This is a genomic window from Enterococcus sp. 5H, assembly GCF_028128615.1.
GTDB lineage: Bacteria > Bacillota > Bacilli > Lactobacillales > Enterococcaceae > Enterococcus_L.
Genome location: NZ_AMDP01000045.1, coordinates 1 through 57,671, shown reverse-complemented (window position 1 = coordinate 57,671; position 57,671 = coordinate 1). Strand labels below are relative to the sequence as shown.

Below are 57,671 nucleotides of genomic sequence, written 5' to 3'. Positions count from 1 at the left end.
GAATAATTAAAGCGATTAGGTAAAATAAAAAGTTGGATGAGCAAATCTCGTTGTGATTCTTAACAATTGCTGAAGAGTCTAGCTTTTTTGCACCGTTATTTGGAATTAAAAGCTGGTACTGAACTTACATAGTTTTGTTCCAGCTTCTTTTTTTCATTGAATAGTAAACGAAAGAATTTTTTAAAAGGATGTCATTTATGCAATCAAAGATTTGTGAGTTAATTGGGATTGAATATCCAATTTTTCAAGGAGGCATGGCTTGGGTTGCTGATGCTTCTTTGGCAGGTGCAGTGTCTGAAGCAGGCGGTTTAGGTATTATAGCAGGTGGTAATGCACCAAAAGAGGTTGTTCAAGCTGAAATTAGAAAGATTAAAAAAATGACTGATAAACCATTTGGAGTCAATATCATGTTATTGTCGCCCTTTGCAGAAGATATTGTTGATTTAGTCTGTGAAGAAAATGTTCCTGTGATTACGACAGGTGCTGGAAATCCAAGTAAGTATATGTCTCGGTTTAAAGAGCATAATATTAAAGTAATTCCAGTAGTACCTTCTGTGGCTCTAGCTGCTCGTATGGAAAAAATCGGAGCAGATGCCGTTATTGTTGAAGGGATGGAAGCAGGCGGACATATCGGAAAGTTAACCACGATGAGTATGGTTCCTCAAGTTGTCGATGCATTGAAGATCCCAGTAATCGCCGCAGGTGGAATTGGTGATGGCAGAGGCATGGCTGCTGTTTTAATGTTAGGTGCTGATGCTGTACAAGTAGGAACTCGTTTTTTAGTAGCAAAAGAATGTACGATTCATGAAAATTATAAAGCGAGAGTACTTAAAGCCAGAGATATTGATACAGTTGTTACTTGCCAGCATTTTGGTCATCCTGTTCGGACAATCAAAAACAAGTTAACGATGGAATATGATCGATTAGAAAAAGTTGAATTGCGGAAAACAGATCCTGATCTTGCAAAGTTTGATGAACTGGGACAGGGAGCTTTACGCAAAGCAGTTGTTGAAGGTGATATTGACCATGGTTCGATTATGGCTGGTCAAATTGCCGGATTAATAAATAAAGAAGAAACAGCAAAAGAAATTATAGATTCATTTATTATTGAAACCAAAGAAATTATTAAAATGAGATATAGTCAATGGGTATAGAAAACTATTTATGTTGACTTTTAAATATAGTTAGTTCTATTTTTCAGTCGAGAGTAAATAACCCGTTCAGCTTTAAAGTTAGGAGCAAAAAAGATGAAAACAGCGTTTGTATTTAGCGGACAAGGTGCCCAATATGAGGGTATGGGTAAAGAATTGTTCGATCAAGAAAAAATTGTTCAAGAAACATTTCAAGAAGCAAGTGAGATTCTAGGCTATGATATGGCAGAACTTTGCTTTACGGAAAATGACCGATTAAATGAAACAATGTATACACAACCTGCGATCTTAACAGTTAGTATAGCTTTTTATCGTTTATTGCAATCAAAAGGCTATCAGCCTGATATTGTAGCTGGACTAAGTTTGGGAGAATACACTGCCCTTGTTGCTAGTGGAGCAATTTCATTTAAAGATGCTGTTAAGCTAGTAGCTAAGCGGGGAAAATACATGACAGAAGCAGCACCAGCTGGCACAGGGAAGATGGTTGCTGTAATGAATGCAGATCGTACGCTAATTGAAACTTGCTGTGAAGAAGCCAGTAAGTTGGGAATTGTTTCACCAGCTAATTATAATACGCCACAGCAAATTGTCATTGGTGGAGAATCAGAAGCAGTTGATAAGGCTGTTGAGTTACTGAAAGAAGCTGGTGTAAAACGAATGATACCATTAAATGTTAGTGGACCTTTTCATACTGCATTATTGAAGCCTGCGTCAGAAAAGTTAGCTAGTGAATTGGAAAGTACAACTTTCACAGAAATGACGATTCCTGTGATTAGCAATACAACAGCTCAAGTAATGGATCAAAGCGCTATTAAAGATTTATTAGAACAACAAGTAATGTCAGCTGTACGTTTTGCAGATAGTGTTGAAACAATGAAAAAAATGAATGTTGATACAATTATAGAAGTTGGACCAGGAAAAACCTTAACTGGTTTTATTAAAAAAATTGATAAAGAAATTAAAACAGCTCGTGTTGAAGATATAGATACATTATCAGAAACTGAAGCTCTTTTAGCCGGGAGGTAACAAATGGACTTAAAAGGTAAAAATGTACTTGTTACAGGCAGTACACGAGGAATTGGTAAAGCAGTTGCTTTAGCATTTGCAAAAGAAGGCGCAAATATCGCATTAAATGGGCGTGGTGAAATTAGTCCGGAGCAGATTGCCGAAATTGAAGCTTTCGGAGTGACTTGTATTGGCGTATCAGGAGATATTAGCAATTTTGAATCAGCTGGAGAAATGATTGAAGCTGTGGTGACTGGTTTAGGTTCGATTGATATCTTAATTAATAATGCCGGTATTACCAATGATAAATTACTATTACGAATGACAGAAGAAGATTTTACCAGCTGTATTCAAATTAATTTAACTGGAACATTTAATATGACTCAACAAGCAATTAAACGTATGATGAAACAACGTAGTGGCAAAATTATTAATATGGCTAGTGTTTCTGGTTTAACAGGAAATATTGGTCAAGCCAACTATGCAGCAAGCAAAGCTGGTGTTGTTGGTTTTACAAAATCTGTAGCAAGAGAAGTTGCAGCTAGAGGAATTACGTGTAATGCGATTGCTCCTGGTTTTATTGAAACTGAAATGACCGATGTTTTATCTGATAAAGTAAAAGAACAAATGAACCAGCAAATTCCGCTACGCGCTTTTGGTCAAGTTGAAGATGTGGCAAATACAGCTATTTTCTTGGCAAAAAGTCCGTATATCACAGGGCAAGTAGTCAATGTGGATGGCGGTTTAGTGATGCATGGGTAATCACAAAGTTTGAAAGGAGCGATAAGAATGAATCGCGTAGTTATTACAGGTTATGGTGTAGCATCTCCGATTGGAAATGATGCAGATACCTTTTTAGAGAGTTTACAAACAGGGAAAAATGGCATTGGACCAATTACGAAATTTGATGCTAACGAAACAGGAATTACTGTAGCAGCAGAAGTAAAAGATTTCCCATTTGATAAATACTTTGTTAAAAAAGATGCCAAACGCATGGATTTATTTTCTCTTTTCGGTATTTATGCCGCATTAGAAGCGATGGAAATGAGTGGGCTAGATACAGAGCAAATCGATGTTGATCGTTTCGGTGTTATGGTAGGTTCGGGTATTGGCGGACTACAGACAATTGAAGATCAAGTTATTCGGATGCATGATAAAGGACCGCAAAGAGTAGCGCCTTTGTTTATTCCGATGGCTATCGGTAATATGGCTGCTGGAAATATCGCTTTACGTGTTGGAGCAAAAGGCATTTGTACAGCTACTGTAACAGCTTGTGCCAGCGCAACGCATTCTATCGGAGAAGCTTTTAGAAATATCAAACATGGGTATTCTGATGTCATTATAGCGGGTGGAGCGGAAGCACCTATTTCTGAAATTGGAATTTCTGGTTTTGCTTCTTTAACTGCTTTGTCCGCAACTGAAGATCCTGAAAGAGCATCAATTCCTTTTGACAAAGACCGTAACGGTTTTGTGATGGGAGAAGGTGCTGGTGTATTTGTTGTTGAATCCTTAGAGCATGCACAAAAACGTGGGGCAACTATTTTGGGCGAAATTGTTGGTTATGGTGCCAACTGTGATGCGTATCATATGACTTCACCAACGCCGGATGGCAGTGGAGCTGCAAAAGCAATGCAATTAGCGATGAAAGAAGCGGAAATTCAACCAGAACAAGTTGGCTATATTAATGCTCATGGTACAAGTACCCAAGCCAATGATAAGGCAGAGTCAAAAGCAATCCAGCTAGCGTTTGGAGATGCTTTCAAAGATGTTCGTGTTAGTAGTACGAAAAGTATGACAGGACATTTACTTGGTGCTGCAGGCGGAATTGAAGGAATTGCGGCTCTTAATGCGTTGCAGCATCAATTTATTCCACCTACAATTAACGTTCGTAACAAAGATGAAGAGGTTCAAGCTAATGTTGTAATAAATGAAAGTGAAAATCATGAATTTACTTACGCATTAAGCAATTCTTTAGGATTTGGAGGGCACAACGCTGTAATTTGTTTGAAGCGTTGGGAAAACTAATATGAATATTGAAGAAATTAAAGAGTTATTAACGCAATTTGACCAATCTACTTTAACCGAATTTGACCTTCGAGAAGGTGCATTTGGTCTTTATATGAATAAAAATAAGGTTTCACAAAAAACAGTAGCTTTAAGTCATGAACAACAAGCGACAACTATTGAGCCAAGTCAAGCAGAGACAAAAGCAGTGTCAAACCAAACTGAAGCAACTCAGACAACAGTTGAAAAAACAGCAAAAACTGAAGTGATGTCAGAAGATACTGAAGATATCATTTCACCAATTGTTGGGATTGTATATTTAAAACCAGCGCCTGATAAAGAAAACTTTAAACAAGTTGGCGATTCAGTGAAAAAAGGTGAGGTAGTTTGTATAGTTGAAGCAATGAAATTAATGAATGAAATTACTGCAACCGTTGATGGTGTAATCACTGAAGTTTTGGTCAATAACGAAGATGTTGTTGAATTTAACCAGCCATTATTCCGCGTATCAAAAGGAGTTTAATCATGAATATTCAGGAAATTAAAGAGATTATTCCTCATCGTTATCCATTTTTGTTATTGGATACGGTTGAAGAAATTGTAGTAGGCGAAAAAGTTATCGCTAAGAAAAATGTTACAGTGAATGAGCAATTTTTCCAAGGACATTTTCCGGGTGAGCCGGTAATGCCAGGAGTGCTTATTCTTGAAGCACTAGCGCAAGCTGGAGCTGTAGCGTTATTGTCAATGCCGGATTTCAAAGGTAAAACTGCTTATTTCGGCGGAATTGATAAAGCAAAATTTAGACAAAAAGTTGTTCCTGGTGATACATTGATGTTAGAAGTTGAGATTATCAAAGTAAAATCAGTAGCCGGTATAGGCAAAGGAACTGCAACTGTGAATGGTAAAAAAGTAGCGGAAGCAGAATTGACCTTTATGATTGGATAGGTGAGCTATGTTTTCAAAAGTATTAATTGCAAATCGAGGAGAAATCGCTGTTCGAATTATTCGAGCGTGTCGTGAGCTAGGTATTCAAACTGTTGCTGTATACTCCGAAGCAGATAAAGAAGCATTACACACGCAATTAGCAGATGAGGCTATTTGTATTGGTCCAGCTAAAGCGATTGATTCTTATTTAAATGTACAACATGTATTAAGTGCGGCAATCGTGACAAACGCGGAAGCCATTCATCCAGGATTTGGTTTTCTATCAGAGAACAGCCAATTTGCAGCAATGTGTGAAGAGTGTAATATCACGTTTATTGGACCTAAAGCAGAAACAATCGATGCGATGGGGAATAAAATTAACGCCCGCGAATTAATGCAAAAAGCCAATGTTCCGGTAATTCCGGGAAGTACTGGTGTGATTGGGACAGTTGAAGAAGCGTTAAAAATTGCTGATGATATTGGTTATCCAGTGATGCTAAAAGCAGCTGCTGGCGGTGGTGGAAAAGGTATTCGGAAAGTCTTAAGTAAGGAAGAATTACCACAGCATTTTACCTCAGCGCAACAAGAAGCTAAAGCAGCATTTGGTAATGATGATATGTATTTAGAAAAAATTATTTATCCTGCCAGACATATTGAGGTTCAAATTTTAGGAGATCAGTATGGACATGTGATTCATTTAGGTGAACGCGATTGTTCTTTACAAAGAAATAATCAAAAAGTTTTAGAGGAATCTCCATCAGTTGCTATTTCTCCTGAAAAAAGACAGTTATTAGGTGAGACAGCCGTTCGAGCAGCAAAAGCGGTCAATTATCAAAATGCTGGAACTATTGAATTTTTAATGGACAAATCTGGTGATTTCTATTTTATGGAAATGAATACGCGGATTCAAGTAGAACATCCAATTACTGAGATGGTTACAGGAATTGATCTTGTAAAAGCACAATTAAAAATTGCTTCAGGTGAAGAGTTACCTTATAAACAAGAAGATATCACGATGTCTGGTCATGCGATTGAATGTCGGATTAATGCAGAGAATCCAGCGTTTAATTTTGCGCCATCACCAGGTAAAATTAACAATTTATTATTACCAAGCGGTGGCATGGGATTACGGGTGGATAGTGCGATGTATTCAGGCTACTCGATTCCTCCATATTATGATTCAATGATTGCCAAAGTCATCGTTCATGGTGAAGATCGTTTTGATGCATTAATGAAGATGCAGCGAGCGTTAAATGAAATTGTTACAGAAGGTATTGTGACAAATTCTGAGTTTCAACTGGACTTGATTACACATGAAAATGTATTAAGCGGTGATTATGACACTAGCTTTTTACAAGAAACATTTTTACCAAATTGGGAACCAGATAGCGATAATTAAAAAGGAGCAGGTGTATGGCTTTATTTAAAAAGAAAAACTACATTCGAATCAATCCAAATCGCCCGGTCGATGACCAAGCTTCCGTAAAAAAACCTGCCGTTCCAGATAACATGTGGGCGAAGTGTCCTTGTTGTAAACGTACGTTATATACGAAAGACATGGGGGCAGAAAAAGTCTGTCCTTATTGCGGTTATAGCTTTAGAATTGGTGCTTGGGAACGTATGGCGTTAATCGTTGATGAAAAAAGTTTTGAGGAATGGGATACGGAATTAGTTACGAAAGATCCGTTGAACTTCCCGGATTATTTAGATAAAATTGCTGCGATGCAAGAAAAAACTGAACTTCATGAGGCAGTTTTAACTGGTAAAGCCAAAATAGATGGTCAAACGTTGGCGATCGGTGTGATGGATGCAAACTTTATCATGGGTAGTATGGGAACTGTTGTTGGTGAAAAAATTACTCGTTTGTTTGAGCGAGCTTTGGAACAAAAATTACCAGTGATTATTTTTACAGCATCTGGCGGTGCTAGAATGCAGGAAGGTATTTTTTCTTTGATGCAGATGGCAAAGGTTTCCGGTGCTTTGAAACGACATAGTAAAGCTGGGTTACTGTATGTAACAGTATTAACTGATCCAACAACTGGCGGTGTAACAGCAAGCTTTGCAATGGATGGTGATGTGATTTTAGCGGAACCTCAAAGCTTAATTGGTTTTGCAGGCCGTCGAGTGATTGAGCAAACAATTCGTCAAGAATTACCGGATGATTTTCAAAAAGCTGAGTTTTTACTGGATCATGGTTTTGTAGATAAAATTGTTCCTCGCAATCAGTTAAGAGAAACACTTAGCAAATTAGTCGAAATTCATACAATGAAAGGGTGGAAATAACGATGGATAAAACAGCCAATGATATCGTCACCCTTGCCAGAGCACAAGATCGTTATACGACTTTGGAATATATTGATGCTGTGTTTGAAAATTTTATAGAGTTTCATGGTGATCGCTACTTCGGTGATGACTTAGCTGTTGTTGGAGGCGTTGCAACGCTGCAAGATAAACCAGTTACAGTTGTAGGTATTCAAAAAGGTCGTAATTTACCTGAAAATATTGAACGTAATTTTGGTGCACCTCATCCAGAAGGATATCGTAAAGCTTTACGTTTAATGAAACAAGCAGAAAAATTTGGTCGTCCGGTAATTACGTTCATTAACACAGCTGGAGCTTATTGCGGGATCGAAGCAGAAGAGCGTGGTGAAGGAGAAGCAATCGCTAGAAATTTAGTGGAAATGTCTGATTTAACGGTGCCGATAATTGCTATTATTATTGGTGAAGGTGGTAGTGGCGGTGCGTTAGCGCTAGCAGTGGGTGATGAAGTTTGGATGCTGGAACACACAATATATGCTGTTTTATCACCAGAAGGTTTTGCTTCAATTTTATGGAAAGATGGTAGCCGGGCGAAAGAAGCTGCAGAATTAATGAAAATTACTGCAACAGAATTAAAAGAGCTGACCATTATTGACCGTGTAATTCCAGAAGAAATGAATGGTGAAGCGTTGGAACAAGCAAAAATTAACCGAATCGTTCAAAAAGCACTGATTACAAAGCTAAATGAACTTTCTAAATTAGAGACAGATGTGTTATTGGAAAACCGCTATCAGCGTTTCCGTAAATATTAATAGGTTAAAAAGAGGTTGTGACAGAAGTGTTTAACTCCGAGAAATAAGAAGAAATTCACGAAAATTGCTCTTCAAATTTTTGTGAATTTCAGCTTATTTCCGAAGGAGTTGCTTCTGCTCCCACCGTTTATTTGGAAACTAAGAGCTTGAAACATAACTTTTTGTTATGTCCCAAGCTCTTTTGATGTTTAAATTTCAGTATACATTTCAGAAATAGACCAGATAAAACCAAATGGATCTTTTACATTGGCAACCTTGAATTGATTTGGAACAATCGTAATTGGCATTTCAAGGGTGCAGCCTGCTTTTAGTGCTTTGTCTAAAAGTTCTTCAACGCTACTACAAATTATTTGAATACAGAAAGGAGTCCCATGTAAAGTTAATGGTGATTTTCCACCTTGTTCGGGTTGCTCATCGGCTAAAGCAAAGAGACTTTGACCAATGCTAAAACGCCCTGACTTTACAGGTTCAGTGAGATTCAATTCAATTTTTTTAGCATCAAAGACTTTTTCATAAAAGGTGAATGCCTCCTCTGTATCAGGAACAAAAAGATTGATTGAGACTTTTTCAATACTGATAGTCATTATAATCCCCCTTGTCATTTTTTAAAGTTTATCATATAAAAAAATTAGCGCAAAAAATAGTGTTTAAAGAATAAATTAAGAGCTTAGTTAATTTCATGAAACTTATGATCGGCATTTATAGAAATTTTTAGGAAAATGCAGTATAATACAACATGGAGAGGCTGGGGCAGAAGTGATTTTCTCTAAGAAATAATACAAAAATTCAAGAAAAATAGCTATTTATTTTTTGTGAATTTAGGCTTATTTCCGAAGGGATTACTTCTGTCTCGCTGTTTATCGAATATAAATCAATCTGATTCATTATAAAAATAGTATAGTGAAGATGAGAGGGGTAACTATGTTTTCAAAATTTAAACCAACTTGGATGGTTGACGCAATTTACAAGATTACACCAACTCAGCTAAAGAAATTAGGTATTAAAGCTGTACTGACAGATTTAGATAATACCTTGATTGCTTGGGATAATCCGGATGGAACGGAAGAGTTATGGACGTGGATTCTGGAAATGAAAAATGCTGGGATTCCAGTTGTCGTTGTTTCCAATAACAAATCCAGCCGTATCAAAAGAGCAGTAGAAAAATTTGAGCTTGAGTATGTTTCTAGAGCGTTGAAACCATCCACACGCGGTTTTAGAGAAGCTGAAAAAAAATTAAATTTAAAACCAGAAGAATTAGTGATGGTTGGAGATCAGATCATGACAGATATTCGCGGAGCAAATGCTGCCGGGATTAAAAATATTTTAGTTCGTCCCATTGTGGATACCGATGGCTGGAATACAAGAATCAATCGCTTTTTTGAACGGAAAATCATGAAATCTTTAGCGAAGAAACATCCAGATATGGTATGGAAAGGCGGACTAGAATGAGTGAAGTAATTCATTGTATTGGTTGTGGTGCGGTCATTCAGACGGAGCATCCAAATGAATTAGGTTATACACCGAAAGCAGCATTTGAAAAGGGAATTGAGACTGGAGAAGTTTATTGCCAACGTTGTTTTCGTTTAAGACATTATAATGATATTCAAGATGTTCAATTGACAGACGATGATTTTTTACGTTTACTGAATGAACTTGGTAAAGAAGATGCCTTGATTGTTAATGTAGTGGACATTTTTGATTTTAATGGATCTTTGATTCCAGGACTGCATCGTTTTATTGGTGATAATCCAGTATTGATGGTGGGAAACAAAGTCGATATTTTACCTAAATCATTGAAAAAACCTAAAATGATTCAGTGGATGAGAGAGCGAGCGCATGAAGAAGGTCTGCGTCCAGTGGATGTTTTACTAACAAGCGGGAAAAAATCAGGTGAAATGGAAACCCTACTTGAAGCGATTGAAAAATACCGTGAGGACAGAGATGTCTATGTGGTAGGTGTAACTAATGTTGGGAAATCAACACTGATTAACCAAATTATCAAACAAACAGCTGGTGTAAAAGATCTTATAACTACATCTCAATTTCCAGGTACAACCTTAGATAAAATTGAAATTCCGTTAGATGACGGTCATTTTTTAATTGATACACCGGGAATTATCCACCGCCATCAGATGGCACATTATTTAGGCAAAAAAGATTTAAAAATCATTGCGCCTCAAAAAGAAATTAAACCCAAAGTTTATCAGTTAAATCCTGAACAAACACTGTTTTTAGGCGGCTTAGCGCGCTTTGATTTTATCCAAGGCGAGCGTAGTTCATTTATTGCGTATGTTTCGAATGATTTATCGATTCATCGCACAAAATTAGTCAAAGCCGATGAATTCTATCTAAAACATGTAGGGGGCTTACTACAGCCGCCACGTCCAGATGAAGTAGCAGAATTTCCTGAGCTTGTCCGGTTTGAATTTTCTATTAAGGAAAAAACAGATATTGTATTTGCTGGTTTAGGCTGGATTACCGTAACAGAGCCTTGTGTGGTTGCTGGTTGGGCACCAAAAGGAGTCGACGTTTTACGAAGAAGAGCATTGATTTAATACAAGTGAAAATAGAGAGAAGGAAATTTAGTGGATTTAAGGGGAAAACAAAAGCGTTACTTGCGTAGTCAAGCGCATCATTTACAACCGATTTTTCAAATAGGCAAAGGTGGTTTGAATTCTGCAATGACTGTTCAAATCAACGAAGCGCTTGAAAAACGTGAGTTAATTAAAGTAACGTTATTACAAAATACAGATGAAATTGCAGAAGATGTAGCGGATGTATTGAAAGCTGAGATTCATTGTGATATTGTCCAAATTATAGGTCGTGTTTTAGTACTATTTAAACCATCAACAAAAGAAAAATATCAAAAGATCTCTAAAGAAGTTAAAGCAATTTAAACCTTGGAGGTAATAAAATGGGGACAAATACGAATGCTGCATTAAAGGCACAAGTAATTGTTGAAGAAGCTAAGCTTTTTCAAAAGCGTAAACAAGTAGGAATTTTAGGTGGAAATTTTAATCCCGTTCATTTGGCTCATTTAGTGATGGCCGATCAAGTACAGCAACAGCTTGGCTTGGATAAAGTCTACCTGATGCCCACTTATTTGCCGCCTCATGTAGATGAAAAAAAGACCATAGCAGGAGCTCATCGCCTTGCTATGCTTGAACTGGCAATCGCGGATAATAAAAATTTAGCTGTTGAGCCGATTGAACTGTTGCGTAAAGGCAAAAGTTATACGTATGATACGATGAAAGCTTTGACGCAAAATAATCCAGATACAGATTACTATTTTATCATTGGCGGAGACATGGTAGAATATTTACCAAAGTGGTACAAAATTGATGAATTAATGACATTAACAAACTTTGTTGGCATTCGTCGGCCCAATTATGCAACAATTACGCCATATCCAATTATTTGGGTTGATGTTCCGCAGATGGATATTAGTTCAACTTTGATAAGGGAAAAGGTTAAAAATGGTTGCTCGGTGCGCTACTTATTACCAGATAGTGTGATACACTATATAAAGGAAAAGGAGCTGTATCTGGATGAACTTTAGCGGGAAATACACAGCATTTAAAAGAGAAGAATTAATGCAGGAAGTTCAGATGCATATGAGCGAACGAAGATTTCAGCATGTGCTGGGTGTTGAAGAGATGGCTGTTGCTTTAGCTGCTAAATACGGTGCTTCTGAAGAAAAAGCAAGTATAGCTGCACTCACTCATGACTATGCAAAAGAACGTCCGGATGAAGAATTTGAACTAATCATTCAACGTGATGGTTATGATTTAGATTTGTTGAATTATGGAAACGCAATTTGGCATGGATTAATCGGAGCTAGCATGGTGCAGCGCGAATTAGGCATTGATGATGAAGAAATTTTAGAAGCTATTCGATTGCATACGACAGGCGCTAAGAAAATGAGTTTGTTGGATAAAATTATTTATGTCGCTGACTACATTGAACCAGGCAGAAATTTTCCAGGAGTAAAAGAAGCGCGTGAACTTGCTTTAATTGATTTGGACGAAGCAGTAGCCTATGAAACCAAACATACGTTACAACATTTAATTGAGCAGGAACAACAAATTTATCCTAAAACTATAGAAACCTATAATTATTGGGTGGCAGGAAAGAAATAATGAATTGAATCAAAATAAAAAAAATTTAAGAAAACAGGGGGAAACCATCATAGATAGTCAACAGATTTTAGAAATCGCTGTAAAAGCAGCTGATTCAAAAAGAGCAGAGGAAATTGTCGCTTTAGACGTACATGAAATTTCACTTTTAGCAGATTACTTTATGATTTGTCAAGCAGCAAGTGAACGTCAAATTAACGCTATTGTAGAAGAAATTATTGAAAAAGTAGAAGAAGCAGATGTAGAAGTGAAACGAATCGAAGGAAAAGACGGGGGAAAATGGGTATTGATCGATTTAGGCGATATCATTGTCCACGTTTTCCAATCAGCAGAACGCGGGTTTTATAACTTAGAAAAACTTTGGTCTGATGCTCCAATGGTTGATCTACACGCTTGGGTTGAGTAAAATGGCTTACGAAACTTTTGCATTTGTATACGATGAAGTAATGGATGATAGTTTGTACGATCAGTGGTTGGCATTTTCGAAGCGTCATTTACCTGAAGGGAAAAAAGATGTTTTAGAGATGGCTTGCGGAACGGGTGCATTAGCGGTTGATTTTGCGAAAGCGGGTTTTACTGTAACTGCCTTAGATTTGTCTGAAGAAATGTTGACAATGGCTAGTAAACGAGCTGCTGAAGAAGAAGTACAGATTCAGTTTGTCCAAGGAAATATGATGGATCTATCTGAGATGGGCCAATATCATGCAATTACTTGTTTTTCCGATTCATTGTGTTACATGGCTAACCGTCAAGAGGTTCAACAAGTCTTTGATGATGTTTATCAAGCTTTGGAAGAGGAAGGTGTATTCATTTTTGATGTGCATTCTGTTCATCAGATTGAAAAAGTTTTCCCAGAGTACAGCTATCACTACCAAACAGAAGAATTTGCTTTTTTATGGGATAGTTATCCGGGTGAAAAAGAACACAGTATTGAACATTTCCTGACTTTTTTTGTGAAAGAAAACGGCAGTGATGAGACCTTTATTCGACAAGACGAACTTCATCAAGAAAGAACGTATTCAATGGAAAATTATTTGATGATGTTGGAAAGTTCTGGTTTTATGGATGTGGAAGTTTATGCAGACTTTACTGATGAAGTTCCAACAGAAGAAAGTAAGCGCTGGTTCTTTGTTTGTAAAAAATAATAAATTTGGATGGGACAAAGCTTTTTAGTTTTGGATCATCCTTTTTTTGTGAGGACATGGTATGATTAGTTTTGACAAATTGGATTCAGCTAAAGGGGAATGAGTATGAAAAGCTGCGGTATTATTGTAGAGTATAATCCTTTTCATAATGGGCATCAGTATCATGCCCAGAAGGCTAGAGAATTGAGTGGAGCAGATGTTGTAATTGCGGTAATGAGCGGTAATTTTTTACAGCGGGGTGAGCCAGCAATTATAGATAAATGGACACGGACGGCTGAAGCATTAAAGTACGGTGTGGATTTGGTGATTGAGCTACCTTTCGCATATGCAGTACAATCAGCTGACTATTTTGCTAAAGGTGGAATGAAATTATTGCAGGCAATGCAATGTGACTCGCTTTGCTTTGGAACGGATAATCAAGGGGAAATATCCTATGAAGCTTTTGGTGACTTTGTAAATACTCATCAAGCGGAAATTAATCAGGCATATCAAAAAATTAAAAATAATGGGATGAGTTATCCTCAGCAGATGACTGAAGTCTTTAGAATGTTACATCCAGAAACAAACTTGGATTTTTCTTCACCTAATCATATTTTAGGATTAAGCTATGCAAAAGAAAATGCAAATTATCAAAATCCGATGACCTTGTACCCGTTAAAAAGAGAACAAGCTGGATATCATGATTTGGCAGTTTATAAAGATTTTGCCAGTGCCACAGCTATTAGAAAAGCCGTTTTTTCAGGGGAATTAACGAAAATCAAACCAGTTTTGCCTAATCAAGTACTGGTAGACTTGGAATTTCAACCAAAAGTAGCATGGGAATCCTATTGGCCTTGGTTAAAATATAAATTAATCAGCAGTACGGCTGAAGAGTTGCAAGCTATTTACCAAATGAAAGAAGGCATTGAATACCGCTTAAAAGAGGCGGCTAAAAAAGCAGATTCTTTTTCAGCATTTATGGAATTAGCCAAAACAAAACGTTATACTTGGACTCGTCTACAACGATTAGCGATTTATCTGCTAGTTAATGTAAGTCAACAAGAAATAGCAGCATCTTGGAATAATAGTTACCTTCATGTATTGGGCTTTAACAAAAACGGTCAAGATTTTTTAAACGAAAAGAAGAAAACATTTGAGCTGCCAGTGATCACAAAAATTTCCAAAAGTGTCAATGACCAATTATCTTTAGATATTCGTGCGAATCAAATTTATCAACTTGGGGATAAAAAAATTACAGAACAAAGTTTCGGCAGGTTTCCGCTCCGTTCTCATTAAAAGCAAAAAACACTTAACAAAAGAGCAATTGGCAAGTATAATAAATAAGGTGCTATAATCAAAATACAAATGAATGAAAGCGAAGTGAGAATATGGGTCGTAAGTGGGCAAATATTAAAGAGAAAAAAGCTGCCAAAGACGCAACTAACAGTCGAGTTTATGCAAAATTCGGGATTGAAATTTACGTAGCAGCAAAATCGGGTGATCCTGACCCTCAGGCAAACCAAAAGTTGCGGTTTGTTATCGAGCGCGCAAAAACATATAATGTACCAAAACATATTATTGACCGGGCGATTGAAAAAGCCAAAGGTTCCGGCGATGAGCAGTATTCAGAATTACGTTATGAAGGGTTTGGACCAAACGGATCAATGGTCATTGTTGACGCCTTGACAAATAATGTTAATCGTACAGCTTCTGATGTTCGTGCAGCTTTTGGTAAAAATGGTGGTAATATGGGTGTAAGTGGAGCTGTTGCTTACATGTTTGACCATACAGGTGTTATAGGATTTGCTGGAGACGATGCAGATGAAGTTCTTGAATATCTAATGGAAAAAGACCTAGATGTTCGCGACGTCACTGATGAAGATGGTCAAATCATTGTTTATACTGAACCAGAAGATTTACATGCTGTTCAAGAAGCGTTAAAAGAAAAAGGTATTGAAGAATTCTCTGTGGCTGAATTAGAAATGATTGCGCAAAATGATGTAGAATTAACTGGAGAAGACTTAGAACAATTTGAAAAAATGATTGATGTTTTAGAAGACCTTGATGATGTTCAAAAGGTTTATCATAATGTTGATTTAGGTGAATAAGTGAACGTGGAACCCATGATAAAATCAGGGTTCTTTTTTTATCTAATCAAGTTAAGAAGATTTAAACAAAAATAAACCCTTCATACACACACTATATGAAGGGAAACACAATATGAAAAAACTAAGAACATTAGTATAATAACACTTCTGAACTGAATTCTCAAACATTTAGCTTTTTTTGTAAAAAAATGAGAAAAACAGCGAATAATAATAATATTTTTTACTTTTAGAATTTTAAAACCATAAAAATGAAAGATAAAAATTGTTTTTTGTTCAATAAGATAACCTTATCTTAGAAATGAATTATTAGTAATTGACAAAGTAAAATATATCGATCCAATTAATTGCTAATTTCTTTAATTCTTAGTATTTTAAATATACAGATAAATATATTATATAAATAATATTTTGGTTATGAGAACTTATTTATCATTAAAAATGATTATAGAAAGTTTTTAGGAATTTATAGCTACAAATATTTTACTTTGTTTTTAGGAGAGTATAAAATTAATTTATTATATTAAATAATTGAACAGTAAAATAATAACTAATTAATATAAATTAAATCGTTTAAAATATTTTTGTTAGTTTAGTAGTTGAGGAGGGAACAAAAGTGAGGAGAAAATGGATTGTTTTGTTTTTAGCTGCATTAGCTTTGGGTTTTTTCTGGACGAAAACATATCAAGTTGCTGCGCAAGAAGCAACATCTACGATTCAAACAACTACTGAAGAATCGTCTGCTAAAACAGTTATGGAATCGACGACAAATCAAATAACAGCTAGTAGTGAAACTCAAACTTCCGATACTGTTACACTTCCAAAAAATAATATAGAGAATAACGACACAGCATCGGGTGGTCCGCAAACAAGAACCGTTTCTATTGGTAATAGCGAAATTAGCAGCTCGATTGCTAGCGGAACTTATGGTCAAGATATAATCACAATTTCATATGATTATAGTATTACTTTATTAGGTCTGGCAATTAATGATAAGCCAATGATTATTATCCAATTACCGCCAGAAATTGCAAATCAAATTAATAATAATACAACGAAGCAGCAAGATTTTTTAGCTTTACTTACTGGGACTGTTACTTATCCTGGAACAGCTACTCAAGATATCCATAGTACGACAAATGCTGTTAGTTTGTCTTATAGTAGCAGTTATAGTTCAGTGTATGTCACATTTCCAACAAGTTCATTGATTTTATTACCAGGAACTAAATGGTCTGTAAAAATGAGTTTTGACGTAGGCGCAATGTATAAAAAAGGAATTACAGTACCCGCCGCAACAAATGGGACAAATTATCCTATCAGGGGAACATTTAGTGATGTAGGAACTGGGTTAGGTGCGATTAGCATCATCATTGGTAACAATACGAGGACAGGTACCATCAATAAAAACCCACTGACCTTAGGGACATATCCTGTACCCAGAGTAACACCAGCAGTGCTTACAACTCCTTTGCAGCATTTACAAACAAATCTAGCAGGCTCAATTCAACAGACTCAAGATAGTGGCTATAATTATACTGTTCAGTTGACAATCAACCATATAGATGGGACAACTACACCAACTATTATCAACAATGTCCCAGTTGATAGTTCTGGGAATTTTAACGCTACTTTAGCATCCGCCATAGAATATGGTGATACTGTATCAACAGTAGTTTTTGCTCGATCGAAAACTAATACAGATTATATCCAAAGCCAACCTTCGACTGTGCAGCCAGTAAATTGGACAATCAAACCGGTAACTTCAATTTCAGCGGTTGGTAACAGTAATCAACTTTCTGGAACAGCTGCACAAACAGCAGCTGGGACTTATCAAGTAAAATTACAGATTAATGGAGGTACGACATATAGTACTTCGTTAAATGCAAATGGAAGTTTTCAATTTTCAGGATTACCAACTTTTCAAGGCGGCGAGTCTGTAAAATTGTGGGTTCAAGGTATTAGCAATCGTACAGGATTACCACTTTTAGTGAGTAGTGATTTTACTCAATCAGTTCCATACTTAAAACCTCAGTTAACGATGACTCAAACAATTGAAAGAAAAAATGCTCAGGGAAACTGGGAAGCAGCAACATCTACTGTAACAGGTCAAAGTGTTCGTTTCACATTAACTGTGACATTAAATAATCAGTCTGCAACATGGAAAAATCAAATACTGAAAGCATCAATTCCTCAAGGGCTAAACCAACTTAGTTTGGCGACATTAACCAAAAAAACGGCTGCGGGAGTAAGTACACCAATTGTGGGTACGCAACTTTTAACTGATATTAATACAAATACTCAATACTGGTATTATCAAAATACGTTGACTGCTAATAATTTTACTGAAGCTAATACAAGTTTTATTTTACAATATACAGCTGTAATAACTGATGATATGGCGGATAAAACACTTGTTTTTCCAAGTTTGATTGACGGAAGCGATGCCGGCGGAGCGGCAATTACTACTCAAAATAGTTCTAGTTCAGTTCCGGTTAAAAGCGGTTTGCTAAGATTTGTTCAGTCACCAACACAAGTTTCATTTAAGAACATCGCAGTTCCCAGTCAAACAACAACATATGCACCAAGTAATGTTAATGCTTCCTTAATTATTGCAGATGGCAGAGTGGCTAAAAGTCAATGGCATTTACTTGTTAGAGAGAGTCAGGCAATGAAATCAACAACGACCAACAAAACGATTAATCAGGCGTTTGTTTACCGAAAAAGCGGGCAAGATTATCCAATAACAACAGTAGCTTCAGAGATTTATGCCTATACTTCACCAGATGACAATAATGTAGAACTTACATGGAATCAACAAAATGGATTGTTCTTAAAGCTTTCACCAAGTGTAAATATCAATGTTAACGAGTCATACACTGCGCAACTACAATGGATTTTGTCAGATGCACCTTTGTAAAGTTGGTTTTTACTTCTTAAAATTAGGAAGTTAAAATAAAAAAAATGGAAAGAAGGAAGTTAAAATGAAAAAGCTATTTATAGGTACGTTGTCTGTCTCTGCTTTATTGATTTCATTTAGCCTGCTTAGAAGTAGTTCAGTAGAAGCTGCACAAGCAGGGGCAATGACATCTAATGCTGATATCACATTTTTACAAGATACTACAGTTACATCACCAGTTAATCCAACCGATCCAACACAAACAGTAACAGCTAATCCAGATGATCCTCATCAAGCTGGTACAGCAGGACCATTAAGTATTGACTATATTTCTAACTTTCACTTTGGTTCGCAACAAATCAAAGCAAGTGCTGCGACTTACTACGCTCAGTTAGATAAAGTCAAAAATGGCGCTGGTGATTTAATTAATGTTCCAAACTATGCCCAAGTCACTGATAAACGTGGATTGAATTTAGGTTGGAAATTATCAGTAAAACAAAATGGTCAATTTACAACTGGTGGAGCAACACCGTCTACTTTAACTAATGCTGCTCTGACTTTAGTAGCTGCTACTACAAATTCAACTCAATCAGTTGCTTTGGCGCCAGTTACTATAGCTGCGACACTTGATCCAACAGGGACGGCAACTTCACGAGTAGCAACGTCAGCGGTCTCAACAGGAATGGGTACTTGGACATTAGCTTTTGGTACAGGCGCGACTGCAGCTCAAGGTGTTCAATTATCTGTACCGCAAGCAACAGCAAAAGTAACAAACGTTCAATACAAAACAACACTAAACTGGATTTTAGATGATACACCATTATAATTAAAATAAATCAATAGAGGATTAAATCATATGGGAAAAGAGTGCATTCAATTGTGAATCGTGCTCTTTTCCAGTTATTAAGATCTGGTTTAAAGAAAAAAATCTGTTTTTAAAGGAGTCTAAATCATGAAAAATCGGCTGGGTACTATTTGTTTAGCAATTATTTTTTTTAGTGTTTCATTTGTTGTAGGAATGAATGCTCAAGCAGGAGAATTGGATTTTTCAGTTCGAGCTATTTTACCTGAGAGCCAGCGTAGCAAAGATATAAGCTATTTTGATTTAAGAGTAAAACTAGGAGCTATTGAAAAATTAAGCGTGGAATTAACTAATGATACAGATAAAGATGTCACGGTTATTACATCAGCAAACTCAGCGATTACCAATGATAATGGCATTACAGATTATTCACATAAAGAGACTAAGAAAGATTCATCAGCAGCGGTTACGTTTAGTGAAATTTCTGAAATGTCAGAAGAAATCACTATTCCTGCAAATTCTAAAAAAATGATAGAATGTGTGGTAACAATGCCAAAGGAATCTTTTGATGGTTATATTTTAGGCGGGCTTTACTTTGAACAAAAAGACGATGGTTCCGAAGATGCTAAAAAGGGTGATTCTGTAGCAGTGGGGAATCGTTTTTCATATGTAGTTGGGGTTTTACTAAGTGAAACAGATAAAGAAGTTAAGCCTGAATTGGCTTTAAATAACGTTGAAGCAACTCAAATTAATGGAAATAATGCTGTTATTATGAATATACAAAATAAACAAGCAGCAATGATAAAAAAACTTAAAGTTGATGGAGAGCTTTATTATGAAAATGAGAAAAAACCGCGCTATGAAAATCATCAAGTAGATTTAACGATGGCGCCAAATACCAATTTCAATTATCGAATTGATTTAAAAGAGCAAGCTTTTATTCCAGGGAATTATACAGTAAAACTCAAAGCAAATGATGGGTACAAAGATTGGACTTGGGAGGAAAAATTTACCATCAAAGAAAAAGAAGCTAAAGAATACAACAGTTCAGCAGTTAATTTACCACCTGAGAAAAACTCATTTCCTTGGGTTACTGTAGCAGTTATCGTGGTAGTTTTATTAGTAGTAATCATTGGAATTATTTATTATTTTCAAAAAAAGATGAAAAAAGAACATGCCGCACAACAAGCTAAATATGATAAATTAAAGCAACGAATCAAAAAAAGTGATCGCTAACTATTTATAAAAAAATCCATATGAGAAAGAATGAATTGCTTTTTTTAAATAAATACAAATAAAATTACCAAAAATAAAGAAAAAACATCATAATTCCTTCACAGTTATTCAGTAATATAAAGACATACCAAAACAAACAACCCTAACAAAACACTTTTTCATTTTTAACTCCTTTCCCGCCCTTCCCCAAAGGGCGGGTATTTATTGTGAATCACTGCGACTGGCTTCGCCAGAGCAGATGATGAACAATACTTGGCGATCCTAACATGTCACCGTTATTTACATAAATCTAATGATCAAAAATCAGACCGTACCCCAAAGCAACGACTTCTCTTACATAAGTTTTAAACTTTGCTGATGATTTAGAAATCGCTGGAAGTCCACTAACCTCAGTGATACCAAGACGTTTTGCTAATAACATTGAACGATACATATGAAAATCACTTGTTACAATAACAGTATTCCCTAAAGCTTGTTTTTCCTGCGCATTTTGAATATTCTCTTTTGTACGAGTAGAAGTGTCTTCTCTTAAAATAGTGGCTTTAGGAATGCCTTTATTAATCAAATATTCCGCCATTACATTTGCTTCACTATCTGGTTCATCTGAACCTTGTCCGCCACAGACAATTACTGTTGCATCGGGGTGTTTATTTAAATAAACGAGAGCTGTATCTAACCGTTCTTTTAAGACAGTACTGGGATAAGCATTCTCTTTTGTTGTTCCTTTAACTTGAGCACCAAGAATCAAAACCGTATCTGGTTTGGAGGAGGGGGATTCTTTTGTTCCGCTTAAAATCAGTAAAAAAATTATACTAGCATAAACAACCCCGAAGCCAACTATAATAAACGGTGCTCGTTTAATCCATTTCATATACCACACAACCTTTCTTAAACAAGTGTATTAGATCAATGACATAGAGTGTACAACACAGGCTATATTTAACTTTTTTTTAACGTTTTTAAGAAAAAGTATGATTTCGTATTTAATTATTTTGTAATAATCATTTTGAATAAAGCTTGTAAATAAAGTAATTGTTGTAAAACTATCATAAATATCTAAAATTTAGTAAAAGATATTGGCAAATGGTCTTTTTTCTCATCCCCTATGTGTGGTAGAATAATATCTATGCTGTTCTAATTTTTAGAAGTAGCGAAGCCTGTAAATGAGATAAAAGTGAGAAAGCAATTATTGTACATAAAAACGTGTTTTTTTCTTATATTGTAGGCAAAATAATTGAAGAATTTGGAAAATTTAACTACACTTGCTTCTAAGGCAGAAAAATTGATCTGTCCAGAAAAAAGATAAATAAATTCGCCAACTCTTCAGAGGGTCAAATAAAATATAAATCATGATAAAGGAAGATAGCTCAATGGAAAATGAAGAAACAGTCAGTCGCTCGGAAAAAAATACACGTACACCTCATAATAAAAACCATTCTAATAAGAAAAAATCAAAATGGTTAGTCCCAGTAGTCGGTTTGCTGATTTGTTTGGCACTAGTATTTACCAGCGGTTTATTCTATTTTCAGTCTCATTTCTTTATCACTGCTAAAGCAAATGGTGTTGATATCGGTATGTTGAATGCGAAAGATGCCAAAGCAAAATTAGATGAACTAAATAACTCTGAAGATGTGATTATCAAAGTAAATGGTAAAGAAGAGAAAATAGCATTACCTGAAAAATATGAGATTACAGAGGAGTATCTAAAACAAAATATTGGTGATCGCTCAATCAGTCTACCAATTAATGAAAATTTCAAAACTGAATTAAAAAATCGTTTAAATGAATTGACGTTTGAAGAAGGTACACCAAGTCAAGATGCACGAATTGAAAAAGTTGACGGGAAATACCAAATTGTTGCTGAACAGACAGGCACAACAGTTGATAAGGAAGCATTGATGAATCAAGTTTTATCAGATGTTGAGCAAAACAAAGGCAACTATGTATACGATGTTACACAATTCTACCAAAAACCAGCAGTAACTAAAGATGACAAAGGTCTTCAAGAAAAACTAGCTGTAATGTCTAAGAAAGAAAATAAAGCAATTACGCTGGATATTAATGGTGAAAAATTGCCAATTACTAAAGAAGAATTACAATCATTTATGGATACATCTGGTAATGTTGACTCTAACAAAGTGTATGCTTGGGTAGAACAAACGAACCAAAATTACGGAACAATTTTTAAACCGATTATTTTCAAAAATGTTCATGGCGTGACTACTAAGTATAAAAATAATGGCAGTTACGGCTGGGATATTAATATGCCTCAAACGAGAGATTTGATTGTTCAAGCGATGAACAGTGATAAAGATGAAGAAACGATTACGGTACCTATTGATGGTGATGTGAATCAATCGCAAACAGTAGATAAAGATTACGTAGAAATTGATTTAAACGATCAAAAGATGTATTTCTTTAAAGGTGGCGTTAAAGTCGTTGAAACTGATGTAATCACTGGACGTTATAATAAAGGAACAGCTACAGTTCCCGGGTTCCATACAATTTTGTATAAAGATACTGATACAAAATTAGAAGGTGAAATGCTTGATGGCTCAAAATACAGCGTACCTGTAAAATATTGGATGCCGTTGAAGAGTTACGGTGGTGTAGTTACTCAAATTGGTATTCATGATGCTGACTACAAAGCTGAATACTTTGGTAACAAAGAAGCGTATAAAACTAATTTCGGTAGTAACGGTTGTATCAATACACCGGGAGAAGCAGTTGCTCAAATTTTCAATGGAGCTTACGCTGGTATGCCAGTTATTGTCTATGGCCATATCTACGATGATGCGCCAGGAGAATTTGATAAACCAGTTGATTACGGTGAACCAGTTTAAAATTATATTTAAAAAAGGAGTCCAGCCGGACTTCTTTTTTTACTAAGAAAGTAAGGAGAAGGGCCAATGAATATTTTCAATAAAATTGCAGATCATTACGACTCACCAAAACAAATCCAGTTAGCAGATATCATTATTAAAGAAGTTCAAAAAGAATTGATAGGAATAAATACTTCAGAAAAAATAGCTCTTGATTACGGTTGTGGAACGGGCTTAATTAGCTTACCACTTGCCGAAAAATTTAAAGAATTACAGTTAGTTGATCCAGCTGAAGCAATGCTTAAGATTGTTAATCAAAAAATTGAAGCAACGGGTTTGAAAAATACTCATGTAATTGCTGATTATTTTGCTGATGGATCAAATACGGTGGTCAAAGCCGATGTAATTATTGTATCCCTAGTTTTGCTTCATGTTCCAAATACTGAAAAAGTACTGCAAGATTTGTACAATCGGCTGAATCCACAAGGAACAATTTTAATTGTTGACTTTGATAAAAATGAAAAAATTAACCACGAGAAAGTTCATAATGGATTTTCTCAAACAGAGTTGAAGAAAAAAATGACAGATATTGGTTTTCACTTACCAATTAGTCGAACATTTTATCACGGAGAGAATCTTTTTATGAATCAAGCGGCTTCTATGTTTATTTTACGTGCAGGCAAGATGTGATAGGTATTGTTCATTCTAGGTATTTTGTTTAAACTGTAGATAATAATAAAGTGAAAAGAGGAGAAAACATGCCATTTATCCATGTAGAATTAATTGAAGGACGCAGCGAAGAACAGTTAGCCAATATGGTCAAAGACATTACAGAAGCTGTAGCGAAAAACGCTGGCGCCCCAAAAGAAAACATCCATGTTATTGTTAATGAACTAAAAAAAGATCGTTATGCTCAAGGTGGCGAGTGGAAAAAGTAAGTCTTTTAAATTTAGTGCTTGCTTTTTATTTCAAGAAGTGTTTAAATTAATTCATAAATGATTGATGAGAAAGACAACTGAACTTGCAAGCTGTTTTTAGAGAGGAAGATCTTGGCTGAAAATCTTCTAGACTAGCACAAGGAATGACCACTTTCGAAACCTTTGTTGAAACAAAGGCGGTCGTACCGTTAATACGCTTAAGGAATAAGGCTATTTGCTTTGTTTAAAAATAGGTGGAACCACGAACTTTTCGTCCTAGTATCTGACAAGTCAGATGCTGGGACTTTTTGCTGTGAATCACTGCGACTGGCTTTGCCAGAGTAGATGATGAACAGTACTTGGCGAGTGTAGTCGAGAGAAGTATCCATACTACTGAATCAAAGCACTTCACTACGATTGCATGAATTTCTAAGAGCTAAAGCTTTAAGAGTTGAAGGACTGCGACTGGCTTCACCAGAGCAGATGATGAACAGTACTTGGTGAGCATAGCCGAGCGAAGTGTCCATACTACTGAATCAAAGCACTTCGTTAAGATCGTATCAATTTATAAGAATTAAAACTCAAAGAATTGAAACGTTACGAGCAATTTTGGTGAGGTAATTGTCGAACAGCCGCCAGCAAGTAAAATCATTCTACAGCAAAAAAAGTTATTCTATCCAAAGTAAAAAATCTTTTCAATCATAAACATTCTTAAGGAGGAAACAAATATGTCAATAAAAATTACTTTTCCAGATGGTGCAGTTAAAGAATTTGAGTCAGGCTCTTCAACTTTAGATATTGCGAAAAGCATCAGCAACAGTTTAGCGAAAAAAGCATTAGCAGGTAAATTAAACGGAATCTTAATCGATTTATCTCGTCCAATCGAAGTCGATGGTTCACTTGAAATAGTTACACCAGATCATGAGGATGCATTGGGAATTTTGCGTCATTCAACTGCTCATTTAATGGCGAATGCGTTACGCCGTTTATTCCCAAATATCAAATTTGGTGTTGGTCCAGCTATTGATTCTGGTTTTTACTATGATACTGATAATGGTGAAAATCAAATCACAGCAGAAGATTTACCAGCTATTGAAGCAGAAATGATGAAAATCGTTAAGGAAAATAATCCAATTGTCCGCAAAGTTGTTTCAAAAGAAGAGGCATTAGAGTTATTTGCAGACGATCCTTATAAAGTTGAATTAATTACTGAGCTTCCAGCAGATGAAGAAATTACTGTTTACGATCAAGGCGATTTCGTTGATTTATGCCGTGGGGTTCATGTGCCGTCTACTGGACGTATTCAAGTATTCCAATTGTTATCAGTGGCAGGAGCTTATTGGAGAGGGAACTCTAGTAACCAAATGATGCAGCGAATTTACGGAACAGCATTCTTTGATAAAAAAGATTTGAAAGAGTTTATCAAAATGCGTGAAGAAGCAAAAGAGCGCGATCACCGCAAGTTAGGAAAAGAACTGGATCTGTTTATGTTAAACCCGGATGTTGGCTCTGGTTTACCTTTCTGGCTGCCTAAAGGTGCAACAATTCGCCGCACAATTGAACGTTATATTACAGATAAAGAAATTAGCTTAGGTTATCAACATGTTTATACACCAATTATGGCCAATGTTGAGTTTTATAAGAGATCCGGTCACTGGGATCATTATCATGAAGATATGTTCCCGCCAATGGATATGGGAGATGGTGAAATGTTAGTTTTACGCCCAATGAACTGTCCTCACCATATGATGGTTTATAAAAATGATATCCATAGTTATCGCGAATTACCAATTAGAATTGCTGAACTTGGTATGATGCACCGCTATGAAAAATCTGGTGCCCTGTCAGGGTTACAACGTGTCCGTGAAATGACTTTAAATGATGGACATACTTTTGTTCGTCCGGATCAAATTAAAGATGAATTTTTACGTACGCTAAAATTAATGGTAGAGGTTTATGCTGACTTTAATGTAACGGATTACCGCTTCCGTTTAAGCTTACGAGATCCTAACAATAAAGAGAAATATTTTGACGACGATGCAATGTGGGAAAGATCTGAGTCAATGATTCGAGAAGCAGCAGATGAAGCTGGAATTGATTACTTTGAAGCAGAAGGTGAAGCAGCCTTTTACGGACCAAAATTAGATGTACAAGTAAAAACAGCACTTGGGATGGAAGAAACTCTTTCAACAATTCAGATCGATGCGCTTTTACCTGAACGTTTTGATTTAACTTATGTGGGTGAAGATGGAGAAAATAATCACCGTCCACTTGTTATCCACAGAGGAATCGTTTCAACAATGGAACGTTTTGTTGCTTATTTAACAGAAGTCTACAAAGGAGCTTTCCCAACTTGGTTGGCACCAATTCAAGCAACAATTATTCCTGTATCCGTTGAGGCACATGCAGATTATGCTTATGAAGTGAAAAAACGTCTACAAGAACAAGGGTTACGTGTAGAAGTTGATGATCGTAACGAAAAAATGGGTTATAAGATTCGTGCGTCACAAACACAAAAAATTCCTTATCAAATTGTTGTCGGAGATAAAGAGATGGATGATGCAACTGTTAATATTCGCCGTTACGGCAGCAAAGAGACAGATGTGGTTGACTTAAATATCTTCGTGGACAGTATGGTAGCGGATGTATCAAATTACAGTAGATAATTAAATCGGTTCTAAAAAAGGAAATAGCTTTTTGGCTTTTTCCTTTTTTATTGCAATAAATAATTAAATATTTGCTTAGTAAGAGGATTACCTCTATTTTTTTTTGCAATTTTTAGTTACAATAGAGAGGCAAGACTTTTCTGATATGGAAGGACTAAGATAAATGAAGAGAATGAAATTTTTAGATAAAATAAAAAAAGAAAATGAAGAACCAATGACACAAAAAAATAAGAAATCACATATTCCGTTTCGTCTGAACCTGCTATTTTTTGTTATTTTCGGTTTGTTTGTGGCGCTGATTGTACGGTTAGGCTATTTACAAATTGCAGATGGACAAAAATATGTTGAAAAAGCAGAAGAGAATTCAACATTAAAAATCAAAAGCAATGCACCGCGTGGACAAATTTACGATGCTTCTGGCAATGTCTTAGTTGGAAATAAAGCCAATTTAGCTATTACATATACACGTGGGAAAAAAGTTCAAACAGAAGATCTGTTAGCGATTGCTCATAAGGTCAATGAATTAATTGATGTACCAGCAGATGAGTTGACTGAACGTGATAAAAAAGATTTCTGGCTAGCTGATCCAGAACATTTAAAAGCAGCTCAAGAACGTTTAACAGATCAAGATAAGCTGGATGAAAAAGGCAATAAGATTACGGATGAAGGAACTTTGTACACATTAACTGTGGAAAAAGTTACTCCGGAAGAAATTGCTTTTGACGAAAATACGATGAAAGCTGCGACTATTTTCAAACGGATGAATTCAGTTCAAGAATTGAATACAGCTTTTATTAAAAATGAAGGCGTAACGCAAGATGAAATCGCCGTAATTGGTGAACATACATCAGAGATTGCTGGTGTTTCTACAGGAATGGATTGGGATCGTGATTATCCGCAAGATAATGAGCTTAGAAGTATTTTAGGTCAAGTATCCTCTGAAAAATCTGGATTGCCAGCTGAAGAAGCCGAAGAGTATTTGGCTAAAGGGTATGAGATGAATGATCGAGTGGGTACCAGTTATTTAGAAAGACAATATGAATCAGTTCTACAAGGTCAAAAAGCAATTTCAGAAGTTACTATAGATAGTAACGGAAGTATTGTTACAAAAACACCTGTGTCAGAAGGGCAAAAAGGTGATAATTTAAAACTAACTATTGATTTAGAATTTCAAAAGAAAGTTGAACAAGTTGTTCGTGAACAATACGATCAGTTGTTAGCCACAGGTAATGCTGAGTATTCAGATGGTGCCTATGTGGTTGTAATGGACCCTAAAACAGGTGCAGTTTTGGCAATGGTTGCATTAGATCGAGATCCTGAAACAAAGGAAATTACGTCTAATCCTCTATCAACAATTAATAAAGCTTTTGAACCAGGATCAGTTGTCAAAGGAGCAACGATTTCGGCAGGGTATGAACAAGGTGTGATTACCGGCAATGATATATTAGTAGATGAACCAATTCAAATCTATGGAAGTGAGCAGAAATCTTCAGTCTTTAATAAGATACCTGGAAACCAAATACCATTAACGGCAAAACAAGCGTTAGAATACTCATCGAATGCTTACATGATGAAACTGATGTTAAGAATGATGAATACAGAATATCAATACAACATGGTTTTACCATACAAAACAGGTGATCCTACATTATTTGAAGCATTAAGAAAAACATTTGGTGAATACGGAATGGGTGTTTCTACAGGTATTGATATCCCAGGAGAATCAACAGGTATTTCTAATACAGCGTTTAATGATCCTCAATATGCTCCAATGCCAGGTCATTTACTCGATTTATCTTTTGGTCAGTATGATACGTATACAGCATTGCAGTTAGCACAATATGTTTCAACAGTAGCCAATGGAGGCACTCGTGTTGCGCCGCGTTTAGTTGAAGGGATTTATGGTAATACATCAGATGGTACGCTAGGTGATTTGAAAGAAGAGAAAAAAGCTGAAGAACTTAATAAAGTCAATATTAGCTCAGATCAAATGCAAATCATTCAAGATGGTTTCTATGATGTTGTTCATGGAACAGGTGTATTTACCACAGGTCGTTATATGCAGGGAGCTAAATTAGATATTGCTGCTAAAACAGGTACGGCGGAAACCAACGTTGGTGAACATGTGACTGTCAATAGTAACGTTGTTGCCTATGCGCCAGCGGATAATCCAGAAGTTGCTGTTAGTGTAATCCTACCGCATCTAACTAGTGAAAGTACTCGTCCAAACCAATTGATGGTAAAAGCCATCATTGATGCGTATGCTGATTACAAGGCACAATAAAATTTGTAAAGTAGTTTTCCTTTACAAATTTCATTAAAAGGGTAGAATTTCATGAGTAAACATGATATGATATTTGAGGCTAAGAAATATCTTAGAAATACGAATTCAGATATAGGAGGGGAAAAACATGCGCGTAAACATCACTTTAGAATGTACTTCTTGTAAAGAACGTAACTACCTTACAAGCAAAAATAAACGTAACAATCCTGATCGTTTGGAAAAACAAAAATATTGCCCACGTGAAAGAAAAGTTACTTTACACCGTGAAACTAAATAAGAATTTTAATAAAAGAGCTAAACCCCGATCATATGAGGGTTTAGCTCTTTTATATTCTATAATAATAGTGATTAACTAAAATGCTTTGTTAGCATTTAATCATCAAACATAGAAAAAATTGTTCTCATAGCTGTTTCAGACAAACAGAACTTAATAACATAAATACTAGTTATTTAAAGTTAGAAAAAAACTTGTAAAATTTATTAAAATACACAAAAATGAATTCTTTACACTGCCATTTTTTAATATACTATATGAAGAACTTATCAAAGGAGAGATGTATGAGACAAAAAATAATTTTAAGCGTTACAGGACTTACTTTGATTATTATTATAAGCATAGGTATTCAATTCAATAGCGCTAGTTTGTACCCTAATTCGATTGCAAAAATAAACCGAGTCACCATTGAGGAGAATAGTCAAAAAATTGAAGCGACGGTTTTAAATGGAGAGGAACAAGGAGAGAAACGTTTTTTTATTGCTCCATACCAAGAAAATGAAGCAGAGAGTATTCATTTTAATGTAGGAAATCAAGTTTTTTTTAATGAAGATGAGGTACTTGAAAAAAAGCGGGATGGGTTTGTTTTTTTTATGATTAGTTTATTACTACTTACTTTATTATTAGTAGGTGGAAAAGTCGGCTTAACAACTTTTATTAGCGTAATTTTAAATAGCGGGGCTTTATTTTTGATGGTGTTCTATTATCGGACACTTCCCAGTTTTCCAATGTTGCAGATGATGATCGTTTATATGCTGTTTGCTGTTGCAGTTACTTTGTTTTTGATTGAAGGGATTCAAAAAAATAGTTTGCAAAAGTTTTTAGCAACGATCTTAACGATCTTATTGGCATTTTCGATTTGTTACTTTACGATGGAAATGCTTCAGGATAAAAACTTGCGGTTTGAAAGTCTGGAAGGATTGACCAGACCTTATCGTCCTGTTTTTTTATCTAGCCTACTTATTGGGACAATAGGTGCTTCTTTAGATACTGTAGTTTCTGTTTTTTCTATTTTGGAAGAGATTGAAGTTAAAAACAGATTTATTACTCTTTCTGAGTTAGTAGAGTCAGGGAAAACTGTAGGTACTGATGTCAGTGGAACTATGGTAAATGTTTTAATATGTTCTTATTTTAGTGGTAGTGTTCCGATGTTTTTACTCTATTTATTTAATGGGTGGCCGTTTGCGCACGCTGTTGAAATGCTTTTTTCGCTGGAAGCTTTACGTGTTCTATGTGGTGGTTTTGGAATTTTACTATCAATTCCAATTTCTTTAGGAATTTTCTATCTTGGAAGGAGGAAAATGGAATGAGCGTTTTAGGTATTTTGACAATTATTTTCGTTCTTTTAACAATTTTTATTACAGGAAAATCCTCTTTTTATATTTTGAGTGGTTTATTTGCTAATTTACTACTTTTTATGATGTTCTTATTTTGGCTTCACTTAGGTGGATCGCTGTATCTAGTAACGTTAATCTACATTCTATTTAATAGTTTAATAACTTTAATTTATGTAAATGGATGGAATGAAAAAACAAAAATTAGCCTTTATAGCATCATTTTTTTTCTATTATTGCTGGGTCTGATTTTTATCCCGTTAATGCAGCAAATATCTGTTTATGGATTTACAGATTTTGAATTGGAGGAGCTTTCGTCGATGGATTTACGAATACCGATTTCTTTTTCCGAACTAAGTATTTCCGTTTTGTTTATAGGTGTCTCTGGTGCGTTAATTGATGGGAGTATGTCAATTGCTAGTGGAACCTTTGAGCTATATCATCGAAGAGAAAAAGAATTGGCGTTTCAGGATCTGCTATCTTCAAGTTTAACGGTTGTTAGAAGTATTCTAAACTCAACAGTTAATACGCTGCTTTTTGCATTTATTAGTAGTGCTTTTATTCTTATTTTCTGGTATCAAGATTTAAGTATTCCTTGGTACGAAGTAATCAATTCAAAAGCTTTTGTTTCAGAGTTAACGATTATTGTATTATCAGGTGTCAGTGTTTCGTTTATTCTGCCATTTACCAGTTTAATTACTTGTTGGTATATGCTAAAAAAATCTAAGAAATCTGATTGAAAATATTTATTTTTTCTGTTTTATTTATTATGTTGTGAAAAAGTTGTTATTATATAAGTGAGTTTTTGAATATAAATAATCAATTGCTTTTAAAAGACTAGGCTTAAAATCTGGACTAAAACAATTAATTCATAAATAAATATTGCAATATGACAATATTTCCTTATACTGTATAATAAGTGACTTTAGTTATTTAATAGTAAATGGGCGTGTTCTGTGAGAGAAGGTTCTTGCTAGGTGCTTATTATGCTGTTTTTGTTACAAGGTAATTGGAGGCGTTTTATGAAAAAATTGTTGTTGGTTATTGGGGTAGTGGTTGTTTTTATGTCTGAAATCAGTTATGGAGAAGAGCTGGTGCAAAAGTCATTATCAGCAAATTTTGATGCTTTGACGGATATAAGTAGTCGCTATGCTCGTAAGCAAATTTTAGATGGAAAAACAACAAATGCTACAAATAAAAAGGATGAAGTTTTTTTAGAATTTTCTTTTGATAGTAGCCCGTATATGGTTTTTGCAAGTTTTATACAAAATAGTCCTAAACATATTTATAGTGAATTTATCGAGACAATTTATTATCGCGATAACATTAAAATTAAAGATATGTATTATGAAAATAAGCCTGTTCAGACAGAAAAAATAGGTGTTTATTCGACAGACTTGTGTTTCATTTCAGTAGAAGGAGTTACCTATCATTATATAAATGTTCCTTACTTAGTAACTAGTGATAAGCCAACTGTTTTTTTCTCAGAAATAAATTTTGATGAAGAAAACCAACGCATAACTGGTGAAATAAAGATGCCGCTATCGCAAAATACATATCAGATCGAATTGTTTTACACTGATAATGAAGAGTATCATTATCAAGAGGCTGTTGCGAATGAAAATGGAAAATTTAGCTTTGATCTGGCGCGACAAGGACAAGCTGGAAAGATGTATTTGAGAGCAAGTGATGGACTAGGAAATTATGCAAATGCTAAAGATATTTTAACTGCCGGTAAAACGAGCTTTCAGGTAGCTCCAGAAGCTTTAGAGACGATTAAAGCAAGTTATCAGGAAAATACATATTATGATCCTATTTTTGGATGGCTTAAATTAGTCACTGTTCGTGCACTAATAGCCCTGATCACTTTATTATTTTTATTGCGTATGAGAGTGTTGGTCAAAAGGAGAATTAGAAGGAGAAAACGATTTAGATAAGGCTGTTGGATTATTTTATTAGGAAGCTGTGGTGCATAGTGGAGCGGAAAAATAGTCGCTATTGGTGTTGAAGTGTATAATAATTTTAAGTGCCCAATTTAAAGTAAAGGGGATAGATAGATGAAAATTAGCATTCGACACCGCTATATCAAAAAAATTCCAGTATTGGAAGTTGTTTTAGATGAATACAAGGATAAAAAATTACCATTGGTTATTTACTATCATGGCTGGCAATCAGCAAAAGAGTTATCATTAACTCAAGCTAGAAAGTTAGCTAATCAAGGGTTACGTGTGATTTTACCAGATGCTATGAATCATGGTGAACGTAAAACAGGAGCGATATCTTCAATTCCTTCAGTTACGTTTTGGTCAAGTATCCAATTTAATATTATTGAATTTTCTGTAATAGTCCGCTATTTTAAAAAACGTGGCTTAATAGAAAATGATAAAATTGGTGTCGGCGGAGTTTCAATGGGTGGAATTACAACATGTGCTTTATTGACTCAACACGAAGAGATCAAAGTTGCTGCATGTATGATGGGAACACCAGCACCTTTACGTTATATTGAGCGAGTGATGGAACGAGCAGAAGAAATGGATTTTTATGTGCCAGAAGATTTACCATTATTACTTAGTTGGGTAGCACATTATGATCTGTCTAAAAAACCTGAAACACTTGCACAACGCCCTGTTTTATTTTGGCATGGGACGAAAGATGCTAAAATTCCATATGAAGATATGGAAGAATTTTATCACGAAAATGCTGATGAACCATATATGGTAAATAGTCAATTTATCACTGGAGTGGACGAAGGCCATTTAGTCAAAGGTGAAATGATGGATAAGGTAGCAGCTTTTTTTGCAAAAACTTTAAATGGATAAGTGTATGTTCGACTGTAAAAGGTGGTCTGGAAAAGCGAGAACTGACACTAGTAATTTATATCGTGAGAAAAGGTTGTGATAAAAGTCGTTTAGACTTGAGCAATCGGACTAGAACCCGCACAATCTGTTTTTGCATTGTACGGGTTTTAGTCCAATTATCTAAGTCATCAATTCTTAGAGCATTAAAGGAAGCAACGGACATTTTGTACCTTGTATCGTTCATCATCGAATTTCGCTGACATAGATATAACCCAGATTGTTATGCCCAGTTACTCTCCCGTTTTTATAATAACTTATTTATGTTGATTAACAATTTGGTTTGATTTGGCTGTAACGGTTGCTGCATCATTTCTAGCTTTTTCTAATTTTTTTACATAATCTTGTAAACTAGAAATTTGGTTTGTAGCTTCCACTAATTTTTGTTGAGAATCGTCGTATTGTGTTTTAAGGTTGTTTTTTTCGACAGTAATATCATTAACTTTTTGATTTAGTGTAGAAATTTCTCTATTTTTTGCATCAACTTCTTGTTGTTTAGCGGCTTCTTTTTGATTGCCTTCTTCAATTTTTTGTTGAATTTGGACATCTTTCTGTTGTAATTCAGCAATTTTTTGTTGGACTTCAGCAGTTTTGCTGTTTACTTGAGATTGTAAGGAAGTAATATTTCCTTGTAACTGATTTTTTTCGTTTGTTAAATTAGTCACTTGTGTTTTCAAATTGTTTAATTCTGTTTCATTTTGAGATAGTTGGGTACTTCTTTGATTAATTTGAGCTTGTAAATCTGTGATTTTTTGCTCTTTTGTATTTAACATGCTATCCAATTGGTCTAGGTTTGTATTGAGTTTATCTACATTATCTTCCCCACCCCATAGAATGACATTATCTGCGACTGATTTTAATGTGAATAATGAAAATGAGATAATCAACAAAATACTTAACACCGCTATTACAGACTTATTTTTTAGTGTGTTTTTCATAATGGTTTCCTCTTTCTTTTGGTTGTTTTTAAATTGCTTTTAAATAATATGTTTTATTTTTATGATAGTCAAGCTTTTTTTTGTTGAATTGGTATGCCTATTATTTTTTTGATTTAATTAATAACAACTATGTTTTAAAAGAACTAAAATTAGCTTTGAGGAAAATGTTAGTTATCTATAATATTATAACTTATTTTAGGTAAGTATTTATTTGTATATGTAAGATGTTTCACTATCAAATAGTAAGATTCCGTTTTTAATAATTGGGAGTAAGAACTGACTTGACATAAAAGAGAGAGGCGTTACCATGGGAAAAATAACACGTGTGATAGAGGGAAAAATTTAATTTTTAAATACAAAAAAATATGAAAAAGATATTTTATTCACAAAAAAGTCTAAAATAAGGCTGACTTAGATAATCAGTTTTATTTTAAACTTTAGATATAAAAATATATCGATCATTAAAATGAAGAGTCTGGTTCTTTCAAATGAAACTAATACTTCGGTTATTCGAGATTATGAAATGACACCCGATTCTGTACAGGGGTTTCCTGTTCCGATAACGAGACAACTTAGGCCAGTTAAGTATGTGAGCAAGACACAACTTTAGAAGATAAGGAAAAAAAGAGTGTTTTTGTTTTTTTATATTAAGGTTACAACCATTATTTTTTGTTATAATAGAATTAGTGATTTTTGAAGGTAAGAGAAAGGATCTGAAACAATGGAAAAAGCGATAATCAGCAGTACAGTTAATTTACTTGATGGAGGTTGCAATGTTTGCGGAATTATCGAAGATGTTAACTACACATTGACCTTAAATGAACATTCAATCCCGCTGGAAGAAGTGACGGTTAACACACTTGTCATGGCGATAGCTTTAGAAAATGGTTATAAACGAGAATATAAAATGGATGTATTAGATGATTATATTTTATTTAAAAAAGCAGATTATCAAGTAACGCTTAAAGAAGATTACGATTATTTGACCTATTCAAATGAAAAAAATCAGCTTGAAACAAATAATCAACTAATTAATAAAGAGAGCTTGGCAGCTAAAGTAAATGAAATTTTAACAACGATTTTTTCAATTGATGCATTGGACTTTAGCTTTTAACCTAGTTGGAATTTCATTATTAACACTATTCTAACTTACGGGTGGTTATTGAATTTTGGGTTAATATTTAAGAAAAAGCAAAGATGTGTTTGGAATAAATGTCCTTTTATTTGCTTTAAACAGTAGTTTTTCGTTTTTTTATATTTAATTATTAATTCAAAATTAACGAATTTAATTTGACATTATCTTATTATAAGCTTATAGTTTACAATGAATTAAATACTTGTTAGGTGAGGCTCCTATATAAACATAGGCTACTGCTCAGAAATGTCGAAAGACAGGCATGGGTAGGACAAATTCCGTCGAATTAAGGCGTTATTCAAAGTAGCTAAAAGTATGACTTTTTACGTTATATAGTGCTAAAACTCAACGAAGAGAAGATCTAGGTAGCGTATAAAATGACAAAAGTCATGTTTTAGTACCCAGTAATCTATTCCCTTCGCTGAGCGATCTTGGCGAAGGGATTTTCTTGTATACAAGTAATCAATTGAGTTGTAGAAAGGAATTCACAATGAAAAAATCTGTAAAAATACTTGTCATTAGTTTGCTCTCAATTCTTTTAGTCGTGATTAGTGCCGGCTGTTATGCGGCAGTTTCATTTCAACATGCTAAAGAAGAAAGTCAAGCTCAAGTAGTCTCCACAAAAAATCAAAACTTTACTGGGGATGAACAATCAAGTGATAAAGAGCTGACAGTCATGGTGGTCGGAAATGATTCAAGAGATGATGACGAGGATCAAGGGCGTTCAGACACGTTAATGGTGGCGCATTATGATGGAAAAACGAAACAACCTAAATTGGTTTCGATCATGCGAGATAGCTATGTTAACATTCCCGATCACGGCTTGGATAAGATTAATGCAGCTTATGCCTATGGCGGTGCACAATTAACAAAAGAAGTGCTGAACACTAGTTTTGGCCTGCCGATTAATTATTATGTAATTTTAGACTTCAAAGAATTCAGTGAAATTATTGATGAATTGTATCCTAAAGGTGTCACAATTGACTCAGAAAAAGACATTAATCTAGATGGAGTAGATATCCATAAAGGTGAGCAAACATTGGATGGTAATAGCTTGTTACAGTACGCTCGTTTTAGAATGGATGAAGAAGGGGACTTCGGACGTATTAGACGTCAGCAACAAGTAATGGATGCTTTAATTGAACAGTCAAAAGATTTGATTCCACTTTGGGAATTGCCTCAAGTAGCAGGGAAAATAGTTGGTAGAATTGACACGAATGTTCCGACTAGTTTGTTAATTGATTTGGCAAAAGATTTTCTGACAGGAAAAGTCAAACCGTTGGAATCATTGTCAGTGCCAGTTGAAGGATCATGGGATTTTGATGATGATACACCTTCCGGTAGTGTAATTTTGTTGGATGAACAGCAAAATGCTGAAGCGATTCAAGAATTTTTGAAAAAATAAGTGAATTATAAATAGGGAATAATCTGGAATTGAATGTGATCTGAATACAGTACAGTGGTTGCTTCTGTATCCACTATTTGTCAGGGTTCCACGTGGCTGAGACATAACTCATAGAGTTATGTCTCAGTCATTTTTTGTTGATTTATAAGCTATTCAGGTACTCTAGCATTTCTCTGTACCTTTTTCTTTCGCCTATGTTATTCTTTAAGAAAACGGTTTATTAGAAAGAAGGTCTTCGTGTGAAAGTTGTAATTATTGGGGCTTCTTTTGCGGGCGTTTCAGCCGCTTTGGCCATTAGAAAAAAACATTCGTTGGCAGAGATTGTTTTGGTTGAGAGGCAGCAGACGGTAGGTTATTTGCCAGGTGGTATCAATCTATATTTCAATGAAAAAATCAATCCAATTGAGGAAGCACGATTTATTTCTGAAAAAGAATTGGTCACACAGGATATTCGCTTGTTAACAGAAACTGAAGTAGTCGGTATGAATACAAAACAAAAAATTGTGAAATGTAAAAAGCAAGAAACAACCTATGATTTTTCTTATGATAAATTGATTTTAGCAACAGGATCGAGTCAATGGTCACAAAAAATCCAAGGCAGTGATTCAGAGAAAGTATTGAAATATAAGTTTCTACCGGGTGTTTTAGAAGCACTTGAACAATTGGCTAGTAGTCGAAAGATTGCGTTAATCGGCGGTGGTCAAATTGGTGCAGAAGCAGCAGATACGTTAATTAATCAAGGCAAAGAAGTGCATCTTTTTGAACAAATGGATTATTTATTGTTTAAGTATTTTGATAAAGAAATGATTCAGCCTGTGCAAGCGGAAATGGAAGCAAAAGGTATAATTTTTCATTTTGAAGAAACGGTTGAAAAAGTAACGGAGATAGAAGAGGGACTTATTTTAGAAACTAGAAAATCACAAGAAACTTGTGACAACGCAGTTTTTGCGATGAATGTGCGTCCTGATTTACGTTATTTAGATGAAACGATTAAAACACATACCGATCAAACCGTCTACGTCAATGATTTTCTGCAAACTTCTCAGGTGGATGTTTTTGCCATAGGTGATTGTATTCAAGTTCCATACAGTTTATCAAGTGAATCTTTTTATATACCTTTAGTGAATAACGCAGTTCGATCAGGTCTAGTGGTTGCACAAAATTTAGTGCAACAAACAACGCCATTTGTGGGTTCGCTACGGACGATTGGCACAAAATTAGCAGATTATTATATAGCAAGTACCGGTTTAACAGAAGCAGAAGGGTTATTTTATGAACAAGAAATTTCTGTGTCTCATGTTCAGCAAAAAAGTTCATTAGCTTCTGATGGTCAAACGATTTTCGGTAAAATTATTTTTGAAAAAAAGAGTCATAAAATTTTAGGTGCTCAACTAGTTTCAAAGACGAATATCTTGGAGAAAATTAATACCTTAGCGTTAGGGATTCAAATGGGTCAGACACTTGAAGACTTATATCAAAAGGACTTTTTGTATCATCCTTATTTTTCGACAGTTTTAGATATTACGAATCATTTAGGTTTTTCAGGTTTGTGGAGTGAAGCCAATGAAAGTTGAAGAATTACTGGATAAAAAAGAGGCAAGAGAAGTTGGTATTTTAAAAAAAGTAATTTTAGCTGGTGGACGTATAGCAGATAGTGAGCTGTTGAACTATCTGGGGATTTCAAAAGCTTCTTTAGAAAGTGATTTAGAAGAGTTGGGTTATTACTTAAAGCCATATGAAGCTGAATGTTCTTTATTTTATGATGGACAATGGATTGCGTTTCACATGTCAGATACGTTTTCGATTAACCAAATTATTGATGATTATGTGCGGGCGTCGATTAAGTTCCAATTGATTGATTATTTATTTCAATATCAGGAATTTACAATTGTTCAATTAACTACTAAGTTTATGATTAGTGAATCTTCTTTATTCCGAAAAATTAAGGAATTAAATCAGTTATTGGCTGAATTTGAGCTGAAAATCCGAAATGGGCAGTTAAAAGGAGAAGAGTTACAAATTCGATATTTTTATTTTCAGATGTATTGGTTTTTAACTTCATATCAAGTTCATCAAGAAAAAACAATGACTGTGCAAAATTTTAGGATTATTGAAGCGTTAGAAAAAGCTTTAGCACTGACTTTTGATGAACATAGCAAATTAAAATTAAGCTTGTGGTTGACGATTAGTAAAAAGAGGATCGCGATACAATCAAAGATTCATAATGAGCTTTATCAAAAAAGTCAGAGCTATGAGCAAGATCCATTTTTTAAAACATTGCGCTCATTTGTTATTCGTTTTTTTAGCCGCTATCCTCTTGAAATTGATGAAGAAGAAAGTTTGCTGCATTTTATATTTCTAACGAGCATGTCGGTTATAGCAGAGGCAGATTTTAATAAATATAGTTTAATTCGAGGACGGCGGACACCGACTTCTTTAGCAGATACATTTGTGTTGGAGCACATGATTTTGTATTATCGTCCTAAAAAGTTCTTCCCCGAACTTGAAAAGAAAATTTTTTATTATGTTTCGCAGATTAATAGTCGCTTGTATTTTTTTAAAGGTGAACTTGAATTGTTTGACAGAGAAAATATTTGGGAAAAAGAGCAGCAGTTATCCAGTCGGCAATTGGCGGATTTTTCTAAAAATTTATTGAAGACTAGCTTGGATTGTTTTGAAGAAGTGTATAAACCAGGAAACAACTTGCATGAATGGTCGTTGGTAAAATACTTAAGTGTGATGGCGATTATTGATTTTGAAATTGTTGGTGAAACTCGTGTAGGAATAGATCTTAAAATGGACCGTCTTTACAATGAAGTGTTGACTCAGGTGCTTGTGTTAAGTTTAAAGAACCTAAATGGTGTAGTGATTGAATCCTATAACGCTAAACACTCTTATGACCTTGTGATTACCAATATTTTAAGGACGCAAGCCTATCCTACTAAAACAGAACTGTATGTTTTATCAGAGCTTGGATCAGAATATGATATTAAACAAATTAGGACGAAAATACGTGAACTAAATGGAAAAAAAGAGTGAGTAAATCTGTATGATGGTAAGAAGGGTTAGAATATATTTGTTATTTTAACTCTTTTTTATCTTGCTTTTAAACAGTATTAGGCGAAAACTTTCAATTATTTTAAAAATTAGAAAAAAGCTGACGTTTTTATAAAGAGATTTGCGTTTAAGATAAATACATAAAATATAAAGCGGTTTCATATAAGCTGTTCTATATAAAGTAGCTTGACTCAGTTTTAAAACCTAAGGAGGAAACAGAAATGACAGAACAAAAGTATATCATGGCAATCGATCAAGGAACAACAAGTTCCAGAGCAATTATTTTTGATAAAAAAGGTAATAACATCGGTAGTTCTCAAAAAGAATTTACTCAATATTTTCCGAAAGCTGGCTGGGTGGAACATAATGCAAATGAAATTTGGAACTCTGTTCAATCTGTAATTGCTGGTGCTTTGATTGAGTCTGGCATTAAACCTTCCGATATTGCTGGGATTGGTATTACCAATCAAAGGGAAACAACAGTTGTTTGGGATAAAGTCACAGGTTTACCGATTTATAATGCGGTAGTTTGGCAATCCCGCCAATCTTCGCCAATTGCGGACCAATTAAAAGCAGATGGTCAAGGTGATATGATTCACAAAAAAACTGGTTTAGTAGTAGATGCTTATTTTTCAGCAACAAAAATTCGCTGGATTTTAGATAATGTAGAAGGTGCCCAAGAAAGAGCCGAAAAAGGCGAATTACTTTTTGGAACAATCGATACTTGGTTAGTGTGGAAATTAACTGGCGGAGAAACTCATGTGACAGATTACTCTAATGCCAGCCGTACAATGTTGTTTAATATTCACGAATTAGAATGGGATCAAGATATTCTAGATCTATTAAATATACCGCGTGCAATGCTGCCGAAAGCGACATCAAATTCTGAAGTATATGGTTTAACCAAACATTATCATTTCTATGGTAGTGAAATTCCAATTTCTGGAATGGCAGGCGATCAGCAAGCAGCATTATTTGGTCAAATGGCATTTGAAGCAGGCATGGTTAAAAACACGTATGGTACAGGTTCATTTATCGTAATGAATACAGGGGAAAAACCACAGCTTTCAGAAAATAACTTGCTAACAACAATTGGGTACGGTATTAATGGCAAAGTCTATTATGCCTTAGAAGGTAGTATTTTTGTTGCAGGATCAGCTGTTCAATGGTTGCGTGATGGCTTAAAAATGATTCAAACTGCAGCAGAATCAGAAGCCGTTGCTAAAGAATCTCACAATAAAAATGAGGTGTATGTGGTGCCGGCGTTTACTGGTTTAGGCGCTCCATATTGGGATTCCGATGCTCGTGGTGCGGTGTTTGGAATAACCAGAGGAACAACGAGAGAAGATTTTGTCAAAGCTACGTTGCAAGCAGTTGCCTATCAAGTAAGAGATATCATCGATACGATGAAAAACGATACAGGAATTGATATTCCAATTTTAAAAGTTGATGGTGGAGCAGCGAATAATGACTTATTAATGCAATTTCAAGCAGATATTTTAAATACTTCTGTCCAACGTGCTCAAAACTTAGAAACCACCGCATTAGGTGCAGCATTCTTAGCTGGTTTAGCAGTTGGATTTTGGAAAGACTTAGATGAGCTAAAAGCATTTTACGAAGAAGGGCAAATCTTTGAATCGGAAATGCCTGACGAAGAACGCGATGATTTATATGAAGGCTGGCAGCAAGCTGTTGCAGCAACTCAAATGTTTAAACATAAATCAAAATAATGAAAGCGGTGAACAGGTATGACTTTCTCCATAAAAACCAGAGCAGCATCTATTGAAAAAATGAAACAAGAAACACTAGATTTATTAATAATTGGCGGCGGTATTACTGGTGCAGGTGTTGCGATACAGGCAAGTGCTTCTGGTATAAAAACAGGATTAATTGAAATGCAGGATTTCGCTGAAGGAACCTCTTCCCGTTCTACTAAATTAGTTCATGGCGGTATTCGTTATTTGAAAAATTTTGACGTAGAAGTTGTAGCAGATACAGTCCAAGAACGTGCAGTGGTTCAATCGATTGCACCACATATTCCGAAACCTGATCCAATGCTTTTACCGATTTATGACGAGCCTAAAGCAACCTTTAATATGTTTTCTGTAAAAGTTGCGATGGATCTTTATGACCGATTGGCAAATGTGATTGGTACGAAATATGAAAACTACACATTAACAAAAAAAGAAGTTCTTGAAAGAGAGCCTCAACTAAAAAGCGAAGGTTTACTTGGCGGGGGCGTCTATCTAGATTTTAGAAATAACGATGCCCGTCTAGTGATTGAAAATATTAAACAAGCAGCGGCTGATGGCGGTCATCTTGTCAGCAAAGTCAAAGCGATTGGGTTTCTTACAGATGATAAAGGAAAAATTATTGGTGTAAAAGCACAGGACTTATTGACGGATGAAGTATTTGAAATTAAAGCCAAAGTAGTGATTAATACTACTGGTCCATGGTCTGATAAAGTTCGTGGGCTAGATACAAAAGAAAAGATGATTCCGCAAATGCGCCCAACAAAAGGCGTTCACTTAGTCGTTGATAGCAGTAAATTATTTGTTCCTCAACCAACATATTTTGATACAGGTAAACATGATGGCCGGATGGTTTTCGTGGTACCAAGAGAAAAGAAAACATATTTCGGTACAACTGATACTGACTATACAGGTGATTACGAACATCCGACGGTTACCCAAGAAGATGTAGATTATCTATTGGAAATCGTTAATAACCGCTATCCAGAAGCAAATGTAACTATTGATGATATTGAAGCTAGCTGGGCGGGACTTAGACCATTAATTTCTGAAAATGGCGGTTCAGATTATAATGGTGGGAATAACGGTAAAGTTTCCGATGAAAGTTTCGATCAAGTGATTGATATTGTAGAAAAATATCAGCAACAAAAAGTATCGCGTTTTGACGTTGAAAATGTCTTAAATCATTTGGAAGATTCGCTAGCTGAAAGTAAGGAAAATCCTTCGGCTGTTTCTAGAGGAAGTTTGCTTGAGCGCTCAAAAGATGGACTGTTAACTTTATCAGGTGGTAAAATTACCGATTATCGGAAAATGGCTGAAGGCGCATTGAAAGAAATTCAACGTATTTTAAAAGAAGAATTCAATGACGATTTTCAATTAATTGATTCTAAAAATTACTCAGTTTCTGGTGGTAAAATCGATCCGGCAAATGCAGAAGCTGAAATAGAATCATTAGCAAAATACGGTGTAGAAAAAGGTTTAACTCAAGAAGAAGCAGAATATTTGGCACATCTTTATGGCTCAAACGTAACACAACTATTTGATAAAATCACAGCAACCAAACCAGCAAACGATTTGAGTTTAGCTGAAACATTAGGTTTGCACTATGCTTTAGAAAATGAAATGGTGCTAACACCTGCTGATTATCTTGTGCGGAGAACCAATCATTTATTGTTTATGAGAGATACACTGGATCAAGTAAAACAGGGTGTTATTGCTGAAATGGCAAGCTACTTTAACTGGACAAATGAACAAAAAGCACAATATACGCAAGAATTGAACCAATTGATAGCAGAATCTGATTTAAGTACATTAAAAGAAGGAGCGAAGTAAGATGGACACTTCCAATATGACACAGATTTTTAGTGAATTTTTAGGGACAATGATTTTGATTCTATTAGGTGATGGTGTGTGTGCTGCAGTTAATTTAAAAAAGAGTAAAGCTGAAGCTTCCGGCTGGATCGTGATTGCTTTTGGTTGGGCGATGGCAGTAACGATGGCGGTCTATATTGCAGGTTACATGGGACCAGCGCATTTAAATCCGGCGGTAACAATTGCTATGGCGATGACTGGCAGTTTTGAGTGGAGTTTGGTCGTTCCATTTATTATCGCTCAAGTTCTTGGTGCAGTAGTAGGAGCTGTTTTGGTTTGGCTGGCATATTTACCTCATTGGTCGGCGACAGAAGATCAAGGTGCCGTTTTAGGAACTTTTGCTACAGGACCAGCTATTCGTAATTATCCGGCAAATATGGTGACAGAAACAATTGGAACATTTGTATTAATTTTAGGATTGCTTTCATTTTCACAACATAATTTTACAGATGGACTAAATCCGATTGTTGTCGGTTCACTAATTTTAGCTATTGGTTTGTCTTTAGGTGGTCCAACAGGATACGCTATTAATCCAGCGCGTGATTTTGGTCCTCGTTTGGCTCATCAAATGTTACCGATTTCAACAAAAGGTACTTCAGATTGGAGTTATTCATGGGTGCCGATCGTGGGACCGGTCCTTGGTGCAGCGATTGCATCAGGTGTCTACATGATGATGGTTTAATAATATAAATAAATTGAACGACAGAGTAGTGTTTAGCTGCTCTGTTTTTTGCTGTGAACAAGATTGTGTATTTTAGTAAAAAACTCTATAAGTTGACTGGATTTTCCTTCAAATTTTCAGCTATCTTCTATATAATAAAAACTATCAATCAAAGAAGAGGTAAACCGATGAAACATGAAACTTTTTTATCCGCAGATCAAACGACCACCAGTCATTTTATTTGCTGGCAGCCTGTAGCAAAACCAATCGGCACGGTTCAAATCATTCACGGAATGGCTGAATACATTGAACGATATAAAGAGTTTGCTGAATATCTCACTGGTTTAGGTTACGTCGTGGTTGGTCACGATCATTTAGGACATGGAGAATCCAGCGCATCTGGAACGGGTTATTTTGGCAAAGGCGATTCTGTAAAACTTGTTTTGCAAGATATTGACTATGTAAACGTTTGGATTGAAAGACATTATCCTGAACTTCCGCATTTTATGTTAGGGCATAGCATGGGTTCGTTTGCATTGCGTAACTATTTGCAATTATATCAACCAAATATTTCTGGTGCGATTTTAATGGGGACTGGAAAAAGAGCAGCTATGCTTTCCTTTGGACTTTCTGTAACGAGTATTTTGAATAAGACAGCACCTAATACAACGAATGAATGGTTGGATCAATTAACATTTGGTGACTATAGTAAACGATTTCCGGAAAACGGAAGATTTAACTGGTTAAGTAAGAATCAAGAGAATGTTAGCAATTACGAAGCAGATCACAGAATGGGATTTACGTTTACGAATAATGGGTTTTATACGTTATTTAGTTTAGTTGACGGAGCGACTCGGAAAAATTGGGCTCATAATGTTGAACAAGAATTGCCGTTTTTAATTATTAGCGGAGAACAAGATCCGGTGGGAGACTTTGGCAGAGGACCAAGGAAAGTAGCAAAAGAACTAAATGAAGCGCACGTAAAAGATATTTCATTAGTATTGTTCAGAGAACTTCGTCATGAAATTTTATTTGAATCAGAAAAACTGGAAGTGTATAAAACGATTAGTCAATGGCTAAATAAACGACTAAATTCTAACGATAAGAGCTAGAAATCCGTTTGCTATTTAGAGCATTTTTCTATAAACTACATTATAGAGTTGAAATTTGAAAAATAAAGGATTTATTGAGTTTTTGATAGGAGGGATTGGATGGACAAAGCAGAATTAAGGAAGATCGGATTAGCAAATTTAACTTGGCTTTCTCAACATCCATCACTAAAAGAGCAAAAAGAGCAGATGATTTGTCGAGCACTCTATTGCGATCCTTATTGGGAAAAGGCGCAAACAATTGCAATTACCAAATCAATGGCGATTGAATTTGATACATACCAAATCCTTCAGGCTGGATGGGCAGCGGGCAAAAAAATGGTAATGCCAAAAGCTGGTAAAAATCGTCAATTAACTTTTCATGAAATTACACCTGAAACGGTTTTTGAACGAACAGCTTTCGGTGTTGAAGAACCTGTAGATGCTTCTGAAATAGCTGGTGATAAGATTGATTTACTAGTTGTGCCTGGAATTATATTTACACGACAAGGATTTCGAGTGGGATTTGGTGGCGGTTATTATGATCGATTTTTGCAAAACTATCATGGGGAAACGTGCAGTTTGGTATTCAGCGAACAGATCCAAGAAAACTGGCAAGTAGAATCATTTGATCTGCCAGTCAAACGATTATTTATTAACTAGGAGGTCTCTATGAATTATCAAACACAAATGAAGATAAAAAGATTGTTGAAACAACCATTAATCACTTATTTTTTATTGGGAATTACGACTATCGTATTTTTAGGAATGGAAGTAACTGGCGGTTCTGAAAATGGGATGGTTCTTATTAATTGGGGTGCAATGGCACGTGAGTACATTGTTGTTCTACATGAATACTGGCGCTTTTTTACACCGATGTTTTTACATATTGGGTGGCTGCATTTTGCAGTAAACATGGTAACGCTTTATTTTGTCGGGTCTCAAGTTGAGAGTATCTATGGACATTGGCGTTATCTACTGATTTATTTATTAAGTGGTGTTGCGGGAAATGTGATTAGTTTTACCTTTGGATCAGCAGGAAGTATTTCAGCTGGAGCGAGTACATCATTATTTGGATTATTCGGCGCGTTTATTATTTTAGGTCGTCATTTTAAGAATAATCCGGCAGTTTCTTTTATGGTTCAGCGATACGCGACATTTATCGGAATTAATTTAATCTTTAACTTATTTAGTAGTTCAGTGGATATTATGGGACACATCGGCGGATTAATCGGGGGACTATTAGTGGCTTCTGTTTTAGCTGTGCCGGATCGTTCGGAAGAGTTCAATATCCATGAGCGGATTATTGCGGGAATAATTTTTGTTTTTGTATTAGTTATTTGTCTAGTCTTGGGTTTTAAAAAATACGGTTTACTTGTATAATAAGGAAGTGCATTTCGATGGAAACGTTATATGATGTGCAACAGTTATTTAAACAGTTTGGTATTTACATTTATGTAGGTGCGCGGATTTATGATATCGAGTTAATGATGATCGAACTAAAAAATATTTATGAAGGTCATTTGATTGACCGTGATACGTATTTACACGCACGCAGTGTTTTACAAAGAGAGCATCGGATTGAAGAAAGTAAGGCTGAGAAAGGAACCGATTAAATGGATAAGAAACTGATTGGGATTGATTTAGGCGGTACAACAATTAAATTTGCTATTTTAACAGTAAATGGAGAGGTTCAGCAAAAATGGAGTATTGAAACGAATGTCCAAGATGAAGGTAGTCATATTGTGCCGGATATTATCGAATCAATTAACCATCGAATCGCTCTTTATGATATGAAGCATGAAGATTTCATTGGTATTGGTATGGGCACTCCAGGAAGTGTGGATATTGTGAATGGCACGGTTGTTGGTGCTTATAATTTAAATTGGACCAAAAAACAAGCAGTGAAAGCTCAGGTCGAAGCAGCGACTGGGATTGATTTTGTTCTGGATAATGATGCGAATGTTGCTGCTTTAGGTGAACGCTGGAAAGGCGCTGGAGAAAACAATCCGGATGTGGTGTTTATTACGCTGGGTACAGGAGTCGGCGGTGGAATTATTGCTGAAGGCAACTTGTTGCATGGCGTCAATGGCTGTGCGGGTGAAATTGGTCACGTAACAGTCGATCCCGGTGGTTTTGAATGTACCTGCGGCAAACGTGGTTGTTTAGAAACTGTTTCTAGTGCAACTGGTGTTGTGCGGGTTGCTCGTCATATGTCAGAAGAATATGCGGGCAATTCTCAATTAAAACAAGCGATTGATGATGGTCAAGATGTTTCAAGTAAAGAGATATTTGACTATGCTCAATCAGATGATTCATTTGCCCTAATGGTGGTTGATCGGGTTTGTTATTTCTTAGGTTTAGCTATCGGAAATGTCGGTAATACCTTGAATCCGTCAAGTGTGGTTATCGGCGGTGGCGTTTCTGCTGCGGGTGAGTTTTTACGTAGTCGTGTTCAAACTTATTTCGAAGAATTTACATTCCCGGAAGTTCGTAATAGCACACAAGTAAAACTTGCTGAACTAGGCAACGAAGCTGGCGTGATTGGTGCCGCTTCATTAGCATTACAATTTATGGAGAAAGCGTAAGAAAGGGATTTTAGAATGAACGTTTTGTGGATTATTAATCTTATTTTGATAACAATTTTACTAGCAATGGGAGGAAACGAACTATATCTTCGAATTATGGCAAAACGCTCTGCTAAAACCATTACAGAAGATGAGTTTAAAGAAAACATGCGTAAAGCTCAAATTATTGATGTGCGTGAAAAAGATTCATTTGATGCAGGTCATATTCTAGGTGCGCGCAACATGCCATATACAATGATGAAAACAACTTTAAACTCAATCCGTAAAGATCAGCCAGTTTATATTTATGATCAAAAAAAATCATTAAGTATTCGTACAGCTAATTTATTACGTAAAAAAGGGTATACTGACCTTTATATTTTGAAGGGCGGCTATGAAGGCTGGACTGGAAAAACGAAAAAGAAAAATATGCAATAATGTAAAGTATGGGGAAAAAAGCAACGGCTCAATTGCTGAGTTGTGTGTTCTTCCCTATGCTTTTTCTTTTAGCAAAAATTGTAATTGGTTTCTTTTTTTTATTTTTAGGCTAAAATAAAGATGAGGTGATCGAAAATGATTCAGTTAAAAAGAGCTTATGCACCAGTAGAGGCTAGTGACGGCTATCGTGTTTTAGTTGATCGTTTATGGCCACGAGGAATGTCAAAAGAAAAAGAGCATTTAGATCTTTGGTTAAAAGAAGTGGCACCAAGTAAAGAGTTGAGACAGTGGTTTCATCATGAGCCTGATAAATTTACGGAGTTTAGACAAAAATATTTGGATGAACTACAATTAGGCAACACACAAGAGGCATTTCAAGAGCTAGTAGCTATCATAAAGAATCATAGTAAAGTTACTTTGATCTACAGTGCTAAAGATGAAAAATATAATAATGCTGTTGTACTAAAAGAAGCGCTGGAGCAAAAAAATTAATTGGAAAACTAAAAATTTAGATGAAAGGAGGTCCCGTATGAAGATAGCGATTGTTGGTGGTGGACCAAGAGGGCTTTCTGTTTTAGAGCGGATTGTCGAGTGGTCGAGAGAAGAGCAAGTACTCCAAATTACCATGTTTGATCCAAATGGTCCGGGCGGAAAAGTCTGGCGAGAATCTCAGTCATTTGCCTTGATGATGAACTCAGTGGTGTCTCAAGTTACCTTGTTTACAGATGAAACACTGAGTACTAATGGCCCCGTTGCTAAAGGACCTAATTTATACGAATGGGCGAAAAATGAAGCAATTGCTTATATTCAAAAACATCATTTTGAACATAGAGTTCAGCTTGTAGAAGAATGCGAGAAGTTAGAAGCAAACGATCATTGTTCCAGAGTTTTGTACGGAATTTATCAAAAATGGTTTTATGAGTATATTCAAACGAGAATGACTGAACAAACATCGGTAAAATTCTTTAAAGATACTGTTCGTGCTGTAAAAATGCATGAAGATCAATTTTTAGTTTATACAAGAGCTGTAGAGACGACAGTGGATTACGTTATTTTAGCACTAGGACACCAAGAAAATGAGTTAACAGAGCAAGAGCAAATTTTAGCGACGTATGCCAGCGAACATCGCTTATTCTATGTTTCTCCTAAAAATGCAGCTGATGCCCATCTTGAGGCGATTACGGAAAATAGCCCAGTTTTACTAAGAGGTTTAGGACTAGTTTTCTTCGATTATTTAACGTTATTGACAAGTGAGCGCGGCGGTATTTTCAAAGAAAAAAATGGGGAATTAATTTATATTCCTTCTGGAAAAGAACCAAAAATCATTGCTGGTTCAGGTCGGGGAATTCCCTATCATGCTAGAGGTAAAAATCAAAAAGGCTATGGTGAAGAATATCGACCAAGATTTTTAAAAGAAAAAAGCTTAAATAAAATAAAACGAAAAGGACAATTTCCGGCAGAACGTTTTTTTGAACTTTTGAAAAAGGAAGTAGAATTTGTTTATTATACTACATTAATTAAAGAGGGGTATCCTGACGTAAATCTACAAAAATTTAGTGAAGAATTTGTTCGGACAAAAGGTGCGACATCAGCACTTACTAAGTATGGTTTGAATGAAAAAGAATATTGGGATTGGTCAGTTGTTCAGCACCCCGATCAGCAAATACATGAGTCAGAATCATTTAAGCATTTTATGATTGAGTATTTGACCACTGACTATGAGGACGCCAAAAAAGGCACTTTGTTAGGGCCAGTTACCGCCGCTTTTGATTGTTTAAAAGATTTAAGGGATGAGATTCGTTTTATGCTGGATCATCAATTGTTTTCAGATGACGATACGAAAAAATGGTTATGGGATTGGTTTACACCACTGAATACTTTTTTATCAATTGGACCTCCTTTAGAACGAACAGCTGAATTAAAAGCTTTGATTAAAGCTGGAATAGTCACAATTATTGGGCCGAAAATGAAGATAGAAACAGAGACGGATTGTTTTGTTGCGTATTCTGAAAAATTTCCTGATAAAAAATATAAAACCCAATTTTTAATAGAAGCAAGAGTGACAAAAACAGCTAATCAATTGAGTTTAAATCCACTTATGCAACAACTTTTAAAAGATAAAATTGCAACATTGCATCAATTTGTACTAGATTCTGAAGAAGTCGTTCAAACGGGTGCTTTATCAGTGAATAGAAAAACGAATCAATTGTTGTCAGCAAAAGGTCAGGAAATTTCCGGATTGTTTTGTTATGGGATTCCAACAGAAGGTCTGCATTGGTTAACTGCAGCGACTTCAAGACCTGGGATAGATCCTTGGAATTTAAGAGAAGCAGATACAATTGCTGAAACTATTTTTGAAAACAAGAAAAAAGAAAACACTGCTGAGTGAGCTGTGTTTTCTTTTTTGTTTTAGAAACTACTCAAAAGTACAACGAATAAAGGGTTTGCTCCGCTTTTCAAGATCCAGCTGTACAAACCAAACCTTTCAACAAATAGATAAAATACTGAAAAGATAAAGAGCATCTTCTCAGTATTTTTCTAATTTGTTCAAGGTTTAAACGGTTTGCTCCGCTTTTCTTGTTAACGTGAAATACGTTTGCGCATTGCTTTTTTGCGGTTTTCTTCAATCATATCTTCTTTTTCTTCGATTGGGTCAATCACCGTTTTTTTGATTGTTGCGGCTAATCCGGCAACTGCAGCACATGTTACAGCAGTTCCTACTAACATACCTGAAATAAATTTTTTCATATACATTCTCCTTTCCGTTATTTGCATAGTTATATTATGAACCAAAGTAAGAAAAAAATCCAATAGATTGAAAAAAGAAGTGTCTGGGAAACGAATGAAGTCGAATAACATGTTTTTTAACTAAAACTATTGAAAATATTTAGTAAACGTTTTATAATTAATTTACTAAAATAAATAATGAGGTGACGAATGTGGAAAATCAGTTAAAAGAATTGTTTTATTCTGTATTTGGTAATGATCCTGAAGGTTTGTATTTTGCTCCTGGAAGAATTAATTTGATTGGAGAACACACAGATTACAATGGCGGCTATGTTTTCCCCGCGGCAATTACGATTGGCACTTATGGAGCAGTCAGGAAGCGTGAAGATCAAAAGCTTCGTTTTTACTCAGAAAATTTTGCGGAATTGGGAATTATTGAACTTTCTTTAGCCGATTTAACTTATAACAAGGAGCATGATTGGACGAACTATCCTAAAGGCATGATCTACTATTTATTAGAAGAGGGCTATAAAATTAATCAAGGGATGGACATTCTTTTTTATGGCACGATTCCCAATGGTGCTGGTTTGTCATCGTCTGCTTCGATTGAATTATTGACAGGTGTCCTCTTGAATGACCAGTTTGATTTGGGAATTGACATGCTAGATTTAGTACTGACAGGGAAGCGAGTGGAGAATCAATTCATCGGTGTAAATTCAGGCATTATGGACCAATTTGCTATCGGTATGGGAAAAAAAGATCAGGCAATATTGCTAGATACGAATACGTTAGACTATGAAATGGTGCCAGCAGCTTTTGGCGAGTATGTAATTGTTATTATGAATACTAATAAACGCAGAGAATTAGCTGATTCAAAATATAATGAACGTCGCGCGGAGTGTGAGTTGGCCTTAAGTCGCCTTCAATCTAGTTTGGATATCCAATCTTTAGGTGAGTTGACAGATGAGCAGTTTGAAGAGAATAAACAAGTTATTGCTGATGACACATTGATTAAGCGGGCAAAACATGCTGTGACAGAGAATCAACGAACACTAAAAGCTAAACAAGCTCTTGTACAAAATGATTTAGCGACTTTTGGATTATTACTTAATGCTTCACACGCGTCACTAAAAGATGATTACGAAGTTACTGGAATCGAATTAGATACCTTAGTTGAAACCGCGCAAAAGCAACTTGGTGTACTCGGAGCAAGAATGACCGGTGCTGGGTTTGGCGGCTGCGCAATTGCGTTAGTTAAGGAAAGCGTTTTAGAAGAGTTTATTAAACAAGTGAGCGCTAGCTATGAAGAAAAAATCGGCTATGTAGCAGATTTTTATGTTGCGAACATTGATGATGGCGCTAGAAAGCTGTAAAATAAAAATGATGGAGAAATTAGTTTAATATAAAATAGGAGGCGAGCGACTTGTCAATTTTAGTTTTAGGCGGTGCAGGCTATATTGGTTCTCACGCTGTAGATCAATTGATAGATAAAGGGTACGATGTTGTGGTAGTGGATAATCTTTTAACTGGTCATAAAAAGGCGATTCATGAAAAGGCACGATTTTACCAAGGCGATATTCGCGATAAAGGGTTTATGCAAGAAGTATTTAAAAAGGAATCAATTGACGGTGTGATTCATTTCGCTGCCAATTCCCTTGTGGGTGAATCAGTGGAAAAACCATTGATGTATTTCAATAACAACGTATACGGGACTCAAGTTATTTTAGAAGTAATGGAAGAGTTTGGCGTGAAAACAATCGTATTTTCTTCAACAGCAGCGACTTACGGAGAACCCAAAGAGATGCCGATTGTTGAAAGTATGCCGACAAATCCTGAAAATCCGTATGGCGAAAGCAAGTTAATGATGGAAAAAATAATGAAATGGTGTGATAATGCATACGGTATTCGGTATGTTGCCTTACGTTATTTCAATGTAGCCGGAGCAAAATCAGATGCTTCGATTGGTGAAGATCATGATCCTGAAACACATTTGATTCCAATTATTTTACAGACAGCTTTAGGTCAAAGAGAATATTTAGGTATTTATGGCGATGATTATGACACACCTGATGGTACTTGTATCCGCGATTATGTATATATAGAAGATTTGATTGCGGCTCATATTGCTGCACTTGATTATCTGCAAAAAGGTAATGAAAGCAATATTTTCAATTTAGGCAGCAACAATGGCTATTCAGTCAAAGAAATGCTGGAAGCAGCTCGTGAAGTAACAGAAAAAGAAATTCCGGCAAAAATTTTGCCCCGTCGAGCTGGAGATCCAAGTCGATTAGTGGCATCAAGTGAAAAGGCTAAAAATATCTTAGGCTGGCAGCCGAAAACAACCGATATCAAACAAATTATTCAAACTGCTTGGAACTGGCATGTCAGTCATCCAAAAGGATATGAAGACTAGGAGGAATTATTGTGTCAATTAGCCAAACCATTACAGATTTCGTTACATTAGCCATTCAAGCTGGCGGCTGGATGGAGTTAGATCGTCTCTACTTGCAAAACCGTGTACTTGCGGCAATTGGGGAAGAATCATTAGAAATTATTCCGCCCAAGCAAGTAACTAGGACGTCCGTAGATTTACTGGATGAGCTAGTAACACAAGCTGAAAAGAATAATGTAATAGAAACTGGCACAAGTGCTGTAGAAATTCTAGAAGCGCAATTGATGGATTTTTTGACACCGCCACCTTCAGTAGTCAATGCTTTTTTTGCTCAACATTATGAAAAAGATCCAGCGGAAGCAACAGATTACTTTTATAAACTAAGCAAAGAAAATTATTACATTAAAACAAGGGCGATTGCTAAAAATATTGTATTTCCGGTGCAAACAGAATATGGTGAATTAGAAATAACCATTAACTTATCTAAACCAGAAAAAGATCCCAAACAGATTGCAGAAGCTGTTCAAGCTGCATCAATAAATTATCCAAAATGTTTACTTTGTATGGAAAACGAAGGTTACAAGGGTCGTGTTAATCACCCGGCAAGAACGAATCATCGGATTATTCGGATGAATTTAGGCGGAGAAAGTTGGGGATTCCAATATTCTCCGTATGCATACTACAATGAACATTCGATTATTCTTTCAGAAGAACATCGCCCAATGGTTATTTCAAAGGAGACGTTTTCACGTCTGCTTAAAATTGTAGAAGTTTTTCCGCATTATTTTGTTGGATCAAATGCTGATTTACCTATAGTTGGAGGATCAATTTTAACACACGATCACTATCAAGCAGGACGTCATACGTTTCCAATGGAAAAAGCAGAAGTTGAACAATATTTTGAATTAAAAGACTATCCATTGCTAAATGCAGGGATTGTAAAGTGGCCCTTATCGGTGATTCGTCTTCAAGGTCCAAGTGCAGAAGATTTAGTTGAAGCGGCAGCAATGATTTTAGAAAAATGGCGTAATTATTCAGATGAAAGTGTCTCAATTCAAGCTTTTTCAGAAGACGGAACGCCTCATCACACTGTTACACCAATCGCTCGACGGAAAGGTAAGTTGTTTGAATTAGATTTAGTTTTACGTGATAATAATGTTTCCAAAGAGTTTCCGGACGGTATTTTCCATCCTCATCAAGATGTTCAACATATTAAAAAAGAAAATATTGGACTAATTGAAGTAATGGGATTAGCGATTTTACCACCGCGTTTAAATGATGAACTTAAAGCAGTTGAAAACTATGTTTTAGACAAAGACAATCAGATTGCTGCCTATCATCAAAACTGGGCAGATCAGATGAAAGAAACGTATACTTTTACTGAAGCTAATGCTGAAGCGATTATCCAAAAAGAAGTGGGCAATATTTTTGCTCGTGTATTGGCGGATGCAGGTGTGTATAAGCGCACAGATGAAGGGCAAGCAGCCTTTAAGCGATTTATTGAGACTTTATAAAAAAGAGAGCAGGTGAAAAGATGGCAACAATTAAAGATATAGCAAATTTAGCAGGCGTTTCACCTGCCACTGTTTCTCGGGTACTAAACTATGATTCAGATCTTTCTGTTGGCATCGAAACCAAGCAAAAAGTTTTTGAGGCGGCAGAAGAATTAAACTATACAAAACACAAAAAAAGTATTAAGAAAGCCAAAGCTAAAATTATGCTGGTTCAGTGGTATGATGAGGCAGAAGAATTGGAAGATATTTACTATCTGTCAATCCGTTTAGGTATTGAAAAAAAAGCCGAAGAACTTGAGATCGATTTAATTAAGCGATCGTTAGACGAACTTGATGGAGAGCAAGTAGATGGGATTCTCGCCTTGGGAAAATTTGACCAAGAACAAGCGGATTACTTATTTGAGTTGAATTCGAACTTGTTGTTTGTTGATTTTGATGCGCTATCATTAGGATATAATTCTTTAGTCATTGACTTTGATCAAAGTGTGTCCTCTGTTTTGAATTATTTTATGCAGCAAGGACATCAGAGGATTGGGATCATTGCTGGGGAAGAATATACGTTAAAAAGTCATGAACTACTGGAAGATAAACGTTTAGTATGTTTTAAAGAACAACTGGGACAGCGAAATTTATTGACTAAAGCGACGATTTTAACAAGCCCTTTTACAGTAACTGGTGGTTATCAAATAATGAAAGAATATCTAGCCGAACAGCCTAAAGAATTTCCCAAAGCATTTTTTGCGGCAAGTGATGCTATAGCAATAGGAGCACTTAAAGCTATCCAAGAAGCAGGCTATCGAGTGCCGGAAGATATTTCAATTATTGGTTTTAATGATATTAGTGTGGCAAAATATGTTAGCCCGCCGTTGACAACTGTAAAAGTGCATACTGAGTGGCTAGGTGAATTAGCAGTTGAAACAATTCTGTCAATTATTCATGAAACTGCTCCGGTTGCAAGAAAAATAATGATTGCGACAGAACTTATTGAAAGAGCCTCAACGAATGAGCCGACCCCCAAAAGTTAGACCTGGAAATCTAACTTTTGGAGGTTTTTTTGTATGGCAAAATACAGTTTTGAATTTAAACTTAAGGTTGTCCATGACTATTTATCTGGTCAAGGAGGTACACGGTTTCTCGCAAAAAAATATGGGTTTAAAAATAGTTCTCAAATAAGGAAATGGATTAATGCCTATAAAGAACTTGGTGAAGAAGGACTACTTCGTAGTCGAAAAAGTAAGAATTACTCTGTTCAATTTAAGTTAGATGCGATAGAGTTGTATTTAACTACAGAGTTCTCCTATCAAGAAGTGGCCAATCTTCTCAAAATGAACAATCCACCATTAATTGCGAATTGGCTTAAAACATATCGGAATCTTGGTATAGATGGACTCTCCAAACAGAAAGGACGTCCACCTATAATGCCTAAGAAAAAACGAAATGAAACCCAGCCATTATTACCCAGTGAACAATCTCAATTAGATAAACTAGAAAAAGAAAATAGAATGTTAAAAATTGAGAATGCCTATTTAAAAGAATTGAGGAGGCTGCGTTTAGAGGACGAACAAAAAATGAAAGAATCGCGCGAACCATTCACAGCCTCCGAGGACACTTTCGATTAAAAGATATTTTGGAAACCCTAAGGTTTCCAAAAGCCACTTACATGTACTGGCAAAAACGCTTCGACAGAACAACTTCAACACAAATGATTGAAGAAGAAATTCAAGCGATTCGTAAGGAACATCAACATTATGGCTATAGAAGAATGACACAGGAATTGAAACGACGTGGATATCAAGTAAATAAAAAGAAAGTACAGAGATTAATTCAAAAGCTACAGTTACAAGTCAAAGCATTTACCAAGAAATCTAGGAAATATAATTCATATAAAGGAACTGTTGGGAAAGTAGCTAAAAACTTGATTCATCGAAGATTCAAAACTTCGGTCTCTCATCAAAAAATTACGACGGATACAACTGAATTTAAATACTATGAAACAGATGATGCGGGCATTCTTCGACAGAAAAAACTATATTTAGATCCGTTTATGGATATGTATAACAGTGAAATTCTAAGTTACAGCTTTTCTACTCAACCAAATGGTAAAACAGTTATGGCAGGGCTAGAAGAAGCAATTTCTCAAACAAATGATTGTCCCTATCGTCGCACCTTCCACTCTGATCAAGGCTGGGCTTATCAAATGAACACCTATATACAAACATTAAAGGATAATCGTATCTTTCAAAGTATGTCTCGGAAAGGAACCTGCTTAGATAATTCTCCTATGGAGAATTTCTTCAGTATTCTAAAGCAAGAATTGTATTATGGAAAAGTTTATCAAAGTCAAAATGAGTTACGACAAGCCATTGAGAACTATATTCATTATTACAATCATTATAGAATCAAAGAAAAACTTAACTGGAAAAGCCCAGTAGAATTTCGACATTTCAATCAAAAAACTGCATAAAAAATAGAGTGGAGAAATCCACTCTACAAAAAGTCTAACTTCTTGGGGTCACTACA

55 protein-coding genes, 1 pseudogene and 1 riboswitch (1 of these 57 running past the window's edge) are annotated in these 57,671 nt (G+C 35.5%); of the genes and pseudogenes, 52 read left to right on the top strand and 4 right to left on the bottom strand.

What is annotated here, in order from left to right; translation table 11 throughout:
- The 10 genes from C240_RS13350 to C240_RS13305 form a co-directional block, all read left to right on the top strand.
- Positions 1 to 6: the final stretch of an acyl carrier protein gene (locus C240_RS13350; RefSeq protein ID WP_025873142.1), read on the top strand. 222 nt of this gene lie to the left of the window's left edge; 6 of the gene's 228 nt are visible here — the last part of the coding sequence; its start codon lies off the left edge, out of view; it ends in the stop codon at positions 4 to 6.
- A gap of 191 nt (positions 7 to 197) precedes the next feature.
- Positions 198 to 1,154 carry an enoyl-[acyl-carrier-protein] reductase FabK gene (gene fabK, locus C240_RS13345; RefSeq protein ID WP_271496975.1) on the top strand — a complete coding sequence of 319 codons (957 nt, stop codon included), beginning with the start codon at positions 198 to 200 and terminating at the stop codon, positions 1,152 to 1,154.
- Positions 1,155 to 1,247: 93 nt separating this feature from the next.
- On the top strand, positions 1,248 to 2,177 hold the full coding sequence (gene fabD, locus C240_RS13340) for an ACP S-malonyltransferase (protein WP_271496974.1): 930 nt from the start codon (positions 1,248 to 1,250) through the stop codon (positions 2,175 to 2,177).
- Positions 2,178 to 2,180: 3 nt separating this feature from the next.
- On the top strand, positions 2,181 to 2,918 hold the full coding sequence (gene fabG, locus C240_RS13335) for a 3-oxoacyl-[acyl-carrier-protein] reductase (RefSeq protein ID WP_271496973.1): 738 nt from the start codon (positions 2,181 to 2,183) through the stop codon (positions 2,916 to 2,918).
- A 27-nt stretch (positions 2,919 to 2,945) separates the two neighbouring features.
- Positions 2,946 to 4,181 (top strand): beta-ketoacyl-ACP synthase II, encoded by a 1,236-nt coding sequence (fabF, locus tag C240_RS13330; protein ID WP_271496972.1) that lies wholly within the window; start codon positions 2,946 to 2,948, stop codon positions 4,179 to 4,181.
- Position 4,182: 1 nt separating this feature from the next.
- A complete protein-coding gene (gene accB, locus C240_RS13325) occupies positions 4,183 to 4,683 on the top strand; it encodes an acetyl-CoA carboxylase biotin carboxyl carrier protein (RefSeq protein ID WP_271496971.1) in 501 nt (166 codons plus the stop codon).
- A 2-nt stretch (positions 4,684 to 4,685) separates the two neighbouring features.
- A complete protein-coding gene (fabZ, locus tag C240_RS13320; protein ID WP_271496970.1) occupies positions 4,686 to 5,105 on the top strand; it encodes a 3-hydroxyacyl-ACP dehydratase FabZ in 420 nt (139 codons plus the stop codon).
- Between the two features lie 7 nt (positions 5,106 to 5,112).
- Positions 5,113 to 6,483: an acetyl-CoA carboxylase biotin carboxylase subunit gene (locus tag C240_RS13315; RefSeq protein WP_271496969.1), complete on the top strand. Its 1,371-nt coding sequence runs from the start codon at positions 5,113 to 5,115 to the stop codon at positions 6,481 to 6,483.
- A gap of 14 nt (positions 6,484 to 6,497) precedes the next feature.
- On the top strand, positions 6,498 to 7,367 hold the full coding sequence (gene accD, locus C240_RS13310; protein ID WP_271496968.1) for an acetyl-CoA carboxylase, carboxyltransferase subunit beta: 870 nt from the start codon (positions 6,498 to 6,500) through the stop codon (positions 7,365 to 7,367).
- A 2-nt stretch (positions 7,368 to 7,369) separates the two neighbouring features.
- On the top strand, positions 7,370 to 8,155 hold the full coding sequence (locus C240_RS13305) for an acetyl-CoA carboxylase carboxyl transferase subunit alpha (protein WP_271496967.1): 786 nt from the start codon (positions 7,370 to 7,372) through the stop codon (positions 8,153 to 8,155).
- A 188-nt stretch (positions 8,156 to 8,343) separates the two neighbouring features.
- Here C240_RS13305 and C240_RS13300 read toward each other — a convergent pair whose 3' ends face one another.
- On the bottom strand, positions 8,344 to 8,739 hold the full coding sequence (locus C240_RS13300) for a VOC family protein (RefSeq protein WP_271496966.1): 396 nt from the start codon (positions 8,737 to 8,739) through the stop codon (positions 8,344 to 8,346).
- Positions 8,740 to 9,076: 337 nt separating this feature from the next.
- Here C240_RS13300 and C240_RS13295 point away from each other — a divergent pair, with 337 nt between their 5' ends.
- The 12 genes from C240_RS13295 to C240_RS13240 all read left to right on the top strand — a co-directional run bounded on the left by C240_RS13295 (position 9,077) and on the right by C240_RS13240 (position 20,454).
- A complete protein-coding gene (locus C240_RS13295; protein WP_271496965.1) occupies positions 9,077 to 9,604 on the top strand; it encodes a YqeG family HAD IIIA-type phosphatase in 528 nt (175 codons plus the stop codon).
- The gene (yqeH, locus tag C240_RS13290; protein WP_271496964.1) at positions 9,601 to 10,710 is read left to right on the top strand and encodes a ribosome biogenesis GTPase YqeH; all 1,110 of its coding nucleotides are present in this window, start codon (positions 9,601 to 9,603) and stop codon (positions 10,708 to 10,710) included. Before C240_RS13295 ends, yqeH begins: the two co-directional genes overlap by 4 nt.
- A gap of 30 nt (positions 10,711 to 10,740) precedes the next feature.
- Positions 10,741 to 11,052 carry a ribosome assembly RNA-binding protein YhbY gene (gene yhbY / locus C240_RS13285; protein ID WP_271496963.1) on the top strand — a complete coding sequence of 104 codons (312 nt, stop codon included), beginning with the start codon at positions 10,741 to 10,743 and terminating at the stop codon, positions 11,050 to 11,052.
- A gap of 17 nt (positions 11,053 to 11,069) precedes the next feature.
- Positions 11,070 to 11,714: a nicotinate-nucleotide adenylyltransferase gene (locus C240_RS13280; RefSeq protein ID WP_271496962.1), complete on the top strand. Its 645-nt coding sequence runs from the start codon at positions 11,070 to 11,072 to the stop codon at positions 11,712 to 11,714.
- A complete protein-coding gene (gene yqeK / locus C240_RS13275; protein ID WP_271496961.1) occupies positions 11,704 to 12,294 on the top strand; it encodes a bis(5'-nucleosyl)-tetraphosphatase (symmetrical) YqeK in 591 nt (196 codons plus the stop codon). The genes C240_RS13280 and yqeK overlap by 11 nt, the downstream gene beginning before the upstream one ends.
- 64 nt (positions 12,295 to 12,358) lie before the next feature.
- Complete coding sequence (rsfS, locus tag C240_RS13270; RefSeq protein ID WP_271496982.1) at positions 12,359 to 12,697, top strand: ribosome silencing factor; 339 nt, start codon at positions 12,359 to 12,361, stop codon at positions 12,695 to 12,697.
- A 1-nt stretch (position 12,698) separates the two neighbouring features.
- Positions 12,699 to 13,436, top strand: a complete 738-nt coding sequence (locus tag C240_RS13265; RefSeq protein ID WP_271496960.1) for a class I SAM-dependent DNA methyltransferase — start codon at positions 12,699 to 12,701, stop codon at positions 13,434 to 13,436.
- 105 nt (positions 13,437 to 13,541) lie between these two features.
- A complete protein-coding gene (locus C240_RS13260) occupies positions 13,542 to 14,711 on the top strand; it encodes a nucleotidyltransferase (RefSeq protein ID WP_271496959.1) in 1,170 nt (389 codons plus the stop codon).
- A 92-nt stretch (positions 14,712 to 14,803) separates the two neighbouring features.
- Positions 14,804 to 15,523, top strand: coding sequence for a YebC/PmpR family DNA-binding transcriptional regulator (locus C240_RS13255; protein ID WP_271496958.1), 720 nt, complete (start codon positions 14,804 to 14,806; stop codon positions 15,521 to 15,523).
- Between the two features lie 613 nt (positions 15,524 to 16,136).
- Positions 16,137 to 18,437 carry a hypothetical protein gene (locus tag C240_RS13250; protein WP_271496957.1) on the top strand — a complete coding sequence of 767 codons (2,301 nt, stop codon included), beginning with the start codon at positions 16,137 to 16,139 and terminating at the stop codon, positions 18,435 to 18,437.
- A gap of 64 nt (positions 18,438 to 18,501) precedes the next feature.
- Complete coding sequence (locus tag C240_RS13245; RefSeq protein ID WP_271496956.1) at positions 18,502 to 19,242, top strand: WxL domain-containing protein; 741 nt, start codon at positions 18,502 to 18,504, stop codon at positions 19,240 to 19,242.
- A 126-nt stretch (positions 19,243 to 19,368) separates the two neighbouring features.
- On the top strand, positions 19,369 to 20,454 hold the full coding sequence (locus C240_RS13240; RefSeq protein ID WP_271496955.1) for a DUF916 and DUF3324 domain-containing protein: 1,086 nt from the start codon (positions 19,369 to 19,371) through the stop codon (positions 20,452 to 20,454).
- A gap of 289 nt (positions 20,455 to 20,743) precedes the next feature.
- On the opposite strand, the gene C240_RS13235 is transcribed toward C240_RS13240, so the two are convergent.
- Complete coding sequence (locus tag C240_RS13235; RefSeq protein WP_271496954.1) at positions 20,744 to 21,325, bottom strand: YdcF family protein; 582 nt, start codon at positions 21,323 to 21,325, stop codon at positions 20,744 to 20,746.
- Between the two features lie 499 nt (positions 21,326 to 21,824).
- Between C240_RS13235 and C240_RS13230 the strand changes: the two genes are divergently transcribed.
- From C240_RS13230 to C240_RS13185, 10 genes are all read left to right on the top strand, one after another.
- The gene (locus C240_RS13230) at positions 21,825 to 23,297 is read left to right on the top strand and encodes a L,D-transpeptidase family protein (protein WP_271496953.1); all 1,473 of its coding nucleotides are present in this window, start codon (positions 21,825 to 21,827) and stop codon (positions 23,295 to 23,297) included.
- A 66-nt stretch (positions 23,298 to 23,363) separates the two neighbouring features.
- Entirely contained in the window at positions 23,364 to 23,966 is a 603-nt protein-coding gene (locus tag C240_RS13225; protein WP_271496952.1) for a class I SAM-dependent methyltransferase, read from the top strand.
- A gap of 50 nt (positions 23,967 to 24,016) precedes the next feature.
- The gene (locus C240_RS13220; RefSeq protein ID WP_271496951.1) at positions 24,017 to 24,214 is read left to right on the top strand and encodes a 2-hydroxymuconate tautomerase; all 198 of its coding nucleotides are present in this window, start codon (positions 24,017 to 24,019) and stop codon (positions 24,212 to 24,214) included.
- A 707-nt stretch (positions 24,215 to 24,921) separates the two neighbouring features.
- A complete protein-coding gene (thrS, locus tag C240_RS13215; RefSeq protein WP_271496950.1) occupies positions 24,922 to 26,859 on the top strand; it encodes a threonine--tRNA ligase in 1,938 nt (645 codons plus the stop codon).
- A gap of 163 nt (positions 26,860 to 27,022) precedes the next feature.
- Positions 27,023 to 29,143 (top strand): peptidoglycan D,D-transpeptidase FtsI family protein, encoded by a 2,121-nt coding sequence (locus C240_RS13210; protein ID WP_271496949.1) that lies wholly within the window; start codon positions 27,023 to 27,025, stop codon positions 29,141 to 29,143.
- Between the two features lie 127 nt (positions 29,144 to 29,270).
- Positions 29,271 to 29,420 carry a 50S ribosomal protein L33 gene (gene rpmG / locus C240_RS13205; protein WP_002296119.1) on the top strand — a complete coding sequence of 50 codons (150 nt, stop codon included), beginning with the start codon at positions 29,271 to 29,273 and terminating at the stop codon, positions 29,418 to 29,420.
- Positions 29,421 to 29,701: 281 nt separating this feature from the next.
- Positions 29,702 to 30,727 (top strand): YibE/F family protein, encoded by a 1,026-nt coding sequence (locus C240_RS13200; protein WP_271496599.1) that lies wholly within the window; start codon positions 29,702 to 29,704, stop codon positions 30,725 to 30,727.
- On the top strand, positions 30,724 to 31,491 hold the full coding sequence (locus C240_RS13195; RefSeq protein WP_271496597.1) for a YibE/F family protein: 768 nt from the start codon (positions 30,724 to 30,726) through the stop codon (positions 31,489 to 31,491). The genes C240_RS13200 and C240_RS13195 overlap by 4 nt, the downstream gene beginning before the upstream one ends.
- A gap of 282 nt (positions 31,492 to 31,773) precedes the next feature.
- Positions 31,774 to 32,688 carry a hypothetical protein gene (locus tag C240_RS13190; RefSeq protein WP_271496594.1) on the top strand — a complete coding sequence of 305 codons (915 nt, stop codon included), beginning with the start codon at positions 31,774 to 31,776 and terminating at the stop codon, positions 32,686 to 32,688.
- 120 nt (positions 32,689 to 32,808) lie between these two features.
- A complete protein-coding gene (locus C240_RS13185) occupies positions 32,809 to 33,570 on the top strand; it encodes an alpha/beta fold hydrolase (protein WP_271496591.1) in 762 nt (253 codons plus the stop codon).
- A gap of 293 nt (positions 33,571 to 33,863) precedes the next feature.
- Here the strand turns inward: C240_RS13185 and C240_RS13180 are convergent, their stop codons facing one another.
- Positions 33,864 to 34,544 (bottom strand): DNA-directed RNA polymerase subunit omega, encoded by a 681-nt coding sequence (locus C240_RS13180; RefSeq protein ID WP_271496588.1) that lies wholly within the window; start codon positions 34,542 to 34,544, stop codon positions 33,864 to 33,866.
- A gap of 721 nt (positions 34,545 to 35,265) precedes the next feature.
- Between C240_RS13180 and C240_RS13175 the strand changes: the two genes are divergently transcribed.
- The 15 genes from C240_RS13175 (at position 35,266) to C240_RS13105 (ending at position 50,907) form a co-directional block, all read left to right on the top strand.
- Entirely contained in the window at positions 35,266 to 35,658 is a 393-nt protein-coding gene (locus tag C240_RS13175) for a DUF4809 family protein (protein ID WP_271496585.1), read from the top strand.
- Between the two features lie 215 nt (positions 35,659 to 35,873).
- A riboswitch (M-box (ykoK) riboswitch) is annotated at positions 35,874 to 36,042 on the top strand.
- Positions 36,043 to 36,169: 127 nt separating this feature from the next.
- Positions 36,170 to 37,084, top strand: a complete 915-nt coding sequence (locus C240_RS13170) for an LCP family protein (RefSeq protein WP_271496582.1) — start codon at positions 36,170 to 36,172, stop codon at positions 37,082 to 37,084.
- Positions 37,085 to 37,323: 239 nt separating this feature from the next.
- The gene (locus C240_RS13165) at positions 37,324 to 38,658 is read left to right on the top strand and encodes an FAD-dependent oxidoreductase (RefSeq protein WP_271496579.1); all 1,335 of its coding nucleotides are present in this window, start codon (positions 37,324 to 37,326) and stop codon (positions 38,656 to 38,658) included.
- Positions 38,648 to 40,123, top strand: coding sequence for a helix-turn-helix domain-containing protein (locus tag C240_RS13160; RefSeq protein ID WP_271496576.1), 1,476 nt, complete (start codon positions 38,648 to 38,650; stop codon positions 40,121 to 40,123). The genes C240_RS13165 and C240_RS13160 overlap by 11 nt, the downstream gene beginning before the upstream one ends.
- 239 nt (positions 40,124 to 40,362) lie before the next feature.
- Complete coding sequence (gene glpK / locus C240_RS13155) at positions 40,363 to 41,871, top strand: glycerol kinase GlpK (RefSeq protein WP_271496572.1); 1,509 nt, start codon at positions 40,363 to 40,365, stop codon at positions 41,869 to 41,871.
- Between the two features lie 18 nt (positions 41,872 to 41,889).
- Positions 41,890 to 43,725 (top strand): type 1 glycerol-3-phosphate oxidase, encoded by a 1,836-nt coding sequence (gene glpO / locus C240_RS13150; RefSeq protein ID WP_271496569.1) that lies wholly within the window; start codon positions 41,890 to 41,892, stop codon positions 43,723 to 43,725.
- 1 nt (position 43,726) lies between these two features.
- Positions 43,727 to 44,446: an MIP/aquaporin family protein gene (locus tag C240_RS13145; protein ID WP_271496566.1), complete on the top strand. Its 720-nt coding sequence runs from the start codon at positions 43,727 to 43,729 to the stop codon at positions 44,444 to 44,446.
- A gap of 167 nt (positions 44,447 to 44,613) precedes the next feature.
- Positions 44,614 to 45,537, top strand: coding sequence for an alpha/beta fold hydrolase (locus C240_RS13140; RefSeq protein WP_271496564.1), 924 nt, complete (start codon positions 44,614 to 44,616; stop codon positions 45,535 to 45,537).
- 99 nt (positions 45,538 to 45,636) lie between these two features.
- Positions 45,637 to 46,176 carry a 5-formyltetrahydrofolate cyclo-ligase gene (locus tag C240_RS13135; RefSeq protein WP_271496561.1) on the top strand — a complete coding sequence of 180 codons (540 nt, stop codon included), beginning with the start codon at positions 45,637 to 45,639 and terminating at the stop codon, positions 46,174 to 46,176.
- A 9-nt stretch (positions 46,177 to 46,185) separates the two neighbouring features.
- Positions 46,186 to 46,896, top strand: coding sequence for a rhomboid family intramembrane serine protease (locus tag C240_RS13130; protein ID WP_271496558.1), 711 nt, complete (start codon positions 46,186 to 46,188; stop codon positions 46,894 to 46,896).
- 17 nt (positions 46,897 to 46,913) lie between these two features.
- Complete coding sequence (locus C240_RS13125; protein WP_271496555.1) at positions 46,914 to 47,129, top strand: YqgQ family protein; 216 nt, start codon at positions 46,914 to 46,916, stop codon at positions 47,127 to 47,129.
- Complete coding sequence (locus C240_RS13120) at positions 47,130 to 48,101, top strand: ROK family glucokinase (RefSeq protein WP_271496552.1); 972 nt, start codon at positions 47,130 to 47,132, stop codon at positions 48,099 to 48,101.
- Positions 48,102 to 48,116: 15 nt separating this feature from the next.
- Positions 48,117 to 48,518, top strand: a complete 402-nt coding sequence (locus tag C240_RS13115; RefSeq protein WP_271496547.1) for a rhodanese-like domain-containing protein — start codon at positions 48,117 to 48,119, stop codon at positions 48,516 to 48,518.
- 135 nt (positions 48,519 to 48,653) lie between these two features.
- Entirely contained in the window at positions 48,654 to 49,010 is a 357-nt protein-coding gene (locus C240_RS13110; RefSeq protein WP_271496544.1) for a DUF488 domain-containing protein, read from the top strand.
- A 37-nt stretch (positions 49,011 to 49,047) separates the two neighbouring features.
- A complete protein-coding gene (locus C240_RS13105) occupies positions 49,048 to 50,907 on the top strand; it encodes an FAD/NAD(P)-binding protein (protein ID WP_271496541.1) in 1,860 nt (619 codons plus the stop codon).
- Positions 50,908 to 51,098: 191 nt separating this feature from the next.
- Here the strand turns inward: C240_RS13105 and C240_RS13100 are convergent, their stop codons facing one another.
- Positions 51,099 to 51,266 (bottom strand): DUF3042 family protein, encoded by a 168-nt coding sequence (locus tag C240_RS13100; protein ID WP_087639359.1) that lies wholly within the window; start codon positions 51,264 to 51,266, stop codon positions 51,099 to 51,101.
- A gap of 191 nt (positions 51,267 to 51,457) precedes the next feature.
- Between C240_RS13100 and C240_RS13095 the strand changes: the two genes are divergently transcribed.
- The 5 genes and pseudogenes from C240_RS13095 (at position 51,458) to C240_RS13075 (ending at position 57,615) form a co-directional block, all read left to right on the top strand.
- Positions 51,458 to 52,618 carry a galactokinase gene (locus tag C240_RS13095; RefSeq protein WP_271496533.1) on the top strand — a complete coding sequence of 387 codons (1,161 nt, stop codon included), beginning with the start codon at positions 51,458 to 51,460 and terminating at the stop codon, positions 52,616 to 52,618.
- 50 nt (positions 52,619 to 52,668) lie between these two features.
- Entirely contained in the window at positions 52,669 to 53,658 is a 990-nt protein-coding gene (gene galE / locus C240_RS13090) for a UDP-glucose 4-epimerase GalE (RefSeq protein ID WP_271496528.1), read from the top strand.
- Between the two features lie 11 nt (positions 53,659 to 53,669).
- Positions 53,670 to 55,151, top strand: a complete 1,482-nt coding sequence (galT, locus tag C240_RS13085; protein WP_271496525.1) for a UDP-glucose--hexose-1-phosphate uridylyltransferase — start codon at positions 53,670 to 53,672, stop codon at positions 55,149 to 55,151.
- Positions 55,152 to 55,171: 20 nt separating this feature from the next.
- The gene (locus tag C240_RS13080) at positions 55,172 to 56,176 is read left to right on the top strand and encodes a LacI family DNA-binding transcriptional regulator (RefSeq protein WP_271496522.1); all 1,005 of its coding nucleotides are present in this window, start codon (positions 55,172 to 55,174) and stop codon (positions 56,174 to 56,176) included.
- A 33-nt stretch (positions 56,177 to 56,209) separates the two neighbouring features.
- Positions 56,210 to 57,615, top strand: a pseudogene (locus C240_RS13075) (IS3 family transposase).
- Positions 57,616 to 57,671 lie beyond the last annotated feature (56 nt).

Excerpts from the sequence above, each read along its gene's own strand:
- C240_RS13295 (WP_271496965.1), top strand. The coding sequence starts at position 9,077 with ATGTTTTCAAAATTTAAACCAACTTGGATGGTTGACGCAATTTACAAG.
- C240_RS13255 (WP_271496958.1), top strand. The coding sequence starts at position 14,804 with ATGGGTCGTAAGTGGGCAAATATTAAAGAGAAAAAAGCTGCCAAAGAC.
- C240_RS13120 (WP_271496552.1), top strand. The coding sequence starts at position 47,130 with ATGGATAAGAAACTGATTGGGATTGATTTAGGCGGTACAACAATTAAA.
- C240_RS13245 (WP_271496956.1), top strand. The coding sequence starts at position 18,502 with ATGAAAAAGCTATTTATAGGTACGTTGTCTGTCTCTGCTTTATTGATT.
- glpO (WP_271496569.1), top strand. The coding sequence starts at position 41,890 with ATGACTTTCTCCATAAAAACCAGAGCAGCATCTATTGAAAAAATGAAA.
- C240_RS13225 (WP_271496952.1), top strand. The coding sequence starts at position 23,364 with ATGAATATTTTCAATAAAATTGCAGATCATTACGACTCACCAAAACAA.
- C240_RS13175 (WP_271496585.1), top strand. The coding sequence starts at position 35,266 with ATGGAAAAAGCGATAATCAGCAGTACAGTTAATTTACTTGATGGAGGT.
- C240_RS13300 (WP_271496966.1), bottom strand. The coding sequence starts at position 8,739 with ATGACTATCAGTATTGAAAAAGTCTCAATCAATCTTTTTGTTCCTGAT.
- C240_RS13115 (WP_271496547.1), top strand. The coding sequence starts at position 48,117 with ATGAACGTTTTGTGGATTATTAATCTTATTTTGATAACAATTTTACTA.
- C240_RS13145 (WP_271496566.1), top strand. The coding sequence starts at position 43,727 with ATGGACACTTCCAATATGACACAGATTTTTAGTGAATTTTTAGGGACA.
- accD (WP_271496968.1), top strand. The coding sequence starts at position 6,498 with ATGGCTTTATTTAAAAAGAAAAACTACATTCGAATCAATCCAAATCGC.
- C240_RS13195 (WP_271496597.1), top strand. The coding sequence starts at position 30,724 with ATGAGCGTTTTAGGTATTTTGACAATTATTTTCGTTCTTTTAACAATT.
- C240_RS13235 (WP_271496954.1), bottom strand. The coding sequence starts at position 21,325 with ATGAAATGGATTAAACGAGCACCGTTTATTATAGTTGGCTTCGGGGTT.
- thrS (WP_271496950.1), top strand. The coding sequence starts at position 24,922 with ATGTCAATAAAAATTACTTTTCCAGATGGTGCAGTTAAAGAATTTGAG.
- C240_RS13315 (WP_271496969.1), top strand. The coding sequence starts at position 5,113 with ATGTTTTCAAAAGTATTAATTGCAAATCGAGGAGAAATCGCTGTTCGA.
- fabK (WP_271496975.1), top strand. The coding sequence starts at position 198 with ATGCAATCAAAGATTTGTGAGTTAATTGGGATTGAATATCCAATTTTT.
- accB (WP_271496971.1), top strand. The coding sequence starts at position 4,183 with ATGAATATTGAAGAAATTAAAGAGTTATTAACGCAATTTGACCAATCT.
- yqeH (WP_271496964.1), top strand. The coding sequence starts at position 9,601 with ATGAGTGAAGTAATTCATTGTATTGGTTGTGGTGCGGTCATTCAGACG.
- C240_RS13170 (WP_271496582.1), top strand. The coding sequence starts at position 36,170 with ATGAAAAAATCTGTAAAAATACTTGTCATTAGTTTGCTCTCAATTCTT.
- C240_RS13265 (WP_271496960.1), top strand. The coding sequence starts at position 12,699 with ATGGCTTACGAAACTTTTGCATTTGTATACGATGAAGTAATGGATGAT.
- C240_RS13190 (WP_271496594.1), top strand. The coding sequence starts at position 31,774 with ATGAAAAAATTGTTGTTGGTTATTGGGGTAGTGGTTGTTTTTATGTCT.
- C240_RS13305 (WP_271496967.1), top strand. The coding sequence starts at position 7,370 with ATGGATAAAACAGCCAATGATATCGTCACCCTTGCCAGAGCACAAGAT.
- yqeK (WP_271496961.1), top strand. The coding sequence starts at position 11,704 with ATGAACTTTAGCGGGAAATACACAGCATTTAAAAGAGAAGAATTAATG.
- C240_RS13240 (WP_271496955.1), top strand. The coding sequence starts at position 19,369 with ATGAAAAATCGGCTGGGTACTATTTGTTTAGCAATTATTTTTTTTAGT.
- C240_RS13180 (WP_271496588.1), bottom strand. The coding sequence starts at position 34,544 with ATGAAAAACACACTAAAAAATAAGTCTGTAATAGCGGTGTTAAGTATT.
- C240_RS13230 (WP_271496953.1), top strand. The coding sequence starts at position 21,825 with ATGGAAAATGAAGAAACAGTCAGTCGCTCGGAAAAAAATACACGTACA.
- C240_RS13280 (WP_271496962.1), top strand. The coding sequence starts at position 11,070 with ATGGGGACAAATACGAATGCTGCATTAAAGGCACAAGTAATTGTTGAA.
- C240_RS13210 (WP_271496949.1), top strand. The coding sequence starts at position 27,023 with ATGAAGAGAATGAAATTTTTAGATAAAATAAAAAAAGAAAATGAAGAA.
- C240_RS13110 (WP_271496544.1), top strand. The coding sequence starts at position 48,654 with ATGATTCAGTTAAAAAGAGCTTATGCACCAGTAGAGGCTAGTGACGGC.
- fabD (WP_271496974.1), top strand. The coding sequence starts at position 1,248 with ATGAAAACAGCGTTTGTATTTAGCGGACAAGGTGCCCAATATGAGGGT.
- C240_RS13260 (WP_271496959.1), top strand. The coding sequence starts at position 13,542 with ATGAAAAGCTGCGGTATTATTGTAGAGTATAATCCTTTTCATAATGGG.
- C240_RS13140 (WP_271496564.1), top strand. The coding sequence starts at position 44,614 with ATGAAACATGAAACTTTTTTATCCGCAGATCAAACGACCACCAGTCAT.
- fabZ (WP_271496970.1), top strand. The coding sequence starts at position 4,686 with ATGAATATTCAGGAAATTAAAGAGATTATTCCTCATCGTTATCCATTT.
- C240_RS13080 (WP_271496522.1), top strand. The coding sequence starts at position 55,172 with ATGGCAACAATTAAAGATATAGCAAATTTAGCAGGCGTTTCACCTGCC.
- C240_RS13135 (WP_271496561.1), top strand. The coding sequence starts at position 45,637 with ATGGACAAAGCAGAATTAAGGAAGATCGGATTAGCAAATTTAACTTGG.
- C240_RS13185 (WP_271496591.1), top strand. The coding sequence starts at position 32,809 with ATGAAAATTAGCATTCGACACCGCTATATCAAAAAAATTCCAGTATTG.
- C240_RS13160 (WP_271496576.1), top strand. The coding sequence starts at position 38,648 with ATGAAAGTTGAAGAATTACTGGATAAAAAAGAGGCAAGAGAAGTTGGT.
- C240_RS13100 (WP_087639359.1), bottom strand. The coding sequence starts at position 51,266 with ATGAAAAAATTTATTTCAGGTATGTTAGTAGGAACTGCTGTAACATGT.
- fabF (WP_271496972.1), top strand. The coding sequence starts at position 2,946 with ATGAATCGCGTAGTTATTACAGGTTATGGTGTAGCATCTCCGATTGGA.
- glpK (WP_271496572.1), top strand. The coding sequence starts at position 40,363 with ATGACAGAACAAAAGTATATCATGGCAATCGATCAAGGAACAACAAGT.
- C240_RS13125 (WP_271496555.1), top strand. The coding sequence starts at position 46,914 with ATGGAAACGTTATATGATGTGCAACAGTTATTTAAACAGTTTGGTATT.
- rpmG (WP_002296119.1), top strand. The coding sequence starts at position 29,271 with ATGCGCGTAAACATCACTTTAGAATGTACTTCTTGTAAAGAACGTAAC.
- fabG (WP_271496973.1), top strand. The coding sequence starts at position 2,181 with ATGGACTTAAAAGGTAAAAATGTACTTGTTACAGGCAGTACACGAGGA.
- C240_RS13200 (WP_271496599.1), top strand. The coding sequence starts at position 29,702 with ATGAGACAAAAAATAATTTTAAGCGTTACAGGACTTACTTTGATTATT.
- C240_RS13130 (WP_271496558.1), top strand. The coding sequence starts at position 46,186 with ATGAATTATCAAACACAAATGAAGATAAAAAGATTGTTGAAACAACCA.
- C240_RS13105 (WP_271496541.1), top strand. The coding sequence starts at position 49,048 with ATGAAGATAGCGATTGTTGGTGGTGGACCAAGAGGGCTTTCTGTTTTA.